Raw genomic sequence first — 41,534 nt, 5'->3', positions numbered from 1 at the left:
GGGGGGGGGGGGGGGGGCTTTCCCCCACCGGCGGGGGGGGGGGCCCCCCCCCCCCCCCCCCCCCCCCCACGCCCAGCTCATTGGTGATGCGGAAGCGCAGCGCGGTGGCCGAGCTGGCCAGGCGCATGTCCTGGCGCACGGTCTGGTTGGCGAACTGCACCGGTGCTTCCGGCGTGCCGTCCTGGCGGTCGGGCGCCGGCGAGGCGGTCCAGGCCGGTACCCAGACCTGGGCCTGGGTGGGCAGCGCCGCGGCGCTGGTGACAAGTGCAAATGAAAGTGCAGTGATCCAGCGCAGCATGGCGGCCCTCCCAGGCGGTCAGCGGTCTATCAGGAGAAGTAGGTGCCGCCGTTGACGTCGACGTTGGCACCGGTGATGAAGCCGGCGGCGTCCGAGGCCAGGTACACGGCGGTATCGGCCGCTTCCTGCGGGCGGCCCTGGCGGCGCAGCGGGGTGTTGCCGGCCACGGCGGTACGCACTTCCGGCTTGGTGAACTCATCATGGAAGCGGGTGGCGATCATGCCGCAGCACAGCGCATTGACCCGGATGCCACGCGGGCCCAGTTCCTTGGCCATGGCGCGGGTGAAGGTCATCACCGCGGCCTTGGCGGTGGCGTAGATCGACGCGCCCGGGCCACCGCCATCGCGGCCGGCCTGCGAGGCGAAGTTCACGATCGCACCGCCCTCGGGCATGTGCGGCACCACCGCGTGGGTGGTCAGGTAGACCGAGCTCATGTTGAGGTCCATCACCTTGTGGAAGAACGCCGGGTCGATCTCGGCCAGCGGGCGGCGCTGCACCATGCCACCGGCCACGTTCACCAGCACATCGATCCGTGGCCCGAACGCGGCCTGGGTGGCGGCAACCATGCCGGCCACGGCCTGCGCATCGGTCACGTCGGCGCGGTGCACGATGGCGGTGCCGCCGGCAGCCTGCACCTGCTGCAGGGTGTCCTGCGCGCTGGCTTCGTCGTTGGCGTAGTTGATGCACACCTTGGCGCCGGCCGCGGCCAGCTTCAGCGAAATCTCACGGCCGATATCGCGGCCGCCACCGGTGACGATCGCCACCTTGTCCTTGAACTGATTCATTTGGTACTCCAGTGATGCGAGGGGGAAAGGGAAAACGTCAGCGGGAAGGCGGCACGTCGACCTTCTCGACGCGTCCGGTCACCAGCCACAGGGCGAGCAGGGAAGCGGGCACCAGCGCCGCCACCAGGATGAAAATCGGTGCATAGGAGTCGCGGGTCATCACCGGCACCAGCCAGGTGGTGATCAGCGTGCCGGCCACGGCAGCCATGCCGCCCAGCCCGGCCAGCGAACCCACGGACTTGCCGTTGAAGATGTCGCCGGGCAGGGTCTGGATGTTGCCGATGGCGATCTGGAAACCAAACAGCACGAAGGCAATGGTCACCACCGCCCACACCGGGTCGGTGGCCAGCACCGCGCCCAGCAGGGCCGGGGCCATGATCGCCCCGCCCAGGGTGATCACCCATTTGCGTGCACGGTCTACGCTCCAGCCGGCGCCGATCAGGCGGCCCGACAACCAGCCGCCGCCCAGGCTGCCGATCATCGCGCCCACGTACGGCACCCAGGCAAAGATGCCGATCTGCTTGATGTCGAAACCGAAGGTGTCGGCCAGGTAGATCGGCAGCCACGACACGAACAACCACCAGATCGGATCAATGAAGAAGCGCGTGGTGAGGATGCCCCAGGTCTGCCGGTGCCCCAGCAGCTGGCGCACGTTCGGCACGTATTCGACCTTGGGCACCGCGGGCTGTTCGGCCGGCGCATCCAGGATCAACGCGCGTTCGGCCGCGCTCACCCACGGGTGCTTGTCCGGGCCGGCGCGGTAGATGATCAGCCACGGCAGCAGCCAGACGAAGCCGATGGCGCCGATGAGGATGAACGTGCCGCGCCAGCCCAGCCACAGGAACAACACCGCGATCAGCGGCGCGGAAACGATGGCGCCGATGGACGCGCCAGCATTGAATACGCCCTGGGCCAGGGCGCGCTCGCGCGCCGGAAACCATTCGGCGTTGGCCTTCACCGCACCGGGCCACGCGCCGGCCTCACTGATGCCGAGCATGGCACGCACGATGCTGAAGGACAGGATCGAGTGGGTGACCGAATGCAGCGCGATCGAGATCGACCACACTGCAATCGACAGCGCGAAGCCCATGCGGGTGCCGATGATGTCGAACAGCCGGCCGAACACGAACTGGCCGGCGGCGTAGAACAGCATGAACACGGTGACCAGCAGCGCGTAGTCTTCCTTGGTGGCACCCACGTCCTTGGAAATCTGCGGCCACATCACCGCCAGTGCGTTGCGGTCGATGTAGTTGATCACCGTGGCCACCGCGATCAGCGCCACGATCAGCCAGCGCACGTAGGAACGGGTTCGGGTGGTCAGGTTCATTTGCCGTCCTTGCCGGTGGCGGTATCGAAGCGCTTCCAGCCACCGCTCCAGTTCCAGCGTTGGCCGTCGGCGCTCACCTCATGGCTGCCGCCCTTGGACGGGTCATCGGCAATGCCCAGCGCCACGCGCTGGCCACCGGCCAGGTCCAGCACCAGCACGCTGGCGTCCTTGCCGCGGTAGTGCGCCAGCCGGTCGATGCGGCTGTTGGCGCCGCGCACGGTTTCGGCGGTGCCGTCGTACTGGCCATGCGGTTCCAGCACCCCGTAGAAGGTGGTGGATGCCTGGCCATCCACGCGCTGCAGCAGCAGCGGTTCGCGGCGCAGGTTGAAGGAAGGGTCGTTCGCACCGCTCTCGCCGATCAACGCCCGCGCAGGCGAGGTGCTGGCGAAGCGGTAGGTGTAGAAGCGCCCATCCAGCAGCCAGGTCAGGCTGCGCGCCTCGGTGCCCGGTTCGCTGGAGGCATCCACCCACACGTGCTGGTAGCCGTTGGCCTTGCCCAGCACCGGGCGCGTGGTCACCGCGGACTGCGCCTTGAAGCCCACGTCCATGATGTGGCCGTTGAAATGCAGCGGCAGGTCGTAGCGGGCCGGCTTGCTGCCGTCCACGCGCAGCAGGTCCAGTACCACCGGCTGGCCCAGCGACGGGTGCGAGAGCAGCGCCTGGGTGCGGGTGAAGCTCACCCCGTCGTAGGCACCGTCCATGCGTGCCGACACGATCTGGGTGTCGTCGGTCACCGCGAACAGCAGCGGGGCAGGGGCCAGTGGCTGGCCCTTCTTCCAGTCGCCGCCGAAGTGGCTCTGCTCGTTCACCACCAGCGTGTTGTGCGCCAGCGTCTGCCGCGCCCAGCTGTTGTTCTCGGGCAGGTAGATCCCACCGGACTTCGCTTCGATGTTGAGGAAGCGGGCGGCGCCGTAATCGGTGACCACGCGCTGGCCGTTGTCGTAGAACAGCCAGTTGAGCTTGTCGAAGTGGCCGTGGCCCATGCCCTGCTTGGTGTTCTTCATCACCAGCGCCTGGCCGTCTTCACCGCCCATGCGCAGGATGGCCAGCGCACCTTCGCTGCCGTCGGGGCCATCGCGCAGCAGGGTGGGCACGAAGGCGTAGGGCTTGGCCTTGCCATCGGCCAGCGCCTTGGCAACCTGCAGGCCTTCGGGCGAGAGCAGCACGCGCTTCTGGCCCTTGGCGACCGACAGCAGCCGCGCATCGCCGGTGTTGGCGTAGGCGATGTCGATGCCGGCCACCAGTTCCTCGGTGTCCAGGCCCTTGTCCAGGATCGCATCGTTGATCGGGATGAAGTAGCCGCCGTAGCTGCTCTGCACCAGCGCATCCACCGCCTTGAGCAGCACCCCGTCGCGGCGCTTGAAGATGCCGCGCGCCGGCTCGTTACGTTGTACCGCGTTGGCGAACAGGATGAAGGGCGCCAGCGCATAGCGCTGGTAGTACGGGCCTTCTTCGTAATAGCCATCGGGCGAGAACAGCTGGTCCACCTGCTTGAGGAAGCCGGCGTTTCCATCGCGCTTGCTGCCCATCAGCGCCTGTTCCACCAACACCGGGTCGCGCAGCACATAGCCGGTCATGCCGGTGGCGGCGACCGCCCAGGTGGCGTGGTTGTGGATCTTGTCGAAGTTTTCCGGATTGCCGCTCAGGAACTGCGCCATCGGCCGGAACACATTGTCGTCGATGGTGCGGCGCTCATCGGCGCCGAGGCTGTCGCGGATCGCGTCGTAGCCCTGCACCGCGTTGACCAGCCACACCGAATCATTGAGGGTCTGCCAGAACAGGCGGCCGGGAATCTGCCCGCGCCCTTCCGGGTGGGCACCGAGGCCGGGGTAGAGCTTGGCGTACCCGAGGAGTACGTCGCGCGCGAAGTTCGCATACGCCTTGTCACCGGTGAGCCGGTACAGCGCGCCTGCGGCCTGGATGGCCTGGTAATTGCGCTTGTGCTGTTCGTGGGTGTAGCCGCCGCCCTTGTCCTTGGGCACCGGCACATCAATGCCGGCTTTCATCATCGCGCGCACCAGCTTCTCTGCACGCGCCTGTTCCTTGGCGAACATCGGGTAGCCGGCGCCATCGCGGCGCATCTGCTCCCATTGCGCGGCGGTGACCAGCACCGGTGCGCTGCTGGCTTCGGCACCCCGCGTGGCCGCGTTGGGCGCCTGGGCCTGCGCGGCGGGCAGCGCGGCGGCGCTGAAGGTGGCCGCCAGCAGCAGCATCAGGGGCGTGGTACGCGTCATGGCAAAGTCTCGGCTGGAATATCGGACTGCAGCGCCGCCGTAGCGGTGAACGTGGTGTTGCGCAGGCGCAGGTGCGGCTCGCCTGTCTGATGGGTGAAACGCACCCGGCCGCTGCGCAGCCAGGTGGTATCGCTCAGGTGGGCCTGCTGCACGCCATGCAGGCGCAGGCTGGTGTCGCCCACGTTGCCCACCTGTTCCAGGCGGCTGCCGCGCAGCGCGAAGGCTGGCCCGAAGGTGCTTTCATCGGTGCCGCCGCGGTAGAGGTTCACCAGCGGGCCACCGATGCGCTGGAACACCGAATCAACAATTTCGACCGATTCGGCGTTGTAGGTGCCCAGGTCGTCGGTCTCGGCGGCGGCGGCGATCACGCTGCCGCTGATGTCGCTCACCGTCACGCCCTGCAGGCGGATCGACGCGGCGAACGTGCCCTTGCCGGTGTTGATCACATCAAAGGCTTTGTTGCTGCTCAGGTCGTGGATGCGGCTGTTGGCGATCTCCAGCGTGTAGTCGAAGGCCTGGCTGCCCGGGGGGACGCGGATTACCGCGTTGCCGGCGGCATCCGGCGCCAGGCTGCCGTCGATCTCCAGCCCGGCCAGGCGCAGCGAGCCGCCGGGGCGGATCTCGAACAGCGAGGGCCGCGAAAAGCGCAGCGTGGCCTTGCCCTTGGCCGGGCCGATCACGCTCAGCGGGTGGTCCACCGCCAGCACCTGGCTGATGCGGTAGTCACCGGGTTGCAGCTGCAGGCGGTCGCCCGCGGCGCTGGCCGCCACCGCCGTCACCAGGGTGTCTTCGCCCGGCGCGACGCGGTGCGCGCGGCCGCTGTCCAGCGCAGTGCGGGTGACCTGCTTGGGATACCAGCTCACGCCAACGCTATCGCGTGCAATCGGCGCCAGGTCGCGCGGCGCGCCAACCTCGATGCCGGCCGGCGGATACAGCAGGCCATTGGCCGCGCGCTGCAGGGTGAGGGTGCGGCCCTGCACGCCGTTCGGGAACCCGGGCGAGGCGGTTGGGCTCTGCACGTTGCCGCTGAAGGCAATGCCGGAAAGGTCGCCCTGGGTGCGCAGCAGCTCGCCGCTGCCATCGCCGACGAACAGGTTGTCGCTGAGTCTGCTGCGCACGGGCATCGCGTTGCGCTCGTCGTCCAGCCCGGCACCCAGGAACAGGTAACGCGCCTGCACGAAGCTGTTGTGGCTGATCCGCGCGTTGTCGACCTGCTCATAGCGGTTGAGCGGCGCATCGCGGGTGCCGGCCATCACCGCCAACGCCGAGGCAAAGCCATCGCCGGCCACCCCTTCGAAGTAGTTGTCGCGCACGATCTGGTCGCGGTTGATCACCCGCACGCCACCGGTATGCGGCTTGCCGTTGCCCAGGAAGATGTTGCGCTCCACCACGTTGCCGTGGCCGTGGCGCAGCACCATCGAGCCGCGCGATTCCTTGAACACGTTGCCGCGGTACAGGTTGCCGCCGGACTTGTTGGAGACGATCTCCACCTCGCCATCGCAGTGCTCGAACCAGTTGTTCTCCACCACCGAGTTGGAGGCCGACTGCGAATCGTGGCTGGTGCCCACCCGGATGGTCTCGCCGCCGTTGCTGCCCAGGTTGGGGCGCGGCCCGAACCAGTTGTGGTCGATGCGGTGGCGGTTGTCCAACCCGCTGGTGGCATTGCGCACCACCACCAGGGTGGTGCCGGCGTTGGTCTTGCCCACCAGCTGGTTGTGGTCGAAGCGGTTGAATGCGCCGTACATCGCCACCCAGTTATCGGACTGGGCGCGGTCGGGCTTGTTGTAGCCATCAATCACGATGCCAGTGACCCGGCTGTGCTCGGCCCACGCCTTGGAGGAACTGCGGAAGCTCACCACCTCGCCGCCCGGCGCCCAGCCATCGCGGAAGACCAGGTTGGACACTTCCAGATAGGCCCCGGCCAGCCGCAGCTGCGACTGCCCGCTCAGGATCACCTTCCCCGGCGTCTGCGCGGTCAGCCGAATTGGTTGACCAATTGTGCCGGTCCCCGTCAGCAGCAGATCCACATCCCGCCACACCCCATCCGCCAGGATCACGGTATCGCCAGGTTTCAGGCCCTTGGCGGCAGCAGCGTACCCAGCGGCGTCATGCACCAGATACTCCGCCGACCAGGCAACGCCAGGCAGGAGCGCCAGTGCCAACCCCGTTGAAAACCATTTCCCGTGTCGGGCGGCGGGTCCCGGGCGCGTGGCGACGCGCTCAACGCAATGGCGCCCGCCTTTCATGGGGCGCGGACCCCACCAACGCCAACGCTGTACCGCCCTACTCACACCCACATCTTGTTGCTGTGCCACAGGTTAACCCTCCCAGATCACCGTAGACCCCAACGCGAGTCCGGATGGTAACAGCCTCGACCGCAACGACGTCAACCACAATCACATACCACTTTAGCCGCAGCTGGTAAGCCATTTGCGCAAACATCTGCTGCATCCGCACATAAAGTTGGCTGAAACTGGTCTAGGTAGATCACCGGGGTAGACTTTAGTACCAATTCATTGACATTGGTCCTTCAACCGTGAATCTTCCGGATCGAATCCGTGTATTCGGACGATCCATCCTGGGAGGGAGATCACGATGTTGCATGACCGCCGTACGGCCTCGCCACGAGGCTTCCGCCACACCGCGCTGCACAGCGCGCTGTTCTATGCCCTGTGCGCCACTGCGGCCCTGCCGCTGGCCCATGCACAGGACGCCGCCCCGGCCACCGCGCCGGCGCAGGCCACCACCCTGGACCAGGTGCAGGTGACCGGCACCCGCGGCACCATCCAGACCTCGATCGACAAGAAGCGCGACGAGACCGTGGTGTCCGACGTGCTCTCGGCCGAAGACATCGGCGACCTGCCGGCGCTGTCCATCGGCGAAGCCATCGAAACCATCACCGGTGCCTCCACCCACCGCGAGAAGGGCGGCGCCTCCGAAATCTCGATCCGTGGCCTGGGCCCGTTCCTGGGCTCGTCCACCTTCAATGGCCGCGAGGCCACCAACGGCAGCGGCGACCGCTCGGTGAACTTCAACCAGTTCCCCTCGGAGCTGATCAACACCGTGGCCATCTACAAGACCCAGCGCGCCGACTTCGTCGAAGGCGGCACCGCCGGCACCGTCAACATGGAAACCGTCAAGCCGCTCGAATACGGCAAGCGCACCTTCCAGCTGGATGGGCGCGGCACCTGGCAGGAATACGACGACCGCCTCAAGGACGGCGACGGCGTGGGCTGGCGCGGTACCGCCAGCTACATCGACCAGTTCGATTTCAGCGGCGGCGGCAAGCTCGGCGTCTCGGTCGGCCTGCAGGCGCTGGAAGGCAGCAACCCGGAGGAAATGTTCTCCAGCAGCACGACCTGGGCCGCCTGCGATGGCCGCGAAGTCGTCGGCGCCACCCGCAACTGCACCCAGGTCAACGGCAACGACGTGGCCAACGGCGTGCCGTACTACCTGGTGCCCGGCAGCCGCCTGTACCGCCAGTTCATCGAACACGACAAGCGCGATTCGCAGTTCGGCGCGCTGCAGTGGCGGCCCAACGACGCGGTGGAAGTGAACCTGGATTACCAGCACTCCAAGCGCGATTACACGGAAGACCGTTCGGACCTGACGTTGTCGTCGATGATGCGCAACCTCAACAACCGCGTGGTCAGCGACGATGGCGCGCTGCTCAGCCACACCGGCAGCACCACCATCGATTCCACCGGCAATTTCCTCGAACGCAAGGAGGAGTACACCGGCGGTGGGTTCAACGTGATCGTGCGGCCCAGTGCGGCGTGGATGTTCTCCACGGATCTGTCCTACTCCAACACCCAGCGTTCGCAGATCGAGCGCTCCACCCGCCTGCGCGCCGGGCGTACCGACGTCAACGGCAACCCGGTGGCCGGCATCAAGAACACCCGCTATGTCGATTACACCTACGACTACAGCGGCGATGTGCCCAGCATCTACCTCGATCCGGCGTTCGACGTGAACAACCCGGACAACTTCACCGATTCGGCCCTGATCCGCCGCCGCCAGCAGGACCGCGAACACACCATCCGCGCCGGCCGCTTCGATGCGGCGTTCACCCCGGAAAGCGGCTTCTTCACCGCGCTCAAGGGTGGCCTGCGCCGGTCGGAAGCCACCTACACCGACTTCACCGACACCGTGGATGTCACCACCACCAATGTCGCCGCGATCCGCGCCGCCAACCAGGCCTGCCGCCAGGCCTTCCCGCAGGATGATTTCCTGGCCAACGCCAGCGGCAACACCATCGACCAGTGGGCCACCTTCGACAGCCGCTGCCTGTTCAAGGCCTTCACCGGCGTGGACGACACCGGCCTCAGCGCGGACCTGCGCGACCCGGCCAACAACGATGTGACCGAAAAGACCAGCGCCATCTACCTGATGGGCGACTACAGCAGTGAATGGTTCGGCGTGCCGGTCACCGGCAACATCGGCGTGCGCTGGGTACACACCGACGTGCGTTCGATGGGCCTGCGCAGCGGGCTGGACGTGGTCAACAACCCCGACGGCACCGTGACCCTGCGGCCCACCGGCGATTTCACCCGGCAGGTGCTCAAGTCCAGCAACAACGAATGGCTGCCCAGCTTCAACGCCGCCTTCGAACTGCGCCCGGACCTGCTGCTGCGCGTGGGCGCCTACCGTGCGATGTCGCGCCCGGACCTGGCCGCGCTCGGCTACGGCCGCAGCTTCAACCTGGACGAGGTGGATACCGAGTTCGGCAGCGTGGCCGATGCGCTGGGCAACATCACCGCTACCGGCAACCCGCGCGCCACCCCGCTGATGTCGTGGAATGCCGATGTCTCGCTGGAGTGGTACGCCAACGCCGATTCCATGCTGTCCACTGCCGTGTACTACAAGCAGTTCAACGGCGGTTCGGTGCCGGTGGTGGTGGGCGAGAACTTCGACATCGACGGGGTGAGCGTCACCGTGCCGGTGGAGCAGCTGGCCACCAGCGACCAGAAGAGCGACCTGATCGGCTTCGAGCTCACCGGCTCGCACAGCTTCTCCTACCTGCCGGGCATCTTCGCCGGGCTGGGCGTGAAGGCCAGCTACAACTACGCCCATTCCAACTTCAAGACCGAAGACCTGCGCCTGGGCGAGTCCACCGACCCGAGCACCGGCATCGTCACCCCGGGCATCGTGGAGCCGGCCAACATCTTCGGCCTGTCCAAGCACGTGGCCTCGGCGCAGGTGTACTGGGGCCTGGGCAAGCTGGACCTGCAGGCCATCTACAAGTACCGCTCCGATTACTACCAGCAGTTCGTCGGCGACCCGGCGCAGAACCGCTACGTGCGCGACAATGGCTCGCTGGACTTCCGCGCCACCTACAAGGTGAACAAGCACCTGTCGGTATCGCTGTCGGCCAGCAACCTCACGGACGAGCCGCGGGTGTCGGATATGCCCATCTTGGGCAGCTTCCGCGAGTACACCACCTACGGCCGGCGGTATTATCTGGGGGTACGCTACCGTTTCTAAGCGCAACTCCGGTTCCCAGCCACCGTACAGCCAGGCCTTGAAGATGTCCGAACCCCGCCTTTACCAGTCCATTGCCGCTGAAATCGTCGCGCTGATCGAGAAGGGCGAATTCCCGCCCGGCTCGCGCCTGCCCGGCGAACGCGACCTGGCCGAACGGCTGGGGGTGAGCCGGGTGACCGTGCGTGAAGCGGAAATCGCCCTGGAGGCGCAGGGCCTGATCACCATCAAGACCGGCTCGGGCGTGTACGTGAAGGCACGTCCGGCGGCCGCCCCTGGCGCGCTGCCGGATGTATCGGCGTTCGACCTCACCGCCGCCCGTGCGGTGATCGAAGCCGAGGCGGCGGCCATGGCCGCCAGCCGCATCACCGATGCGGAAGTGGAAATGCTGGAAGGGTTGATTGCGGCCATGACCGACCCGGCCTCGAGCGAGGCGGCGGCCAGCGAGGCCGACCGCCAGTTCCACCTGGCCATTGCACGCATTGCCGGCAACCCGGTGGTGGAGCACTGCGTGCAGCTGATCTGGCGCATGCGCAACGAGTTGCCGCGGGTGCGCCAGGTGTATGCCAACGTGTGCCACAACGACGGCGACACCCGCAACGACGAACACACCGCCATCCTCGATGGCCTGCGCCTGCGTGACCCGGGCGCGGCGCGCACGGCGATGCGCAATCACTTCCAGCGGCTGTTCGAATCGATGCTGGAAGCTACGGAGAATGAAGCGCTGGCGGAAATCCGCCGGCGCACCCAGCAGGACCGCGAACGGTTCCTGGCGGCTACCGCGCGATAAAGAGGGTCACTCCCCCTGATACTGCTTCTCTTCCACCAGCTGTGACCCGGCAATGCGGTTGATCTCGTTCTTCACCTTCACCCGCTCGCCATTGGTGCCATACACCCCGCGCGCCAGCTGGATGAACTGATCATCGAACACCTGCGCCGCTTCCTTGTCGCGCAGCTGGTCCTGGATGTCCCACATCCGCACGTTGATGGCCTTGAGCTGGGTCTTCAGCGCCTCCAGCCCCGGCTGCGCCGCCAGCTGTTCCTGCCACAGCGGCAGCAGCCCATCCAGTTCGGTACGCACGTTGGCGACCTTGCCCGCATCGGTGATGCGTTCGGCCTTGATTTCCAGGATGGTGATCTTGTCGATCAGCTCGCCAATCGATACCGGGGTCAGGATCGCGTCCACGCCATTCTCGCTGCAGGTCAGTCAGGGCCGCCATGATAGCGCGCGCCGCCTGAAGGTCTCGTAGGCAGCTTTTACGCCGAATTTGCGCGCCACGCCGCCGCGCCGCATGGCGCCTTTACGAGCGCGCTCACCACACTGTGCGCTTCAACGGCGCGGCCGTTTTCAGCAAGGGTGGACGTGGTGGCAAAGCAGCAGAAAGGGCGCGCAGTGCGCCGGGTGAGCGGAATGGTTCTTGGCTTGGCGCTCAGTGGATCGGCGCTGGCGGGCGTGGACGGCAACGCCACGCTGACCTCCGATTACGTCTGGCGCGGCAGCTCGCAGACGATGGAAGATCCCACCGTGCAGGCCGGGGTCAAACTCAGCAGCGAATCGGGCTGGTATGCCTCGGTGTGGGGCTCGGGCGTGTCGTTCGAACCGGATGCCGGTGCACGCAGCGAATTCGACATCGTCGCCGGCTGGAGCGGCGCGCTGGCACCGGACTGGGCGCTGGACGTCAACCTCACCCATTACCTGTACCCGTCCACCGACGTGGACCTGGACTGGACCGAGCTCAACAGCACGTTGACCTGGAAGGAGCGCTACTGGGTGAGCGTCGGTGTTTCCGACGATGCCTTGGCCAGCGGCCGCACCGGCACGTACGCCCAGCTGGGCGCACGCCTGCCGTTGGGTGAGCAGTGGCGCATCGAAGGCGCGGTGGGCCAGTACTGGCTCGACAGCGCGTACGCCGACGATTACCTGCACGGCCAGCTCAGCGCCATCTGGAAGGTGCACGGCCGCTGGGAGCTGCGCCTGACCGCGCACGACACCGACCGCGCCGCCAAGCGCCTGTTCGGCAGCAACGCCGGCTCCCGCGTGGAATTCGCGATCCAGACAAGCTTCTAACGGCAGGTAGAGCCACGCCCTGCGTGGCTCCCCCTCAGGCCCCGCGAACGCGCAGCGTCAAACCCTTCAGGAAATTACGCAGCAGCTGATCGCCGCACGCGCGGAAATTCTTGTGATCCGGCTGCCGGAACAACGCCGACAGCTCCGGCTTCGACACCGGGAAACCCGCGCTCTCGAAGATCGAATGCATATCCACATCCTTCAGCTCGAAGGCCACCCGCAGCTTCTTCAGCACCAGGTTGTTGGTGATGCGCTTTTCCACCGGGCGCAGCGGCTGGCTTTCATCGCGGCCGCGGAACTGCACGATCAGCCCGTCAAGGAAGTGCGCCAGCGTGCGGTCATCGCAGGCCACGAACCCTTCCTCGTCTTCCTTGCGCAGCCAACCGGGCACATCGGCCTTGTCCACCACGAATGCCGGGTCGGCCAGGGCACAGATTTCCGCAATCTTTCCGTCGCTCAGGTCGAGCATGTAACGGATGCTGCGCAGTACATCGTTGTTGATCATGAGACGTCCAATACCGCCGACGCGGCTGCGTGGCTGGCCGCCATTTTACCCCCACCCGGCCGCCGGGCCCTGCGCAGGGCCTGTCCGGCCTGTCATCTGGTTGCCATGAAAGTGAAGCACAGTGCGCTCCTCAGGCATCAACAGGCAGTGGAGCAGGCAATGCGCAGGTGGCAGGTTCTGGCGGGTGTGGGCATGGTCTGGCTGGCCGTAACGGCGTCGGCCCAGGCCCCGTATGTGGCGATTGAGCAGCGCGTGGACCCGCAGCAGCTGGCCGACGTGGGGCTCACCCCCGCCCAGCTGCAGACCCTGAACCGCCTGCTGCGCGAGGCCTACGCCCGCGCTCCGGCGCCGGCCCCGGTTGCCGCTGCGGCAGTCCCGGCGCCGCTGCCCGGCGCGCCCACCCCGGCCCCGATGTTCCCCGGCCTGGACGATGGCCCCATCCATGCCAGCGTCACCGGCCAGGTGGATGGCTGGCAGCCGGGCACCGTGTTCACCCTCGACAACGGCCAGCAGTGGCAGGTGCTCAAGGGCGAGATGAAGCTCAAGGCCAGCCGCAGCAACCCGCCCATCGTGGTGGTGCCGGGCATCGCCGGGCGCTGGTTCTTGCAGGTGGATGAAGACCTGCCCAAGGCCCGGGTGTTCCGCATCCGCTGATTCCGCCAGCGCCCGCCAACACAGCGCGGCGCAGGGTGCGAAAATGGTCGGGAATCCCACGGAGACCCCCGATGACCCGTACCGCTCTGATTACCGGCGCCACTTCCGGCTTTGGCGCCGCCGCCGTCCATCGTTTCGCCCAGGCCGGTTGGCGCGTCATCGCCACCGGGCGCCGTGCCGAACGGCTGCAGCCGCTGGTCGATGCCTACGGCCCCGAGCGCGTGCATGCGGCAGTGTTCGATGTGCGCGACAGCGCCGCCATGGAAGCGGCCCTGGCCGCACTGCCTGCGGGCTTCGCCGACATCGACCTGCTGGTCAACAACGCCGGCCTGGCCCAGGGCACCGCCCCGGCCCAGAGCGCCTCGCTGGAAGACTGGCGCACCATGATCGACACCAACGTCACCGCGCTGGTCACGCTCACCCACCGCCTGCTGCCGCAGCTGGTGGCGCGCAAGGGCGCCATCATCAACATCAGTTCGGTGGCCGGCGTGTACCCGTACCCGGGCGGCAACGCCTACGGTGGCACCAAGGCCTTCGTCAGCCAGTTCTCGCTGGGCCTGCGCTCGGACCTGCACGGCACCGGCGTGCGCGTGACCACCATCGAACCGGGCATGGCCGAAACCGAATTCACCCTGGTGCGCACCCACGGCAACCAGGCCGCCTCGGACACGCTCTACACCGGCGCCAACCCGATGACCGCCGAGGACATCGCCGAGCAGATCTTCTGGGTGGCCAACCTACCGGCACACCTGAACATCAACCGCCTTGAACTGATGCCGGTCAGCCAGTCGTTTGCCGGCTTCCAGGTCGCGCGCGACTGATCAGGCCGCCGTCCATACCGCGAGCTCGTACCCATCGGGGTCGCGGAAATGGAAACGGCGCCCGCCCGGGAAGTCGAAGGCCGGGGTGGAAATGGCTGCACCGGCCTTTTCCACCCGCGCCTGCGTAGCCTCCAGGTCATCGGCGTACAGGATCACCAGCGGTCCGCCAGCCCGTACCGGCCCATCGGTGGTGAAGCCACCGCGCAGGCGGCCGTCGTTGAATTCGGTGTAGCCCGGGCCGTAATCGGTGAAGGTCCAACCGAACACCTCGCCGTAGAACGCCTTGCTGCGGGCGATGTCGGACACGTTGAACTCGATGTTGTCGATGCGGTGGTTGTTGCCTTCAGACGTGCCCATGAGCGCTTCCCGGAATGTGGAGGCGCCAGCATGCCGCATTCGGCTGCCCAAAGAAAAAGCCCCGCAGTGCGGGGCTTTTTCAAGGCTCAAGGCCAAATAGGTGAAGCTACGGGCTCGAAGGCCAATGGGGCGATCCTGCTTGGTTTACTGCGCCTTGATCGCCATCGCCTGCAACCCGGTGCCATCCAGCTTCTGCTTGGCTTCGGCCAGCTCGCCGGCGGTGCCGTACGGGCCCATGCGCACGCGGTACACGGTCTTGCCGTTGATCTGCGCCGATTCCACCCGTGCTGCCAGGCCGATCATGGCCAGCTTGGCCTTGGTGGCTTCGGCATCGCCCGACGCCCCGAAGGCGCCGGCCTGCAGGATGTAACGCACGTTGTTGGCCGGCTCGGCCGCCGCTGTAGCCGGAGCTGCCGCAGCGGTGGCTTCCGGCTTGGGCGCGGCCGCAGCAGCAACCGGCTTCGGTTGTGCAGCCGCGGCTGCCGGGCGCTCGGCGACCGGCGCCGGCAACGGGGCCGGTGCAGTGGTGGCGGCAGTAGCCGCCGCCGTGGTCGGCGCCGGCACTGCTGCCGGTACCGGGCGGCCTTCCAGCGCGGCCTGCGCGCGCTGCGCTTCGGCCTTGGCCCGGCGCTGGTCTTCGGCGCGCGCGCTGGCGGCCAGCTCCGCATCCGACATCTCCACTTCCTTGCCCGGAAGCAGGGTGTAGAAGTCGTACTGCGTGGCGGCCGGCTTGGCCGGTTCGGCAGGCTTGGTGGCAGCACCCGGCTTGGGCAGTTCAGCGCCCACGTCGGTGTCCGCGTCGCTGACCGGGGCCGGCTGCGCGTTCGGGTCCGGCTGCGGGCCTACCCGCAGGAAGCCGTCGCCATCGTTCTTGAACAGGTTCGGTGCCGCCAGGAACACCACGGCCGCAATCGCCACACCGGCCACCAGCCACACCCATCCCGGCGTGCCTTGGCTGGTGTTGCGTCGCGCCTGGGTCTTGCCGCGTCGTGCTGCCATTTACTACTTCTCCACTGCTTACATTTTTTCCGGGGCGGAAACGCCCAGGACGTTCAGACCATTGGCCAGCACCTGGCGTGCCGCGCAGGCCAGCGTCAGCTTGGCATTGCGCTCGGCATCGTCAGCCACCAGCACCTGCGTGCCGTGATACCACGTGTGGAAGGCGTGCGCCAATTCACGCAGGTACTGCGCGATCAGGTGCGGTTCCAGGGCAATGCCGGCCGCTTCCACCACTTCCGGGAAGCGCGACATTTCCACCATCAGCCACAGCGAGGGTTCGTCGTTCAGCGATGCCAGCCCGGTCAGGCCTTCGGCCGGGGTGTACGACAGACCCTTTTCCTGTGCCTGGCGCAGCAGGCTGCACACGCGGGCGTGCGCATACTGCACGTAGAACACCGGGTTGTCATTGCTTTGCTGGCGGGCCAGGTCGATATCGAAGGTCAGCTGCGAATCGGGCTTGCGCGCGATCAGGAACCAGCGGGTCGCATCGCGGCCGGCTTCCTCGATCAGGTCGCGCAGGGTCAGGTAGCTGCCGGCACGCTTGGAAAGCTTCACTTCCTCCCCGCCGCGCATCACCGTCACCATCTGGTGCAGCACGTATTCCGGCCAGCCCTTGGGAATGCCCACATCCAGCGCCTGCAGGCCGGCGCGCACGCGCGCCAGCGAACCGTGGTGGTCCGCGCCCAGCTCGGTGATCGCGCGCTCATAGCCGCGCTGCCACTTGCTCAGGTGGTAGGCCACGTCCGGCAGGAAGTAGGTGTAGGTGCCGTCGGACTTGCGCATCACGCGGTCCTTGTCGTCACCGAAGTCGGTGGAGCGCAGCCACAGCGCGCCGCCTTCCTCATAGGTGTGGCCGGCCGCCTTGAGCTGGGCCACGGTCTCTTCGACCTTGCCATCCTTGTAGAGCGAGCTCTCCAGGAAGTAGATGTCGAAATCCACCCCGAACGCGGCCAAGTCCTGGTTCTGCTCGTTGCGCAGGTAGGCCACGGCGAAGCGGCGGATCGCGTCCAGGTTGTCCGGGTCGCGCTCGCCCACCACCGAATGGCCTTCCAGCTCCACGGTGGCGCCGGCCAGGTAGGCCTTGGCCACGTCTTCGATGTAGTCACCGCGGTAGCCGCCTTCCGGCCAGCCGGCGTCGTCGGGCTTGATGCCCTTGGCGCGCGCCTGGGTGGACAGGGCCAGGTTTTCGATCTGCACGCCGGCGTCGTTGTAATAGAACTCGCGCTTGGCGTTCCAGCCGTTCACGTCGAGCAGTCGCGCCAGGCAGTCGCCAATGGCGGCGGCGCGGCCGTGGCCCACGTGCAGCGGGCCGGTCGGGTTGGCCGACACGTACTCCACGCCCACGGTACGGCCGTTGCCGCTCAGGTTGTGGCCGTAATCGGCGCCTTCCTTGAGCACGCTGGCCGCTTCACGCTGGTAGGCGCTGGGGGCCAGGTGGAAATTGATGAAGCCCGGGCCCGCGATTTCCACGCGCAGCACATCGTCGCTCTTGGGCAGCGCATCCAGCAGCGCCTGGGCCAGGGCGCGCGGGTTGCTGCGCGCCGGCTTGGCCAGCAGCATGGCGGCATTGGTGGCGAAATCACCGTGTTCACGGGTCTTCGGGCGTTCCACCACGAATTCCGGGGTCAGGGTATCGGCCGGCAGAGTGCCGTTGGCGCGCAAGGCTTCGATGCCTTGGCTGATCAGGGCGCGGAGGAGATTTTTCACAGGGCCTGCTTTGAGACTGGAGCGGCGGAATCGGCAATTTTAGCCCAGAAGCCGCCCCGATCCATTGAACCGGGGCACAGCGGGGGTGGGGAGCCGGGCGAGGGGTGGGGCGGGAGGCCTTGGGGGCAGGGGGAATGGCCTGACCGGGCTGTTCAGGTGCGGGCGAACGGGTCGCGCTTGAGCCAGCCCCGTTCGGCCATGGAGACCGGCGGGCCGTCGCCCACCACGACATGGTCCACTAACCGGACCCCCACCAGCGCCAGGGCTTCAAAGAGCTGGTAGGTGATCTCCCGGTCGGAGGGTGACGGCTCGGCTCGGCCGGACGGGTGGTTGTGGCTGACAATGACGGCCGCCGCGTTGTGCAGCAACGCTCGCCTCACCACCTCCCGTGGGTAAACGGTGGCCGTGTCGATGGTGCCGGTGAACAGCTCTTCATACGCCAGGGTGCGGTTACGGGTGTCCATGAACAGCGCGGCGAATACCTCCTGCGGTCGCGCGCGCAACCGCAGCTTGAAGTAGCGCCCGGCCGAGCCGGGATCGCAGATGCTGTCGCCGCGCTCCAGATCGGCCAGCAGATGGCGGCTGGCCAGCTCCAGTGCGGCAACCAGCTTGCAGGCGCGCGCCGGGCCGAGGGCAGGCAGCTTCCTCAGCTTGCTGGCATCCATGTCCATCAGCCTGCGCAGCGGGCCATGGTCTTCGAGCAGGCGGCGTGCACACTGCACGGCATCCAGCCCGTTACAGCCGCTGCCGATGAACAGGGCCAACAGCTCCGAATCGGAGAGGGCCTCGGGCCCCAGCCTGAGCAACTTCTCTCGCGGACGATCGTGCTCGTGCCAATGTTTGATTGCCATTCGGCCAGTGTCAGGTGAGACGCAGCGAGCAGGCATAAGGAACCGCCGCGCAGCTGTGTGGGAAACAGCAGCCGTGTGGCTTAGTCCTCAGGATTGCGTGCTTTCCGCCGCTGAACTTCTTTGTGGGTCTGTACCAGGCTCCACGCAGCAAAGCCGAGGGCAACGAGGGCAATCACTACGGTTGAGGCGACGAGGATTTCTGTCATGGAACGTTCTCCTGGCGAGTCAGGCCAATCTTTGAGATGCGAGTGAACAGCGTGTAGCTGAAGCCAAGCGACGCGAGGGCGATGATCGCAACGCAGTACATGATTGCTTGCCGGTCAACCGCGTCGCCTCCAATCAAGGTCAGGCAGAGAAGAACGCCATGAACGGCGATCAAGCACGCCGATATCCCGTTCTGTGCTGTCTTCCACGACCGGTCAGCATCGACAAGGTGTTCGATCTCGTTGATATTAGAGATGAGCAGGACGAGGCCGAATGCAATGAAATCCTGCGGCGCAAAGGGCTCGATGCTTCCTTCCTTGGTCACCAACCAGACAAGGAACCTGGAGAAGATAGGGAACAGTCCGATGAGGACGGTGTACGCAAGCCATTTGCTCTTGACTGTCTGCATCTCCTGCTCCCGCGTCGATTCTGCGTTGAACCTTGAGGGTGCGAAGTCTATGGCCGGAAAACGGCTGAAGTTGAATAGCTCGTCTCAGTTTTGGAAGTATCTATGGATCGAATACACCCGATGTCGGTACTGGCGTAGTTGAGCGGGTAGGCAGCGACAACAGGCTCGCAGTGGCGTCGCAGTTCAAGCAGGTCGCCGGCTTCGATCAATGCTTCCAGCCCGCTGGAAGGATCAGGCGGGCAACTTGAAATAGCGGGACGTCATGCCCCCTAACGCCTCCGCCACGGCCTCGATGCCGGGCTGTTGCTCCGGCGACATCGGCATGACGACCTCCTCTCGGCAGACCAGGTCATCCGCTTCAAGCTGCGAATAGCTGATACGCAGGCTCCCCCAGGTCACGATGTCCGGCTGCACCGTCACCACGCCGCTGCGGCTGATCCAGTCCTTGGTTTTCGACAGGCGCAGCGTGCGTAGCGCGTCGGTGTAATCGGCGTACAGCAGGTTTACTGGGATGGCCGGGTGGCTGCCGCTGGCCAGGTGTTCGAACAATGCTTTGTTATACGCGCAGAACCACGCAGGGCGCTGCCATGCATCAGGGTGGTTCATCTCCTGGCGCGCGCGGTCCCACGACGCGGCCTGCGCGGCACCTTCCGGCTTGGCCTGCTTCCTTGGAGGCTTGCTGGTGCGGCTGCTGGTGGCCAGTGCCGCTACCTGGGCCTCGAACTCCGTGCCCTTGAAGCGTCGTACATCCGCTTTCAGCAGCTTGCCCTGATCGGCAAGCGCTTCGGCCACCACCGCCGCCACGTCAACATTGCCGGCGTTCAACGCCAGCGTGAGCGGCGTGCGGCCGCGCTCGTTGGCAGCGGCCGGGTCCAGGCCCCATTCGATCAACAGCCGGGTAACGGCCACCGGGTCGCCCATCCGGTGCCATGTGGTGGAGAGGCCGCCGCGGCTGGCCTTCAGTCCGTCCACGTCGCCGGCCGCATACATCAGCGCGTTGGAACCGGCGGGATTGACCACGTGCACGTTGGCGCCGCGTTCTGCGAGGAACCGCAGCAGCGGAACACTGCCCAGGTACGCGCCGATCAATACCGGTGTATACATCTGCCGGTGGTCCATGGCTTCAATGCTGGCACCGGCCTGCAGCAGCGCGTCGACGGCGTCGAAGATGTAGCCCATCTCCACCGGATCCGCATCCGCATCAAACGCGGAGTTCCACACTTCGCCGCGCATCTCGCGCAGGCCGAGCACGGTACAGATCGGCGAATCCTTGGTCAGGCGTGGGTTCGCGCCGGCGGCGAGGAGCCGCCGCAGTTTTTCCACCGCCCACGCGGCCGGGCTGAAGATGAAGTCCCGGCAGGTATTCGAAAGGGGCGTGGCGCCACGGCCGGCCGCCTTGTTGGGGTCTGCCCCCGCCGCCAGCAGCAGGGAAATCAGCGCCAGGTGCGCTTCGATGCGCCGCGCAATCGTGGCCTCGTCCGGACCGTCATGGTGAAGCAAGCTGTTATTGCACACCCAGTAAAGGGCGCGCTCGTTATGGCGCAATCGGATGCGGTCGGGGTGCACGCCGGCGTTAACGCGTCGTTCGATCTCCGCGAACGCGTCCTCGCAAGTGAGGGGGGTGTCCAATACAACAGGGGAAGACGAGGTGGCCACTGGCAGTTCACGATCCTTGATCTACTGTGTTCAATGCTAGCAACCGCGGCGCGCAACCTACTGGGCAAGTTGTCAAGTTTGAACTGGCACATCGGGGTTGGTTGACCTAGGCAATCGCGAACAATCATCCATTGCCCCCGTGCGAAGAAGCACGCTATGGCTGCGGCTTTGGCATGGTATCTGCGGTGCCCTAGCGGCACTCCACGTCTCCTGCGGGTCGGGTCGGGATCGTTGATAAAGAAATCTTTTCCAATGGGGGGCCCTATTAAAGAATCTTTTCTTTAGGGATCAGCAAGAGCGCCCGGCTACCTCTGGGTACGCCACCCGCCCGCCTTCATGACCAAAAACCCACTCCTTATGCCCCTGGGGCATCAGCCCCGCACACCCCATCGGGTAAGCTAATCGCCTCGGTTCGACAGGAAATTCGCAGGTGGCTGACTCCCCCCAGGCTTCCCCGGCGCAGGCGCGCCCGCTGGCAGGCCAGAAGCTGTTGTTGTGCGTGGGTGGCGGCATCGCGGCCTACAAGTCGCTGGAACTGGTGCGCCGCCTGCGCGACGCCGGGGCCCAGGTGCAGGTTGCCATGACCGCCGGGGCCCAGCAGTTCGTCACCCCGCTGAGCTTCCAGGCCCTGTCCGGCCAGCCCACCCGCACCACCCTGTGGGACAGCGCGGCCGAACAGGCCATGGGCCATATCGAGCTGGCCCGCTGGGCCGACCGCATCATCGTCGCCCCGGCCACCGCCGACCTGCTGGCCCGGCTGGCCAACGGCCATGCCGATGACCTGGTCACCACCCTGTGCCTGGCCACCACCGCGCCGCTCACCGTGTGCCCGGCCATGAACCACCGCATGTGGCTGCACCCGGCCACCCAGGCCAACATCAGCCTGCTGCGCGAACGCGGCGCGCAGGTGGTCGGCCCGGAAGACGGCCCGCTGGCCGAAGGCGAATCCGGCCCCGGCCGGCTGACTGAACCGCACGCCATCGTGGCCGCGCTGGCCGCCCTGCAGGGCCCGGCCGACGCGCCCGAAGCCACGCAGGAGCTGAAAGGCCTGCGCGTGGTGATCAGCGCCGGCCCCACCTATGAAGACCTGGACCCGGTGCGCTACGTGGGCAACCGCAGCAGCGGCAAGATGGGCTACGCGCTGGCCGCCGCCGCCGTGCGCCAGGGCGCGCAGGTGGTGCTGGTCAGTGGCCCGGTGCACCTGGCCACCCCGGCCGGGGTGCAGCGGGTGGATGTGCGCTCGGCCGCGCAGATGCGCAGCGCCGTGCTGGATGCGCTGCCGGCCGACATCTATATAGGCGCCGCCGCCGTCTCCGATTACACCCCCCGCCAGGTGGCCCCGCAGAAGCTGAAGAAGACCGCCGGCACCCAGACCCTCACGCTGGAGCTGGTGCGCACCCAGGACATCCTGGCCGAGGTGGCCCAGCAGACCAACGCGCTGAAGCTGGTGGTCGGCTTTGCCGCCGAAACCCACGATGTGGAGAAATACGCGCGCGGCAAGCTGGTCGACAAGCGGCTGGATCTGGTGATCGCCAATCAGGTGGGCATCACAAACGGCGGCTTCGAAAGCGATGAGAATGCAGCAACCGCCTATTGGCAGGGTGGGGAACAGGTGTTCCCCGGTACCACCAAGGCGCTGCTGGCCGAACAACTGTTGTCCCTGATTGCCCAGAGGTTGCACGCATGACCCAAGCCCCGTCCCTGCACGCGCTGCAGGTGAAGCTGCTCGATCCCCGCTTCGGCGATACCTGGCCCCTGCCGGCCTATGCCACCGAAGCCAGCGCCGGCATGGACCTGCGCGCCGCGCTGGAAACCGAGCTCACCCTGCAGCCGGGGGATACGGCGCTGATTCCCAGCGGCATCGCCATCCATATCGAAGATCCGAACCTGTGCGCGGTAGTGCTGCCGCGCTCCGGGCTGGGCCACCGCCACGGCATCGTGCTGGGCAACGGCACCGGCCTGATCGATGCCGATTACCAGGGCCCGCTGCTGATCAGCGCCTGGAACCGCGGCCGCGAGGCCTTCACGCTGCAACCGGGTGACCGTATTGCACAGTTGGTTGTGCTGCCGATTGCACGCGTGGGCCTGCAGGTAGTGGATACTTTCACCGACAGCGCCAGGGGAACGGGTGGATTCGGCCATACCGGGGTGCGCTGACAGGGGGAACATCAATGAGCAAGGCAACGGCGGAAGGACAGCCACGATTGACAAGCAAGCGTAACGGGCTGTTGTTGGTGGGGTTGCTGACCCTGCTGGCGGCATGGTTTGCCTGGAGCGGGGTGCGGCAATGGCGGCAGGCCTCGGTAGGGCAGACGCTGGAACAGTCCCGCGACCAGATCGTGCAGGGCGTGGACGCCGCCCTCAAGGGGCAGAGCACCCAGCTGGGCACCCTGGTGAAGAGCGAGCGGGTCAGTACCGCGCTGGCCGCCGGCGATGCCGATGCCACCGCGCTGGCCGTGCGTGAAGGCTGGCCGGGCACGGAAGATGTGCAGGTGCTCACCGCCGACCTGGACCAGGCCTACGCCGATCCCAAGGCCTTCGGGTACGCCCGCCTGGGCCTGCTGGAAGCCGCCATTGCTGGCGATACCGTGGTGGCGCGCGTGGTGCGCGACGCCGGTGGCCAGCGCCTGGGCCTTGCGGTTCCGGTGCAGCTGGGCACCACGGGCCCGGCGGTCATCTACGTGCGCCAGCCGCTGCTGCGCCTGACCGGCACCTTCGACCAGGTGCGCGTGCCGTCCGCAGGCTACCTGGCGCTGCGCCAAGGCACCCACAACATCATCGAACAGGGCGACAGCAGCCTCTCCCAGAGCGCGGAAGGCCTGGCCCGGCCGATTGGCAAGAGTGGCCTGCGCCTGGCCGCCGCCGTGCCGGATATCGAACCGGGCCCGCTGGGCCTGGGCGCAATTCCGTCCATCATCGTGGCGGTGCTGCTGCTGGCCATCGCCGGCATGCTGCAGTTCGGCAAGGGCCGCGTGCCCATGCCGCGCCGCCGTGCCGCCGCCAGCGAGGCCGACCACGGCCCGACCCTGCGCGAAAGCCTGGTACAGGACCCGCTGCTGGAGCCGGCCCCGGCGGCCGGTTCGGGCGTGGCGCCGCCGCCGCTGCCTACCGGCCCCGGCCATGAGGTGCCGGAAGGCATCTTCCGCGCCTACGACATCCGCGGTGTGATCGGCCGTGAGCTCACCCCGCAGGTAGCGGTGCTGATCGGCCAGGCCATCGGCTCGGTGCTGCAGGTGCAGGGGCTGCGCGACATCGTGGTGGGCCGCGATGGCCGCCTGTCCGGCCCGGAACTGAGCGCCAGCCTGATCGAAGGCCTGCGCCGCGCTGGTTGCGATGTCACCGACATCGGCCTGGCACCCACCCCGGTGGTGTACTTCGCCAGCTACCACCTGCGTGCCGGCAGCTGCGTTGCGGTCACCGGCAGCCACAACCCGCCGGACTACAACGGCTTCAAGATCGTGGTCGGCGGCGAGACCCTCTCCGGCGATGCCATCACCGAGCTGTACCAGCGCATCCGCGATGGCCAGCTGCACGTGGCCGCCGAACCGGGCAGCCTGCAGCAGCGCGACGTCAACGCCGATTACATCCAGCGCATTGCCGATGACGTGCAGCTGGACCGCCCGATCAAGGTGGTGGCCGATGCCGGCAACGGCGTGGCCGGCGAACTGGCCCAGCCGCTGCTGGAAGCCATTGGCGCCGAAGTCATTCCGCTGTACTGCGATGTGGATGGCACCTTCCCCAACCACCATCCCGACCCGAGCGACCCGGCCAACCTGGAAGACCTCATCCAGACCGTGAAGCGCTTCGATGCGGATATCGGCCTGGCCTTCGATGGCGATGGCGACCGCCTGGGCGTGGTCACCCGCGAAGGCAAGATCATTTACGCGGATCGCCTGCTGATGCTGTTCGCGGCCGATGTGCTGCAACGCAATCCCGGCGCGCTGGTGATCTACGACGTGAAGTGCAGCGGCAAGCTGTCCGATTACGTGCTGCGCAACGGCGGCAGCCCGATGATGTGGAAGACCGGGCATTCGCTGATCAAGGCCAAGATGCGCGAAACCGATGCCGAACTGGCCGGTGAAATGAGCGGCCACTTCTTCTTCAAGGAGCGCTGGTTCGGCTTCGATGACGGGCTGTATGCCGCCTCGCGCCTGCTGGAAATCCTGGCCCAGCGCGAGGAAACGCCGTCGGAAGTGCTAGATGAGCTGCCCGACAGCGTGTCCACCCCGGAGCTGAAGGTGCCGGTGGAATCGGGTACCCCGCATGCGCTGGTGTCGATGTTCGTGTCGGCGGCGCAGGGCGAGGAATCGCCGTTCGCCGGTGCGCGCCTGTCCACCATCGATGGCCTGCGGGCGGACTTCCCGGACGGCTGGGGCCTGCTGCGCGCCTCCAACACCACCCCGGTGCTGGTGCTGCGTTTCGAAGGCAACGACGAGGCCGCGCTGGAGCGCATCAAGGCCCTGTTCCGCGACCAGCTGCAACCGCTGCTGCCGGGCGTGGAACTGGGGTTCTGAAAGGAGTACCGACCAACGGTCGGTACCTACCGGGTGATGCCCGACCTGTGGTCGGCCATCACCCTTTGAACCGTAAACCCACGCCGGGTTCGGTGAACAGGTAACGCGAATCCAGCGCGGAATCGCCCAGCTTGTGGCGCAGCTTGCCCACCAGGATGCGCAGGTAGTGGGTGTCGTGCTGGTGGGTGGGGCCCCAGATCTCGGCCAGGATCTGGGGCTGGGTCACCACCCGGCCGGCGTTGCGCAGCAGCAGCGACAGCAACGCATATTCCTTGCGGGTCAGCGCCACCGGCGCGCCGTCCAGGTGCACCTCGCGGCGCACCAGGTCGATATGCAGGTGGCCGTCGTCGTAATGCGGCAGCACCCCATCGGCCGAAACCGTGCGCGTGCGCAGCAGCGCACGCACCCGCGCCATCAGCTCCTGGGTGCCGAACGGCTTGGTCACGTAGTCGTTGGCGCCGTTGTCCAGCGCCAGCACCTTCTCGGTTTCGCTGGCGCGCACCGTGAGCATGATCACCGGCACCTGGCTCCACTGGCGCAGCTCGGCCAGCACCTCGTGGCCTTCCATGTCCGGCAGGCCGATATCCAGGATCACCAGGTCCGCGCCTTCGCCCACCAGCTGCTCCAGCCCGGCCTGCCCGGTGGCAGCCTGCAGCACCCGGTAACCCTGCGCGCGCAGGCTGATGTCGAGGAAGCGGCGGATCTGCGCTTCATCGTCGATCACCAGCACGCGCGCGGGCGGCACGCCATGGGAAGGGTCAGGAATCGTCGGGGTCATCGGCAGGGTGGGGTTGCAGCAGGGGGAGCGTGATGCGGATCAGGGTACCGCGTCCATCGCGGCCCGGCAGCGCCTGCACGGTGCCGCCATGCGCGCCGATCATGCCCTGGCAGATGGTCAGGCCCAGCCCGGTGCCATGCCGGCCGCGGTCGCCGCGTTCCACGCTGTAGAACATGTCGAAGATGCGCGCGCGTTCGTCATCGGGAATGCCGGGGCCAGCGTCGAGCACGTCGATGCGCAGCTCGCCATCCACCAGCCGTGCCTGCACTTCCACCGCCGCGCCGGGCGGGGAGAACTTCGCCGCGTTCTCCATCACGTTGAACACCGCCTGTTCCACCAGCGCCGGGTGCACCCAGATCGGGCCCAGCGTGCTGGGAATATCCAGCTGCAGGCGCACGTCGGGCTGGTAGCGCTGCAGGCGGCGCGCGGCCGAGCCGACCAGCTCGTCCACGCCGATCCAGTCGCGGTTGATCTGCAGCCCCTCGTGGCCCAGCCGGGTCATGTCCAGCAGGTTCTGGATGTAGCGGTCCAGCCGCTCGCCTTCCACCAGAATGGTATCCAGCAGCGCACGGCGGTCGCTGGCGTCCATTGCCTCGGCATAGTTGGACAGGCTGTCGGCCGAGCCGATCATCGCCGCCAGCGGCGAGCGCAGGTCGTGCGAGACCGACGACAGCAGCGCCGAACGCAGCCGCTCGGTCTCGTTGCTCACGTGCGCCTTTTCCAGGTCGGCCACCAGCCGCGTGCGCAGCGCGGCCTGCGCGATGTCATCCACCATCGCTTCGGCCAGCTGGCGCTGTTCCGGGGTCAAGCGCGGCGCGCTGCGCGGGAAGCGCATGCCAGCCACGCCGATGCTGCGCTCGTCGCCATCCAGCAGGGGCAGGAACCACCATTCCGCACCGGCCAGCGTATCGGTGAAGCGGCCGCTGGGCTGGCCGTGGCGATGCGCCCAGTCGGCCGCGGCCAGGTCGGTGTCGCCCGGCGCGGCACTGCCGCTGGTGCTGGTATCGGCGCCGATGCGCAGCCAGGCCGGTGCATCCAGTGCCTGTTCCAGCGCTTCGCGCCCGGCCTGCGCCACTTCCTCGTTGCTGGCCGCGCGGGTCAGCTGCCCGCCCAGCACCTGGCGCGCGTTGGCGTGCCGGTTGGCCGCGCGCAGCGCTACCACCTGCATGCGCAGGCGCGAAGCCAGCCGCCCGGCCACCAGTGCCGCCACCAGGAACAGGAACACGGTGATCACGCCCTGCCGCGCGCTGATCGCGAAGGTGAAGCGCGGGGCGATGAAGAAGAAGTTGTAGGCGAGGAAACACAGCGCCGCGGCCATCACCGCCGCGCTGGTGCGGCTGCGCGCAGCCACCACCACCACCGCTACGATGAACACCATCGACAGGTCGTACAGCCCCACCCAGCGTTCGGCCACCAGCGCCACCAGGCAGGCCAGCGCGGTGGCCACCAGCGCCAGCACGGTGTCGCGGCCGGTGCTCAGTGTGGGCATCGACAGCCCATGGCGGCGCGCACGCGCGCGCGCCTGCGGGGTGCCGATGATGGTAATTTCAAAGTGCGCGCCGCGCTGGATCAGCTGCTGGGTCAGCGTGCGGTTGAGCATGCGCGCGAACGGGCGCTCGCGGGTGCGGCCCAGCACCAGGGTGGACACGCTGTTGTGCGCGGCGTGGTCGAGCAGGGCATCGGCAATGCTGGGCCCATGCAGCAGCTCGGCCTCGCCGCCCAGCCGCCGCGCCAGCGCGAAGGCCGCGTCGATCTCGCGGCGGGTGCTGTCGTCTTCGCGGCGGCGCTGCACGGTCACCACCGTCCACGGCGCATCGCGGCGCTCGGCAATGCGCCGGCCCACGCGCACCAGGTACTCGCTCTGGCCGCCGCCGTCGATCGCCACCAGCACCCGCCGGCGCAGCGGCAGGTTGCCTTCGCCGCGCGCTGCGCGGGTTTCGCGCAGGCTGTTGTCGACCCGGTCGGCCGCTTCCTGCATGGCCAGCTCGCGCAGCGCGGTCAGGTTGGCGGGCGAGAAGAATGCCTGCAGCGCCTGCGCGGCCTGCTCGGGCACGTACACCTTGCCCTGCTGCAGCCGTTCGATCAGTTCGCGCGGCGGCAGGTCCACCAGCACGATGTCGTGCAGGCGGTCCAGCACCGCATCGGGCACGGTCTCGCTGACCCGCACCCCGGTGATGCGCATCACCACATCGTTGAGGCTTTCCAGGTGCTGGATGTTGAGGGTGGTCCAGACATCGATACCGGCGTCCAGCAGCTCCACCACATCCTGCCAGCGCCGCTCGTGGCGGCTGCCCGGCACGTTGCGGTGGGCCAGCTCATCCACCAGCACCAGTGCCGGGCGGCGCGCCAGCACCGCATCCAGGTCCATTTCCTGCAGCGCATGCTGCTGGTACTCGCGCTGCAGCAGCGGCACCTGCGGCAGGCCGTCCAGCAGCGCCGACGTCTCGGCGCGGCCGTGCGTTTCCACCAGCCCCACCACCACGTCCACGCCCCGCCGCAGCTGCTCCTGCGCGCGGCCGAGCATGCTGTAGGTCTTGCCCACGCCGGGGGCGGCGCCCAGGAACACGGTGAGCTTGCCGCCGGCCTCGCGCTGCAGGCTTTCCACCAGTGCGTCGGCCTGTCGGGTGCGGGAGTCGGTCATGGGGAGGGATTGTGCACCGGTCGGCTGTCATCCAGTGCCATGTTCAACGTCATCACGTTCACCCGGGGCTGGCCGAACACGCCCCACTGTGGGCCCTGCGTATGCGCCTGCACCAGCGCCTGCACCTGTTCCACGCTGAGGCCGCGATTGCCCGCCACGCGCTTCACCTGCACCGCAGCGGCGGCCGGCGACAGCTCCGGGTCCATGCCCGCGCCGGACTGGGTGACCAGGTCCCCCGGTACATCGGCCACGGCAATGCCTTCGCGCACCGCCACCGCATGGGTGGCCTCGCTTACGCGTTCCTGCAGGGCCGGGTTGCTGCGCGCCAGGTTGCTGCCGGCCGCGGCCATCGGGTCGTAGCTGGCCGCCGAGGGGCGCGCTTGGAAGTAGCCATCGCCCACGAACGGCTGCGCCACCAGCTGCGAGCCGCGCACCTGGCCGTGCTGCACCAGCAGGCTGCCCTGGGCCTGGGCCGGAAAGAGCGCGCCGCTGATTCCGGTGGCGGCCACCGCATAGGCCAGGCCCAGTACCAGCAGGCTGGCCACGCCCAGCCCGATCGCCGGGCGCAGCGCGCCCTGCTGTTGCAGGGAAACAGAGAGGGCGGCACGCGCACGCGCCGGACTGGACAACGAAGCAGCAGCAGAGCGGTTCATGCGCCAAATACCGAGAAGAGGAGGAGGTCGATCAGCTTGATGGCGGCGAACGGCAGCAGCACGCCGCCCAGCCCGTACACCAGCATGTTCCGGCGCAGCAGCGCGGTGGCCGTGGCCGGGCGGAAGCGCACGCCGCGCAGCGCCAGTGGAATCAGCGCCGGAATCACCAGCGCATTGAAGATCAGCGCCGCCAGCACCGCGTTGCGCGGGCTGGACAGGTGCATCACGTTCAACGTGGCCATGGCCGGCAGGGTGGCGGCAAACAGCGCCGGCAGGATCGCGAAGTACTTGGAGACGTCGTTGGCCAGCGAGAACGTGGTCAGCGCGCCGCGCGTGATCAGCTGCTGCTTGCCCACCTCCACCACCGCCAGCAGCTTGGTCGGGTCCGAATCCAGGTCCACCATGTTGCCGGCTTCCTTGGCCGCCTGCGTGCCCGAGTTCATCGCCAGGCCGATGTCGGCCTGGGCCAGCGCGGGTGCATCGTTGGTGCCATCGCCCACCATCGCCACCAGCCGCCCACCGGCCTGTTCGGCGCGGATGCGGGCCAGCTTGTCTTCCGGGCGCGCTTCGGCGATGTAGTCATCCACGCCGGCCTCGGCCGCAATCGCCGCGGCGGTGAGTGGGTTGTCACCGGTGATCATCACCGTGCGGATGCCCATCGCGCGCAACTGCGCGAACTTCTCGCGCATGCCGTGCTTGACCACGTCACTCAGCTCGATCACGCCCAGCACGTGGCGGCCTTCGCACACCACCAGCGGAGTGGCGCCGTTGCGCGCCACCTGTTCCACCCGCCCGGCCAGCTCGGCCGGCACGGTGCCGCCCAGCTCGCGCACATAGGCCGTGATCGCATCGGCCGCGCCCTTGCGGATGCGCCGGCCGCCGTCCAGGTCCACGCCGGACATGCGGGTCTGCGCGCTGAAGGCCAAGTACTCCGCTTTGTCGGGCTCGCTGGTGGTGCAGCCTTGTTCGCGGGCCAGCCGCACCACCGACTTGCCTTCCGGGGTCGGGTCGGCCAGCGACGACAGCAGCGCCGCTTCGCGCAGCTGCGAGGCTTCAATGCCCGCCAATGCATGGAAGTGGGTCGCCTGGCGGTCGCCGTGGGTGATGGTGCCGGTCTTGTCCAGCAGCAGCACGTCCACGTCGCCGGCCACTTCCACCGCCTTGCCCGATTTGGCCAGGATGTTGGCGGCCAGCGCACGGTTCATGCCGGCAATGCCGATGGCCGGCAGCAACCCGCCGATGGTGGTTGGAATCAGGCACACCAGCAGCGCGATCAGCAGCAGCGGGTCCACCTTCACGCCAACGAAGGCACCAATGGCCGGCAGCGTCGCCACCACCACCAGGAAGGTCAGCGTCATCGCCGCCAGCAGCAGGGTCAGCGCCACTTCGTTCGGGGTCTTCTGCCGGTTGGCGCCTTCCACCAGCGCGATCATCCGGTCCAGGAAGCTGTGGCCCGGCTCGGCGGTGATCTTCACGATGATCTGGTCCGACAGCACCTTGGTGCCGCCGATCACGCCGCTGCGGTCGGTACCGGCCTCACGCAGCACCGGTGCCGATTCACCGGTCACCGCCGCTTCGTTGATGGTCGCCAGGCCCTGCACGATCTCGCCATCGGCCGGCACCAGTTCGCCGGCACTGACGATCACATGGTCGCCCGGGCGCAGCTCGGCCGCAGGCACCTGGGTTTCGCTGGCCCCGGCATGGGCGGCGGCCAGCCGGCGCGCGCTCAGGTCCTGGCGGGCACGCCGCAGCGAGGCGGCCTGGCCACGGCCGCGCGCTTCGGCCACCGCTTCGGCGAAGTTGCCGAACAGCACGGTCAACAACAGGATCGCGGTCACCGTCAGGCCGAAGCCCAGCGGTGCGTTGCCGGTGAGCGTGACCAGCAGGCTCACCAGCGTGCCTACCATCACCACCGCCATCACCGGGCTGTGCACCAGGTGGCGCGGCGACAGTTTGATCACCGCATCGCGCAATGCCCGGCGCAGGCCCGCTGCATCGAGCAGGCGCGGGCGGCGGGAAGGAGCTGCATTCAAGGGATAGGTACTCATGGTTTCACGTCTCAGCGCAGCGTCAGCGACAGGTGGTCGGCAACCGGGCCCAGCACCAGCGCCGGCATGAACTGCAATACGGTCAGGATGACGATCAGCGCGATCAGGGTCAGCGCGAAGGTCGGGGTTTCAATCTGCAGCGTGCCGGCCGATTCCGGCGCACGCCGCTTGGCGGCCAGCTGCGCGCAGACGATCAGCGGAATCACCAGCACCGGGTAGCGGCCCAGCAGCAGCACCAGGGTGCAGCTCAGGTTCCACCACGGGGTGGCATCGCCCAGCCCTTCAAAGCCCGAGCCGTTGTTGGCGAAGGCCGATACGTACTCGTAGAACACCTGGCTCACCCCATGGAACGCGGGGTTGGAGGTGCCGGTGATCGACGGAATGGCCAGCGTGATCGCGGTGAACGCCAGGATGGTGATCGGCTGCAGCAACACCAGCAGCGCCAGCAGCTTCACCTGCGGGGTTTCCAGCTTGCGGCCCAGCAGCTCGGGGGTACGCCCGGTCATCAGCCCGGCCAGGAACACGCCCAGCAGCAGGTACACGATGAACTGCTGCAGGCCGCAACCGATGCCGCCCCAGATCGCGTTGATCAACATGTTGACCATCGGCACCGCACCGGCCAGCGGGCTCAGCGAATCATGCATGCCGTTGACCGAGCCGTTGGAGACCTGGGTGGTGATCGCCGCCCACAGCCCGGTGCCGTCCGCGCCGAAGCGCACTTCCTTGCCTTCCATCAGCAGCGGGCTGGCCGCCGTGGCCGAATGGCCTTCGAGCCACACCGTGGCCGCGATCGACACGCTCGACATCGCCAGCATGCAGCCAAACACCAGCGCAGCCAGCCGCTTGCGCCCGGTAAAAGCGCCCAGCATGAACACCACCGCGATCGGGATCAGCAGGATGCCGATCAGCTCCAGCGCGTTCGACACCGGGGTCGGGTTCTCCAGCGGCATGCTGCTGTTGGGGCCGTACCAGCCACCGCCATTGGTGCCCAGCTGCTTGGCCGCCACCATCGCCGCGACCGGGCCCAGCGGTAGTTTCTGGGTTTCCATGCCCGCGGCCGCATCGATCGGCGTGGCGGTCGGGCCGCCGGCCAGCGTCGAAGGCACGCCCTGGCTGGTCAGCAGCACCGCCCACAGCAGGCACAGTGGCAGCATGAAGCGCACGCATGAGCGCACCACGTCGGCGTAGTAGTTGCCCACGTCGATCTGGCGATCGGCCGGCAGGTCACCCGCCACCGCATCCGCGGCCGGGGCGGCGCCGAACAGTGCACGCAGCGTGGCCACCACCAGCGCCAGCCCCATCATCGGGGTGACCACCTGCAGGCCGGTGATTGCGGTCATCTGCGCGAAGTACGACAGCTGCGCCTGGCCGGAATAGTGCTGCTGGTTGGTGTTGGTCAGGAACGACACCATCGTGTGCAGCGCCGTATCCCAGCGCATGTTGGGAATCTGGTCGGGGTTGAACGGCAGCCAGGCCTGGGTCATGAACACCGCCTGCACCAGCACGGCAATGACCAGGTTGCTGAGCAGGAACGCGCCCACGTAGCCGCGCCAGGACATCCCGCGCGCCGGGTTCACCCCCAGTACGCGGTACAGCGGTTTTTCAATCCAGCCAAACAGCGCGTCGCCGCGCATCGGCCCACCGCGCATCACCCGGGCCAGGTACAGCCCAAGCGGAAAGGCCAGCACGATGCTGGCCAGCAGGATCAACAGAATCTCGGTCATGGTCGGCTCCGGTCAGAACTTTTCGGGCGCAAGCACGACGTACAGCAGGTAGGCGGCGGCAACGAGCACCAGCACGCCGCTCACGAAGGAAAGCCAGGCAGGCACGGGGCGTTCTCAGTAGTAGGGAAGGGAGGCCGCCATCGTGTTCCCCACGGGCGTAAAGGCTCCACGCCCGCCCCGTGCCCCACCCGTAAAAAGTGCATAAAAAAAGGCGGATGCCTGCGCATCCGCCTTTTCGCTGTTTTCACCTCACCCGCGCGGGTCGGTGCTCACACCCTTCAACAACCGGTACCGCTGCAGGGTCTCCTCGATCTCCACGTCCAGCGCCTTGCGCTGCTCCACATAGGAGGCCTGCATCCGCTTCTGCGCCACCAGTTCGGCGTGGCGCAGGCGGATGTCCTCGGCCTGCTTGGGCACCACCGGCTGGCCGGCCAGCTCGCGGTCGCCCGCGCTGCCCAGCAGGGTCACCAGTGCGCTGCGCAGGCTGGCCACGTTGTAGTTGGCGGTCTGCACGTTGTTGTCCAGGATCCCGGTGCGCTCCACGAACACCCGGCGCAGGTCGGCCTCGTCCTGGTAGGTGGACAGCATCGCCTGCTCGGTGCGCTTGCGGGTGTCCTCGGCGGCCTGGTCCAGCTGGCGCTGCGCGGCGGCCACGGCGGCATCGGCGCGCTCTTCCTCGGTCAGGGTGCGTTCCACGCCGCCCTTGCGCAGGCCGCTGTTGACGCTGAACTCCTCACGCGCGTTGTTCACCGCGTCCTGGGGCAGGGCATCGCTGCAGATCCGCTCCGTGCCCTCGTTCCAGCAGAACAGCTTCTTCGGTTTGGCCGGCGTGCTGCTGCGCTTGCTCTGGGCCTGGGCCGGGAGCATGGGCGCGGCCAGCAACAGGCCGATGATGGTGAACGTGGCAATCCTGGACATGGGAGCCCCCTGCTCTCAACGCGTAGGACGGCTGCCGTAACGGGACCGATAGTCCTCCAGCGGCTGCCGGTACCCGACAAGTTCCGGATTTCCGGAGGCAAAATCAAGCAGGTCGGCCAGCGTGGCCACGGCCACCACCGGAATGCCGGCCTCTTCGGCCACGGCCTGGGCGGCCGAACGGTGGTCTTCTTCCGAGGCGATTTCCTGGCGGTCCAGCGCCACCACGATGCCAGCCGGGGTACCGCCGGCCTGCTTGATGATGCCCAGCGCCTCGCGGATGGCGGTGCCGGCGGTGATCACATCGTCCACGATCAGCACGCGCTTGCCATTCATGTCCGCGCCGATCAGGTTGCCGCCTTCACCATGGGTCTTGGCTTCCTTGCGGTTGAAGCTCAACGGCAGGTCGCGGCCGCGCTGGGCGAACTCGCAGGCGGTGGCGGTGGCCAGCGGAATGCCCTTGTAGGCCGGGCCGAACACCACGTCGAACTTCAGCCCGGTGGCTTCCACCGCATCGGCGTAGCAGGCGGCCAGCTGGACCATGCTGGCGCCCGAATCGAAGCGGCCGGCATTGAAGAAATAGGGGCTCAGGCGGCCCGACTTGAGGGTGAACTGGCCAAAACGCAGGGCATCGGCGGTCAGGGCCAGCTGCAGGAAACGGTGACGGTGGTCGCTCATCTAACGCTCTATACAATTCTCTTGGAGCGCAGATCCTAAAGCATGACCGGCAATTCAGGCTCGCGACCGGCCGCCGCAGGCCCCTGCAATGGCCGGATCCGGCCAGCCGATGGGGCGGGCAACCCGGTATGCTTTGGCCGTTACGTACCAGACCCGGGTCAGCATGCGCATCATCAGTTTCAACGCCAATGGCATCCGTTCCGCCGCCACCAAGGGTTTCCTCGAGTGGTTCCGTGCCCAGGATGCCGACGTGCTCTGCATCCAGGAGACCAAGGCCCAGGAAGACCAGCTGACCGATCCCATGTTCCGCCCGGACGGCCACCACTGCTTCTACCGTGACGCGATCACCAAGAAGGGCTACAGCGGCGTGGCCATCTACAGCAAGCGCGAGCCCGACCAGGTCATCACCTCGCTGGGCTGGGCCCCGTTCGACGACGAAGGCCGCTACATCGAAGCCCGCTACGGCAACCTCAGCGTGGTCTCCTTCTATATCCCGTCCGGCAGCTCGGGCGACCTGCGCCAGGGCTTCAAGTACGAAGTGATGGAGTGGCTGCGCCCGATCCTGGCCCAGTGGCTGGCCAGCGGCCGCGACTACGTGCTGTGCGGGGACTGGAACATCGTCCGCTCCGCGCTGGACATCAAGAACTGGAAATCCAACCAGAAGAACTCCGGCTGCCTGCCGCCCGAGCGCGACTGGCTCAACGGCCAGTGCGTGGATGCCGGCCAGGCGCTGGACGTGGCCGGCGGCCAGGGCTGGACCGACGCCTACCGCCTGCTGCACCCCACCGGCGAGGATTACACCTGGTGGAGCAACCGCGGCGCGGCCCGTGCCAACAACGTCGGCTGGCGCATCGATTACCAGTTCGTCAGCCCCGGCCTGCGCGAGCGCCTGCGCGGCTGCTCGATCTACCGCGATGAGCGCTTCTCCGACCATGCTCCGTTCACGGTGGACTACGCCCCATGAGTGAAGCGGCAGCGCCGGTGAGCTACAAGGGCTGGGCCGGGATCAAGCGTGCGTTCGGCACGCCGTCGGCGCTTACCATGGCCTTCCTGGGCTTTGGCAGCGGCCTGCCGTTCCTGCTGATCGCCTCGCAGACGCTGTCCACGCGCCTGCGCGACGTCGGGCTGGACCTGCACAGCATCGGCCTGATCAGCCTGGCCAGCTTCTTCTACCTGCTCAAGTTCCTCTGGGCGCCGCTGATCGACCGCTATGCCTTCCCGCTGATCGGCGTCCTCGGCCGCCGTCGTTCCTGGCTGCTGGTGTCCCAGTTGGGCGTTACCGGCGGCCTGTTCGCGCTGGCCTTCGTGCGACCCGAGCTGGGCGTCACCCCCCTGGTGCTGTGGGTGCTGGTGGCGTCCTTCGCCGGCGCCACCCAGGATTCGGTGGTGGATGCCTACCGGATCGAGATCGCGCCGGAAAGCGCCCAGGCCGCGCTGGCCGCCACCTACACGCTCGGTTACCGCATCGGCCTGATCCTGGCCGGCGCCGGTGCGCTGTACCTGGCCCAGTTCGAAGGGTGGATCGTGGCCTACCTGGCCATGGCATCGCTGATGCTGCTGCCGATCATCACCACCCTGGTGTGCCGCGAACCGGCCCAGCCGGAAGTGCGGATCCAGCGCCGGATCGATTTCTTCGGCGCGTTCTGGCAGCCGATTGCCAGCTTCTTCAGCACCAATGGCGTGGTCCTGGCGGTGGTACTGCTGGCGTTCGTGGGGCTGTTCAAGTTCCCCGACCAGGTGATCGGCGTGATGGCCGGTCCGTTCTACCTGGATTCGGGCTTCACCAAGGCCGACATCGCCACCGTGTCCAAGCTGTTCGGGGTGTGGATGGGCATCGGTGGCGCCTTCCTCGGCGGCATCGCCGTGGCGGCGTTCGGCTTCCGCCGCATGCTGCTGGTGGCCGCGCTCGGCGTGGCGCTGTCCAACCTGGCGTTCCTGCTGATGGCGCAGAATCCCGGCCAGCTCTGGGCGTTCTATGCAGCGCTGTGTGCCGACAACCTGTTCCAAGGCTTTGCCGGCACCGTGCTGGTGGCATTCATGTCCTCGCTGACCGACCGCAACTTCACCGCCACCCAGTACGCCCTGCTGGTATCGCTGGCCAACCTGCCCGGGAAATTCGTCGGTGGCGCCTCGGGGTACATCGTCGAGGCCACCTCCTACAGCACCTTCTTCATCCTGAGCTCGGCCACGGTCATCCCGACCCTGCTGCTCCTGGTCTGGCTGTGGCCCCGCATCCGCGACCGCAGCGCTGCCTGACCGAACAGGCGCGCGGTTGCCGCGCGGCGTACAGTGGGCCATCATCGAACCCGTTGTGCCGTGGGGGCGGTGCGTTGCCAACAGGGGAGACACATGGCTGATCTGGTGCTGCGCGATCTCGATCCGCTGCTGAACGAGCGCATCCGCCGGGTGGCCGTCGCCCGCGGCTGGACCCGCGAACACACCTGTGTGGTCCTGCTCGAGCAGGGCCTGTTCGCCAGCGAACTGGAAGTCCGCAGCGGCTTCCACGACCCGGAAGTGAACGCCCTGGCCGAAGCCATCGCCGCCCTCCAGGCCCTCCCGGACGTCAAATCCTTCTAGGTCACGCCAGGTGGATCGCCCCTAATATCCGCGGCCCTTTCGCCCCGGTCACACTCGGCAGATTCCCCGGCAACCCGTCCAGCGTCCGCTGCGCCAGCCACGCAAACCCCATCGCCTCCAGATAGTCCGGGTCAAGCCCGTGCACCGCACTGGATTCGATCACCACCCCGGGCAAGCGCGCGCTGAGCCGCCGCAGCAACTGCGCATTGCGCACCCCGCCGCCACACACCAGCACCCGCTTGGCCGCCGGCAGATGGGCCAGCAGCGCATCGGCCACCGTCACCGCCGTCAGCTCCAGCAGCGTCGCCTGCACATCGGCTGCCGCGCGCTGGTGGTCGCCCAGCGCCGCCTCGGCCCACTCCAGGTGGAACTGCTCGCGCCCGGTGCTCTTCGGCGGCGGCAGCGCGAACCACGGTTCGGCCCGCCAGCGCTCCAGCAGCTCCTCATCCACCTGCCCGCTGGCCGCAAACGCGCCATCGGCATCGAAGGGCGTGCCGGTATGCCGCTCGCACCACGCATCCATCAGCGCATTGGCCGGTCCGGTATCGAAGCCGCGCGGGGTACCCCCGCGCGGAATCAGGGTCAGGTTGGCGATCCCGCCCAGGTTCAATACCGCCCGGTCCTCATCGGCCGTGCCCAGCATTGCCAGGTGGAAGGCCGGCATCAGCGGCGCCCCGTGCCCACCGGCGGCCACGTCGCGGCGGCGGAAGTCGGCCACCGTGGTGATGCCGGTCAGCTCGGCAATGCGGTTGGCATCGCCCAATTGGCAGGTGAACGCCGGATCGGCCAGCGGCCGGTGCCGCACCGTCTGCCCGTGCGAACCGATCGCCCGCACCTGTGCCGGGCTCACCCCGGCCTGTTGCAGCAAGCGGTTGGCGGCGGCCGCGAAGGTAATGCCGATCTGCGCATCGATCCGGCCCAGCGTATCCAGTGAGCCCAGCTCGCCGCCTTCGCCCAGCGCCACCAGCTCGGCGCGGATGGCTGGGTCCCACGGGTGGGTGAGCCCTTCGACAAAGCGGCATCCGCCCTCGGCGGGAAACTGCACCAGCGCGGCATCGATGCCATCGGCGCTGGTGCCGGACATCAGGCCCAGGTAGAGCGGGGTATGCGGATCAGCTGAAGTCATGGCCAGGCGGTTCAACAGGGTGCGTGCAGCTTCAGCGCAACCTGTTGCCGCCGTCAATGCATGCGATCAGCCGCGGCTGCCCTTGGCCGGCTTGGCCGCGCTGGCCGTGGTGGTGGCAGCCTGGTCGGCCTTCGGCGCCGGGCTGGCGTCCGCGTAGATCAGCTTCTCCATGCCCTGGATGCGGGCCAGCGCCGGCGCGGTCTGCGCGCGGAAGGCGACCAGCTCGCTGCCCTGCAGCGGCTCCGGCGGCGGCATCGTCACCGACAGCGGGTTGCGGTGCACGCCGTTGACGCGGAATTCGTAGTGCAGGTGCGGGCCGGTGGCCAACCCGGTCGAGCCCACGTAGCCGATCACCGTGCCCTGCGCCACGCGCTGGCCGGTCTTGATCTTGCCGAAGCGCGACATGTGCCCGTACAGGGTGGTGTGGCCACGGCCGTGGTCCAGGATCACCACGTTGCCGTAGCCGCGCTGCACGCCGGCGAACTGCACGCGGGCATCGCCGGCGGCCATGATCGGGGTGCCGGTGCGCGCGGCGTAGTCCACGCCCTTGTGCATGCGCATCTTGCCCAGCACCGGGTGCTTGCGCGCGCCGAAGGTGGAGCTCAGGCGGGCGAAGGGAATCGGCATGCGGATGAAGCTCTTCTTCAGCGGGCGGCCGCTCACGTCGAAGTACTCGGACTTGCCGTTGCGGTCGAAGCGGAAGCCGCTGTAGGTCTTGCCGCCGGAGGTGAAGGTCGCCGCCAGGATCTTGCTGGTGTCCACCTTCTCGCCTTCGCGCCAGGTTTCATCCATCACCACGCTGAAGCGGTCGCCCGGCTGCAGGTCCTTGGAGAAGTCGATGTCGTACTTGAAGATCTCGTCGGTCATCGTCGCGATGGCCGACGGCGACAGCCCGGCCTTGCGCGCCGCCGCGTACAGCGAACTGGTGATCTCGCCGCTGGTCACCACCCGGCGGGTGGAGCTCTCACGCTTGCTGACCTTCTCGGTGATCTGCTCGCCCTTCAGCGACAGCTCCACCCGGTTGTCGGCATCGCGATCGAAGCGGATCGTGCGCAGCTCCCCGCTCAGCGGCAGGTCGAAGGCGATCTCCGCGCCGGGGCGCAGCTTGGTCAGCGCCTCGCGCGCACCGGGGTGCTCCAGCACCTGGTGCATCACCGTGGGCGAAATGCCGGCCTCGTCGAACAGGTTGCTCAGGGTCTGGCCACGCTGCACGCGCAGTACCTGCCAGCTGTCGCCCGGCACCTGCTGCAGGCGCTCCTGGGAGAGCGGCGGCAAGGGCAGGGCCAGCGTGGAATGGCTGACCGAGTAGGGCGACTCGATGGTGTGCGAGAAGCCGGGGACAATGGTGGCTACCAGCGCGCCGATGGTGGCGAACAGGCTGGCGTGCATCCAGTGGCGGCGGGTCCAGCGCTCGTTGAAGGCAGCGGGAAGATGCTGTCGAAGCTTCCGATGCAGGGCGGTGTCGTGGAGAACGTGAAGGCGTTCCTTGAAGCGCTGCTTGCGCGCGCGGCCTTGATCGGTATTCAGCATCGTCGGTGTGTTCCTGGCTGACCCGGGAGCGCGGGCCCAAACGTCGGTAACATAGACAGGTATAAATATCGCGTCAAACCCTTGTGCCTATTGGCTTTTGTGAAGCGCTTGCGGTTAACTTGTACTTAACGTCATTCATGTAAATAAGGCATCGCCGGGAGTTGCACGTGTCCTCGATTGAACAAGCCCTTGCCCAGATCGGCCGTGGCGCCGATGAAATCCTCAAGATCGAGGAGCTGCGCCAGCGGCTGGAAAGCGGCCGCCCGCTGCGGGTCAAGGCCGGTTTCGACCCCACCGCCCCGGACCTGCACCTGGGCCATACCGTCCTGTTGAACAAGCTGCGCCAGTTCCAGGACCTCGGCCACCAGGTCATCTTCCTGATCGGCGACTTCACCGGTATGATCGGCGACCCCTCCGGCAAGAACGTCACCCGCAAGCCGCTCAGCAAGGACGACGTGCTGGCCAATGCGCGCACCTATGAAGAGCAGGTGTTCAAGGTGCTGGACCGCGAAAAGACCGAAGTGCGCTTCAATTCGGAGTGGTTCGGCAAGATGGGCGCGGCCGACATGATCCGCCTGGCCGGCCAGCACACCGTGGCGCGCATGCTCGAGCGCGATGACTTCGCCAAGCGCTATGCCGCCCAGCAGTCCATCGCCCTGCACGAGTTCCTGTACCCGCTGGTGCAGGGCTACGACTCGGTCGCCCTGGAAGCGGACGTCGAACTGGGCGGTACCGACCAGAAGTTCAACCTGCTCATGGGCCGTGGCCTGCAGGAGCATTACGGGCAGAAGCCGCAGATCGTGCTGACCATGCCGCTGCTGGAAGGCCTGGACGGCGTGGCCAAGATGTCCAAGTCGCTCAACAACTACATCGGCATCAGCGAGCCGGCGATCGACATGGTCACCAAGACCATGAAGATCGGCGATGACCTGATGTGGCGCTGGATCGAGCTGCTCTCCTTCGAGATCAGCCAGGCCGAAGCGGTCAGCCTGCGCGAGCAGGTCGCCTCGGGCGGCTTGAATCCGCGTGAGGTGAAGCTGCGCCTGGCGCGCGAGCTGACTACCCGCTTCCACGATGCCGACGCGGCCGAACTGGCCATTGCCGGCTGGAACGCCGCCGTGACCGGGCAGGGCGATGTGACCCTGCTGCCGCTGCAGGAAGTGGCTATTCCTGCTGATGGCCTGCGCATTGGTGCATTGCTTACTGCTGCGGGCCTGACCCCGAGCAACTCGGAGGCCTCGCGCAAGCTCAAGGAGCGTGCGGTGAAGGTGGACGGCGAGGTGGTGGACGATGCCCAGCAGCTGTTCGTGCCCGGTTTCGAGGGCCTGCTGCAGGTCGGCAAGCGCAACTTCGCACGCGTGCTGTTGGTCGCCGCCTAAGCGCCACAAGGGTTTCGCGCCTTCGGGCGCGGAGCCAGCATGAATGAATGCACAAAACCGTGAAAAAAAGTCATGCACCCCCTTCACAAACGAGGCGGTTGGGGACATACTTTCCCTCCCCCGACGCAGGGGCCACCGCAAGGCGGCAACCGCGAAGGAACAGGACTTCAACTTCTTCGAAAGAAGGTGTTGACGGAAACGAAAAGCCTGACATAATAGGCGGCTCGCTTCGACGAAAAGACCTCCGGGTCGCACGACGAAGCAGCATCGGCAACAACGTCCACTTCGGTGAGACGGCCCTCGAAAAAGGGTGTTGACGAAGCGGAAAAGCCGGCTATAATGGGCGGCTCGCAACGACGGAAACGTCGGGGCACACGGAGGAAGGCGCTGAGGCCGACTCCCAAGTTCTTTGACAGTATGCGCAGGTATCTTGTGAAGGCGCCTGCAGGAAGGATGATTGTCCATCTTGCAGACGTTTGATCAAGCAACATATCAATTGTTTTAAAGCAAGCGAAACGTTGCCAGCGGTCAAGCATCTGCAGCTTTAAATTTTTAGTCCTCGGACTATGCGTTTTTAAGTGAAGAGTTTGATCCTGGCTCAGAGTGAACGCTGGC

General features: G+C 67.2%; 36 protein-coding genes, 1 rRNA gene and 1 pseudogene (1 of these 38 only partly in view). 13 read left to right on the top strand and 25 right to left on the bottom strand.

What is annotated here, in order from left to right:
• The 5 genes and pseudogenes from QMX79_RS06155 to QMX79_RS06135 form a co-directional block, all read right to left on the bottom strand.
• Window positions 1-298: pseudogene (locus tag QMX79_RS06155) on the bottom strand (hypothetical protein); the annotation flags it as partial.
• Between the two features lie 29 nt (window positions 299-327).
• Window positions 328-1,083: a glucose 1-dehydrogenase gene (locus QMX79_RS06150; protein ID WP_093534980.1), complete on the bottom strand. Its 756-nt coding sequence runs from the start codon at window positions 1,081-1,083 to the stop codon at window positions 328-330.
• 37 nt (window positions 1,084-1,120) lie between these two features.
• Entirely contained in the window at window positions 1,121-2,410 is a 1,290-nt protein-coding gene (locus QMX79_RS06145; protein WP_282245391.1) for an MFS transporter, read from the bottom strand.
• Window positions 2,407-4,644, bottom strand: coding sequence for an oligoalginate lyase (locus tag QMX79_RS06140; protein WP_282245390.1), 2,238 nt, complete (start codon window positions 4,642-4,644; stop codon window positions 2,407-2,409). The genes QMX79_RS06145 and QMX79_RS06140 overlap by 4 nt, the downstream gene beginning before the upstream one ends.
• Window positions 4,641-6,758: a polysaccharide lyase 6 family protein gene (locus tag QMX79_RS06135; RefSeq protein ID WP_282245388.1), complete on the bottom strand. Its 2,118-nt coding sequence runs from the start codon at window positions 6,756-6,758 to the stop codon at window positions 4,641-4,643. Before QMX79_RS06135 ends, QMX79_RS06140 begins: the two co-directional genes overlap by 4 nt.
• A 481-nt stretch (window positions 6,759-7,239) precedes the next feature.
• On the opposite strand from QMX79_RS06135, the gene QMX79_RS06130 reads away from it, so the two are divergent.
• Window positions 7,240-10,128 (top strand): TonB-dependent receptor, encoded by a 2,889-nt coding sequence (locus QMX79_RS06130; protein ID WP_282245386.1) that lies wholly within the window; start codon window positions 7,240-7,242, stop codon window positions 10,126-10,128.
• A gap of 43 nt (window positions 10,129-10,171) precedes the next feature.
• Window positions 10,172-10,915, top strand: a complete 744-nt coding sequence (locus tag QMX79_RS06125) for a FadR/GntR family transcriptional regulator (protein ID WP_068854509.1) — start codon at window positions 10,172-10,174, stop codon at window positions 10,913-10,915.
• A gap of 6 nt (window positions 10,916-10,921) precedes the next feature.
• Here QMX79_RS06125 and QMX79_RS06120 read toward each other — a convergent pair whose 3' ends face one another.
• Window positions 10,922-11,311, bottom strand: a complete 390-nt coding sequence (locus QMX79_RS06120; RefSeq protein ID WP_093534974.1) for a DUF6165 family protein — start codon at window positions 11,309-11,311, stop codon at window positions 10,922-10,924.
• A gap of 225 nt (window positions 11,312-11,536) precedes the next feature.
• On the opposite strand from QMX79_RS06120, the gene QMX79_RS06115 reads away from it, so the two are divergent.
• Complete coding sequence (locus tag QMX79_RS06115; protein WP_282245379.1) at window positions 11,537-12,193, top strand: TorF family putative porin; 657 nt, start codon at window positions 11,537-11,539, stop codon at window positions 12,191-12,193.
• A 34-nt stretch (window positions 12,194-12,227) separates the two neighbouring features.
• On the opposite strand, the gene QMX79_RS06110 is transcribed toward QMX79_RS06115, so the two are convergent.
• Window positions 12,228-12,698 carry a DUF1456 family protein gene (locus tag QMX79_RS06110; protein ID WP_282245377.1) on the bottom strand — a complete coding sequence of 157 codons (471 nt, stop codon included), beginning with the start codon at window positions 12,696-12,698 and terminating at the stop codon, window positions 12,228-12,230.
• A gap of 159 nt (window positions 12,699-12,857) precedes the next feature.
• On the opposite strand from QMX79_RS06110, the gene QMX79_RS06105 reads away from it, so the two are divergent.
• Complete coding sequence (locus tag QMX79_RS06105; protein ID WP_282245376.1) at window positions 12,858-13,352, top strand: hypothetical protein; 495 nt, start codon at window positions 12,858-12,860, stop codon at window positions 13,350-13,352.
• 71 nt (window positions 13,353-13,423) lie between these two features.
• Complete coding sequence (locus tag QMX79_RS06100) at window positions 13,424-14,173, top strand: SDR family NAD(P)-dependent oxidoreductase (protein WP_282245375.1); 750 nt, start codon at window positions 13,424-13,426, stop codon at window positions 14,171-14,173.
• Here the strand turns inward: QMX79_RS06100 and QMX79_RS06095 are convergent, their stop codons facing one another.
• The 7 genes from QMX79_RS06095 to QMX79_RS06065 all read right to left on the bottom strand — a co-directional run bounded on the left by QMX79_RS06095 (window position 14,174) and on the right by QMX79_RS06065 (window position 20,356).
• Entirely contained in the window at window positions 14,174-14,530 is a 357-nt protein-coding gene (locus tag QMX79_RS06095; protein ID WP_282245374.1) for a VOC family protein, read from the bottom strand. It lies immediately after the preceding gene.
• 144 nt (window positions 14,531-14,674) lie between these two features.
• Window positions 14,675-15,529, bottom strand: coding sequence for an SPOR domain-containing protein (locus QMX79_RS06090; RefSeq protein WP_282245373.1), 855 nt, complete (start codon window positions 15,527-15,529; stop codon window positions 14,675-14,677).
• An 18-nt stretch (window positions 15,530-15,547) separates the two neighbouring features.
• Window positions 15,548-17,236 carry an arginine--tRNA ligase gene (gene argS / locus QMX79_RS06085; protein ID WP_282245372.1) on the bottom strand — a complete coding sequence of 563 codons (1,689 nt, stop codon included), beginning with the start codon at window positions 17,234-17,236 and terminating at the stop codon, window positions 15,548-15,550.
• A 152-nt stretch (window positions 17,237-17,388) separates the two neighbouring features.
• Window positions 17,389-18,087: a DNA repair protein RadC gene (radC, locus tag QMX79_RS06080; RefSeq protein WP_282245371.1), complete on the bottom strand. Its 699-nt coding sequence runs from the start codon at window positions 18,085-18,087 to the stop codon at window positions 17,389-17,391.
• Window positions 18,088-18,167: 80 nt separating this feature from the next.
• Entirely contained in the window at window positions 18,168-18,293 is a 126-nt protein-coding gene (locus tag QMX79_RS06075) for a hypothetical protein (protein WP_282245370.1), read from the bottom strand.
• Window positions 18,290-18,700 carry a hypothetical protein gene (locus QMX79_RS06070; RefSeq protein ID WP_282245369.1) on the bottom strand — a complete coding sequence of 137 codons (411 nt, stop codon included), beginning with the start codon at window positions 18,698-18,700 and terminating at the stop codon, window positions 18,290-18,292. Before QMX79_RS06070 ends, QMX79_RS06075 begins: the two co-directional genes overlap by 4 nt.
• A gap of 231 nt (window positions 18,701-18,931) precedes the next feature.
• Window positions 18,932-20,356 (bottom strand): hypothetical protein, encoded by a 1,425-nt coding sequence (locus QMX79_RS06065; RefSeq protein WP_282245368.1) that lies wholly within the window; start codon window positions 20,354-20,356, stop codon window positions 18,932-18,934.
• 430 nt (window positions 20,357-20,786) lie between these two features.
• On the opposite strand from QMX79_RS06065, the gene coaBC reads away from it, so the two are divergent.
• Genes coaBC through QMX79_RS06050 form a run of 3 tightly spaced genes read left to right on the top strand, consistent with a single transcriptional unit; the run spans window position 20,787 to window position 24,870 of the window.
• Window positions 20,787-22,043, top strand: a complete 1,257-nt coding sequence (gene coaBC, locus QMX79_RS06060) for a bifunctional phosphopantothenoylcysteine decarboxylase/phosphopantothenate--cysteine ligase CoaBC (protein WP_282245367.1) — start codon at window positions 20,787-20,789, stop codon at window positions 22,041-22,043.
• On the top strand, window positions 22,040-22,513 hold the full coding sequence (gene dut, locus QMX79_RS06055) for a dUTP diphosphatase (protein ID WP_093532951.1): 474 nt from the start codon (window positions 22,040-22,042) through the stop codon (window positions 22,511-22,513). The genes coaBC and dut overlap by 4 nt, the downstream gene beginning before the upstream one ends.
• A gap of 14 nt (window positions 22,514-22,527) precedes the next feature.
• Window positions 22,528-24,870, top strand: coding sequence for a phosphomannomutase/phosphoglucomutase (locus QMX79_RS06050; protein ID WP_282245361.1), 2,343 nt, complete (start codon window positions 22,528-22,530; stop codon window positions 24,868-24,870).
• Between the two features lie 58 nt (window positions 24,871-24,928).
• Here QMX79_RS06050 and QMX79_RS06045 read toward each other — a convergent pair whose 3' ends face one another.
• The 8 genes from QMX79_RS06045 to pyrE form a co-directional block, all read right to left on the bottom strand.
• Complete coding sequence (locus QMX79_RS06045) at window positions 24,929-25,648, bottom strand: response regulator transcription factor (protein WP_282245359.1); 720 nt, start codon at window positions 25,646-25,648, stop codon at window positions 24,929-24,931.
• Window positions 25,629-28,289 carry a sensor histidine kinase KdpD gene (locus QMX79_RS06040; RefSeq protein WP_282245357.1) on the bottom strand — a complete coding sequence of 887 codons (2,661 nt, stop codon included), beginning with the start codon at window positions 28,287-28,289 and terminating at the stop codon, window positions 25,629-25,631. Before QMX79_RS06040 ends, QMX79_RS06045 begins: the two co-directional genes overlap by 20 nt.
• Window positions 28,286-28,942 carry a potassium-transporting ATPase subunit KdpC gene (gene kdpC, locus QMX79_RS06035; RefSeq protein WP_282245355.1) on the bottom strand — a complete coding sequence of 219 codons (657 nt, stop codon included), beginning with the start codon at window positions 28,940-28,942 and terminating at the stop codon, window positions 28,286-28,288. The genes QMX79_RS06040 and kdpC overlap by 4 nt, the downstream gene beginning before the upstream one ends.
• Complete coding sequence (gene kdpB / locus QMX79_RS06030) at window positions 28,939-30,990, bottom strand: potassium-transporting ATPase subunit KdpB (RefSeq protein WP_282245353.1); 2,052 nt, start codon at window positions 30,988-30,990, stop codon at window positions 28,939-28,941. The genes kdpC and kdpB overlap by 4 nt, the downstream gene beginning before the upstream one ends.
• Window positions 30,991-31,001: 11 nt before the next feature.
• Window positions 31,002-32,714 (bottom strand): potassium-transporting ATPase subunit KdpA, encoded by a 1,713-nt coding sequence (gene kdpA, locus QMX79_RS06025; protein ID WP_282245351.1) that lies wholly within the window; start codon window positions 32,712-32,714, stop codon window positions 31,002-31,004.
• A 12-nt stretch (window positions 32,715-32,726) separates the two neighbouring features.
• On the bottom strand, window positions 32,727-32,819 hold the full coding sequence (locus tag QMX79_RS06020) for a potassium-transporting ATPase subunit F (protein WP_068848713.1): 93 nt from the start codon (window positions 32,817-32,819) through the stop codon (window positions 32,727-32,729).
• A 144-nt stretch (window positions 32,820-32,963) separates the two neighbouring features.
• On the bottom strand, window positions 32,964-33,632 hold the full coding sequence (locus tag QMX79_RS06015; RefSeq protein ID WP_282245349.1) for a hypothetical protein: 669 nt from the start codon (window positions 33,630-33,632) through the stop codon (window positions 32,964-32,966).
• A gap of 15 nt (window positions 33,633-33,647) precedes the next feature.
• On the bottom strand, window positions 33,648-34,307 hold the full coding sequence (pyrE, locus tag QMX79_RS06010; protein ID WP_282245348.1) for an orotate phosphoribosyltransferase: 660 nt from the start codon (window positions 34,305-34,307) through the stop codon (window positions 33,648-33,650).
• A 163-nt stretch (window positions 34,308-34,470) separates the two neighbouring features.
• On the opposite strand from pyrE, the gene QMX79_RS06005 reads away from it, so the two are divergent.
• From QMX79_RS06005 to QMX79_RS05995, 3 genes are all read left to right on the top strand, one after another.
• Window positions 34,471-35,271 carry an exodeoxyribonuclease III gene (locus QMX79_RS06005; RefSeq protein ID WP_282245346.1) on the top strand — a complete coding sequence of 267 codons (801 nt, stop codon included), beginning with the start codon at window positions 34,471-34,473 and terminating at the stop codon, window positions 35,269-35,271.
• Window positions 35,268-36,563: an MFS transporter gene (locus tag QMX79_RS06000; RefSeq protein ID WP_282245344.1), complete on the top strand. Its 1,296-nt coding sequence runs from the start codon at window positions 35,268-35,270 to the stop codon at window positions 36,561-36,563. The genes QMX79_RS06005 and QMX79_RS06000 overlap by 4 nt, the downstream gene beginning before the upstream one ends.
• A gap of 93 nt (window positions 36,564-36,656) precedes the next feature.
• Window positions 36,657-36,884 (top strand): hypothetical protein, encoded by a 228-nt coding sequence (locus QMX79_RS05995; protein ID WP_210133103.1) that lies wholly within the window; start codon window positions 36,657-36,659, stop codon window positions 36,882-36,884.
• 1 nt (window position 36,885) lies between these two features.
• On the opposite strand, the gene QMX79_RS05990 is transcribed toward QMX79_RS05995, so the two are convergent.
• Both QMX79_RS05990 and QMX79_RS05985 read right to left on the bottom strand, forming a co-directional pair.
• Complete coding sequence (locus QMX79_RS05990) at window positions 36,886-38,010, bottom strand: anhydro-N-acetylmuramic acid kinase (protein ID WP_282245341.1); 1,125 nt, start codon at window positions 38,008-38,010, stop codon at window positions 36,886-36,888.
• 66 nt (window positions 38,011-38,076) lie between these two features.
• A complete protein-coding gene (locus QMX79_RS05985; protein ID WP_282245339.1) occupies window positions 38,077-39,540 on the bottom strand; it encodes a peptidoglycan DD-metalloendopeptidase family protein in 1,464 nt (487 codons plus the stop codon).
• Between the two features lie 167 nt (window positions 39,541-39,707).
• On the opposite strand from QMX79_RS05985, the gene tyrS reads away from it, so the two are divergent.
• On the top strand, window positions 39,708-40,919 hold the full coding sequence (gene tyrS / locus QMX79_RS05980; RefSeq protein ID WP_282245337.1) for a tyrosine--tRNA ligase: 1,212 nt from the start codon (window positions 39,708-39,710) through the stop codon (window positions 40,917-40,919).
• A gap of 167 nt (window positions 40,920-41,086) precedes the next feature.
• Here the strand turns inward: tyrS and QMX79_RS05975 are convergent, their stop codons facing one another.
• A complete protein-coding gene (locus QMX79_RS05975; RefSeq protein ID WP_282245335.1) occupies window positions 41,087-41,455 on the bottom strand; it encodes a hypothetical protein in 369 nt (122 codons plus the stop codon).
• 39 nt (window positions 41,456-41,494) lie between these two features.
• Here QMX79_RS05975 and QMX79_RS05970 point away from each other — a divergent pair.
• Window positions 41,495-41,534 (top strand): 16S ribosomal RNA (locus tag QMX79_RS05970); it runs 1,507 nt beyond the window's last position.

The sequence above is a fragment of the Stenotrophomonas sp. PS02300 genome (genome assembly GCF_029959395.1).
Lineage (GTDB): Bacteria > Pseudomonadota > Gammaproteobacteria > Xanthomonadales > Xanthomonadaceae > Stenotrophomonas > Stenotrophomonas maltophilia_AD.
The sequence above is the reverse complement of the archived record's forward strand: the minus strand, read 5'-3'. Positions and strand labels throughout refer to the sequence as shown.

What these genes read in the sequence shown, in the direction of transcription:
- QMX79_RS05975 (WP_282245335.1), bottom strand. Translation starts at nt 41,455, where the DNA reads ATGCTTGACCGCTGGCAACGTTTCGCTTGCTTTAAAACAATTGATATG.
- QMX79_RS06150 (WP_093534980.1), bottom strand. Translation starts at nt 1,083, where the DNA reads ATGAATCAGTTCAAGGACAAGGTGGCGATCGTCACCGGTGGCGGCCGC.
- QMX79_RS06000 (WP_282245344.1), top strand. Translation starts at nt 35,268, where the DNA reads ATGAGTGAAGCGGCAGCGCCGGTGAGCTACAAGGGCTGGGCCGGGATC.
- QMX79_RS05990 (WP_282245341.1), bottom strand. Translation starts at nt 38,010, where the DNA reads ATGACTTCAGCTGATCCGCATACCCCGCTCTACCTGGGCCTGATGTCC.
- kdpB (WP_282245353.1), bottom strand. Translation starts at nt 30,990, where the DNA reads ATGAGTACCTATCCCTTGAATGCAGCTCCTTCCCGCCGCCCGCGCCTG.
- QMX79_RS06075 (WP_282245370.1), bottom strand. Translation starts at nt 18,293, where the DNA reads ATGACAGAAATCCTCGTCGCCTCAACCGTAGTGATTGCCCTCGTTGCC.
- QMX79_RS06040 (WP_282245357.1), bottom strand. Translation starts at nt 28,289, where the DNA reads ATGACCGACTCCCGCACCCGACAGGCCGACGCACTGGTGGAAAGCCTG.
- kdpC (WP_282245355.1), bottom strand. Translation starts at nt 28,942, where the DNA reads ATGAACCGCTCTGCTGCTGCTTCGTTGTCCAGTCCGGCGCGTGCGCGT.
- QMX79_RS05995 (WP_210133103.1), top strand. Translation starts at nt 36,657, where the DNA reads ATGGCTGATCTGGTGCTGCGCGATCTCGATCCGCTGCTGAACGAGCGC.
- radC (WP_282245371.1), bottom strand. Translation starts at nt 18,087, where the DNA reads ATGGCAATCAAACATTGGCACGAGCACGATCGTCCGCGAGAGAAGTTG.
- QMX79_RS06090 (WP_282245373.1), bottom strand. Translation starts at nt 15,529, where the DNA reads ATGGCAGCACGACGCGGCAAGACCCAGGCGCGACGCAACACCAGCCAA.
- QMX79_RS06015 (WP_282245349.1), bottom strand. Translation starts at nt 33,632, where the DNA reads ATGTCCAGGATTGCCACGTTCACCATCATCGGCCTGTTGCTGGCCGCG.
- QMX79_RS06140 (WP_282245390.1), bottom strand. Translation starts at nt 4,644, where the DNA reads ATGACGCGTACCACGCCCCTGATGCTGCTGCTGGCGGCCACCTTCAGC.
- QMX79_RS06115 (WP_282245379.1), top strand. Translation starts at nt 11,537, where the DNA reads ATGGTTCTTGGCTTGGCGCTCAGTGGATCGGCGCTGGCGGGCGTGGAC.
- QMX79_RS06045 (WP_282245359.1), bottom strand. Translation starts at nt 25,648, where the DNA reads ATGACCCCGACGATTCCTGACCCTTCCCATGGCGTGCCGCCCGCGCGC.
- QMX79_RS06095 (WP_282245374.1), bottom strand. Translation starts at nt 14,530, where the DNA reads ATGGGCACGTCTGAAGGCAACAACCACCGCATCGACAACATCGAGTTC.
- QMX79_RS06125 (WP_068854509.1), top strand. Translation starts at nt 10,172, where the DNA reads ATGTCCGAACCCCGCCTTTACCAGTCCATTGCCGCTGAAATCGTCGCG.
- QMX79_RS06110 (WP_282245377.1), bottom strand. Translation starts at nt 12,698, where the DNA reads ATGATCAACAACGATGTACTGCGCAGCATCCGTTACATGCTCGACCTG.
- QMX79_RS06005 (WP_282245346.1), top strand. Translation starts at nt 34,471, where the DNA reads ATGCGCATCATCAGTTTCAACGCCAATGGCATCCGTTCCGCCGCCACC.
- QMX79_RS06070 (WP_282245369.1), bottom strand. Translation starts at nt 18,700, where the DNA reads ATGCAGACAGTCAAGAGCAAATGGCTTGCGTACACCGTCCTCATCGGA.
- QMX79_RS06130 (WP_282245386.1), top strand. Translation starts at nt 7,240, where the DNA reads ATGTTGCATGACCGCCGTACGGCCTCGCCACGAGGCTTCCGCCACACC.
- QMX79_RS05985 (WP_282245339.1), bottom strand. Translation starts at nt 39,540, where the DNA reads ATGCTGAATACCGATCAAGGCCGCGCGCGCAAGCAGCGCTTCAAGGAA.
- QMX79_RS06050 (WP_282245361.1), top strand. Translation starts at nt 22,528, where the DNA reads ATGAGCAAGGCAACGGCGGAAGGACAGCCACGATTGACAAGCAAGCGT.
- kdpA (WP_282245351.1), bottom strand. Translation starts at nt 32,714, where the DNA reads ATGACCGAGATTCTGTTGATCCTGCTGGCCAGCATCGTGCTGGCCTTT.
- dut (WP_093532951.1), top strand. Translation starts at nt 22,040, where the DNA reads ATGACCCAAGCCCCGTCCCTGCACGCGCTGCAGGTGAAGCTGCTCGAT.
- QMX79_RS06105 (WP_282245376.1), top strand. Translation starts at nt 12,858, where the DNA reads ATGCGCAGGTGGCAGGTTCTGGCGGGTGTGGGCATGGTCTGGCTGGCC.
- pyrE (WP_282245348.1), bottom strand. Translation starts at nt 34,307, where the DNA reads ATGAGCGACCACCGTCACCGTTTCCTGCAGCTGGCCCTGACCGCCGAT.
- QMX79_RS06145 (WP_282245391.1), bottom strand. Translation starts at nt 2,410, where the DNA reads ATGAACCTGACCACCCGAACCCGTTCCTACGTGCGCTGGCTGATCGTG.
- QMX79_RS06100 (WP_282245375.1), top strand. Translation starts at nt 13,424, where the DNA reads ATGACCCGTACCGCTCTGATTACCGGCGCCACTTCCGGCTTTGGCGCC.